Source organism: Microbacterium sp. CCNWLW41 (genome assembly GCF_037083505.1).
The window spans coordinates 1,577,880-1,633,485 of record NZ_JBAOJP010000001.1; the positions used below are offsets into that span (position 1 = coordinate 1,577,880).

Sequence of the window (55,606 nt, forward strand, 5' to 3'; positions counted from 1 at the left end):
GCGCCGCGAGCCGAAGCTGACGCTGTTGCAGGCGATCGCCCGCGCGCTGGGCTCGTCGATCGAGGCGATCCTCGAGTCGGAGCCGCTGGACGAGCGCGCAACGCTCGAGATCTCCCTCGAACGCGCCATGCGCGGCCAGACGTTCCAGGCGCTGGGGATCCCGCCTTTCCGTATCGGCAAGGCGGTGCCGACCGAGGCGCTGAAGGCGATGCTGGCCCTGCAGGGCGAGATCGAGCGTCTCCGCGACGAGCGGGCCGCGACGCCGGAGGAGGCCCGGCGGGCGAACGTGGCGCTGCGGCGGCTGATGCGCACGCAGAACAACTACTTCCCCGAGCTGGAGATCGAGGCGCGCCGGCTCCTCGATGCCGTCGACCACCCGGGGGGTCCGCTGACGCAGCGCACGGCATCCGACATCGCCGCCCACCTCGGCTTCACTCTCCACTACGTGCCCGACCTGCCGCAGACGACGCGCTCGGTCGCCGACATCAAGAACGGCCGCCTTTACCTCTCCAGCCGGGTCACGGCCAAGGGAGACCCCCGCACCGCACTGCTGCAGGCGCTGTCGAGCCGCATCCTCGGCCACCGCGAGCCGACGTCGTACGCGGAGTTCCTCCGTCAGCGCGTCGAGACGAACTACCTCACCGGGGCGCTGCTCATCCCCGAGGCCCATGTCGTGCCGTTCTTGCAGGAGGCCAAGAAGGACCGCGCGATCTCGATCGAGGACCTCCGCGACGCGTACTCGGTCTCGTACGAGACGGCTGCGCACCGCTTCACGAACCTGGCGACCGTGCACCTCGGCATCCCGGTGCACTTCCTCAAGGTGCATGAGTCGGGCACCATCACCAAGGCGTACGAGAACGACGACGTCAACTTCCCCACGGACCGCCTCGGCGCGATCGAGGGCCAGATGTGCTGCCGCAAGTGGACGTCGCGCGTCGTCTTCGACGTCGACGACCACTTCAACCCGTACTACCAGTACACCGACACGGGCAACGGGACGTACTGGTGCACCGCCCGCGTGGAGCTGTCGAGCGAGGGCGCCCACTCGGTGTCGGTGGGTGTGCGGTTCGACGACACCCGGTGGTTCCTCGGCCGCGACACGACGAACCGCGGGGTGTCGAAGCACTCCGTCGAGGTCTGCTGCCGCCGGGCCCCTGCCGACCTCGAGGCGGCCTGGCGCGAACAGTCGTGGCCGAACGTGCGGACGCCGAGAACCCTCCTGGCCACCCTGCCGACGGGGGCGTTCCCCGGGGTCGACACGACCGACGTCTACGAGTTCCTCGAGGCGCACGCGCCGCGCTGATCGTCAGTGCCGGCCGGCGACCCAGCCGGCGACGTGAGCCGGCCACGCGGTGCGCGGCGACGACCGCGCGTCCTCGACCCGGTCCGCCACCCGGTACGCCGTGTAGATCGCGTGCACCGCGACCCACCGCAGCGGCTCGACCTCCCAGCGCCGGGCATGGTGCCCGACCCACGGCAGCCGGGTGAGCTCGGTGTCGCGCGCGAGCACGAGGTCGGCCAGCGTGCGGCCGGCGAGGTTCGTCGCCGTCACGCCGGTGCCGACATAGCCGCCCGCCCAGCCCAGGCCGGTCGCCGGGTCATGCGCGACGGAGGCCGTCCAGTCCCGCGGGACGCCGAGCACGCCCGCCCAGGCGTGCGCGATCGGCACGTCCGCGGCATCCGGGAAGAACCGCCGCAGCAGCCGGGTGAGCGAGCTGATCGTGCGCTCCTGGGTGCGTCCGTCCGTGTCGACGCGCGAGCCGTAGCGGTACGGGACGCCTCTGCCGCCGAACGCGATGCGGTCGTCGGCGGTGCGCTGGGCGTACATGTAGACGTGGGCGAAGTCGCCGAGCGTCTCACGGCCCTCCCAGCCGATCCGCTCCCACACCGCAGCGGGGATCGGATCGGTCACGATCATCGACGAGTTCATCGGGAGCACCGCGCGGTGGTGCCCTCGCAGGTCGGGCGTGAACCCCTCGGTCGCACGCAGGACGTGTGCCGCCCGCACCGTGCCGCGGTCGGTCACCGCGCGGCCCGGCGTGATCTCGGTCACGCGCGTGTCCTCGAAGACGGTCACGCCCAGGCGCTCGACGGCCTCGGCGAGCCCGGCGGCCAGCTTCACGGGGTGCACGCGTGCGCAGTGCGGATGCCAGGCGGCCCCGAGCGCGCCGTCGATGCGGAGACGGGATGCCGTGGCCGCGGCATCCCACTCCTCGATGTCGGTGTGGGGCCACGAGCGGTCGTGCGCGACGGCGGCCCGCAGGCGGGCGAGCTGCGCGGCGGAGCGGGCGACGTTCAGCTCGCCGCCCTTCGCGATGTCGGCCTCGATGCCCTCGCGCTGCGCGACGCCGATGACCTCGTCGACGGTCTGGTTGAGCGCCCGCTGCTGCGCGATGGCCGCGTCGCGCCCGCGCGAGGCCGCGAACGCGTCGCGGCCGCCCGTGACGGTGTTCGTGAGCCATCCGCCGTTGCGGCCGGACGCCCCGAACCCGGCGAAGCGCTGCTCGAGCACGACCACCCGCAGGTCGGGCTGGGCGCGCTTGAGGTAGTAGGCGGTCCACAGGCCGGTGTAGCCCGCGCCGACGATCGCCACGTCGGCCTGCAGGTCGCCGTTCAGCGGCGGTCGCGGGGCAGGAGTCCCGCCGGCGCTGCGCCACCACCACGACACGTCGCCGTTGCGGATGTCATCGAGGTCTCGGGTCGGCGGCACGCGCACAGGCTACCGCCGCCGTCCGCGCACGCCGGCGCCGAGGGGTCGTCGATCCGTCCGATTCGCGGCGTCCACCCGTATCCGGTGTACGGCGCGCGACCGCCGCATGGTTCGAGCGCTCAGTCCTCCAGCGCGCGCAACGCGGCCCACAGCTCCGCGCGCGTCGCGAACGACGTCAGATCGCGCCCGAGGACCCGTTCGATGAGCGCCAGGCGGGTGCGCACGGTGTGGCGATGCACGCCGAGGGATCGAGCGGATGCTTCGTGCGAGCAGTCCTCGTCGAGCCACACCCGCAGCGTCTCGAGGAGCCGCGTGCCCTGCGCCGCGTCGTGATCCACGAGGGGAGCGAGCTCGGCCCGTGCGAGGGCGCGCGCCTCATCCCCGAGGGCGGACAGGACGCCCGCGCCCGACACGTCGGCGAACGCCGTCACCGGGGCGAGACCGCGATCTCGCGCGACCCGTGCCTGGCCCACCGCCGCGGCGAACCCGTCGTAGCCGGTCGGGTCCGAGAGTCCCACCCGCACGTCGAAGCGGTCGGCGAGCTCGTCCACGGCCGAGCGGTCGTCCGACGGGACCACGAGCACGATGCCGTCGTCGCCGCGGCCGAAGAACAGCGCGCCGCGCCGCTCCTCCGCCCACAGCTCGAGCATCTCGGCGATGCCGTCGACGCGCAGGGCGGAGGCATCCGTCAGTCCGACCATGATCGGCGCGGACGGCAGCGGCCCCCACAGCTCGCGCGACGTCCGCCGGGCGAGGCCGGGGTCGCCGGTCATGAGCGACTGCGCGAGCCCCGCGCGCAGCGCCGAGCGCGCCCGCGCCAGGCCCTGCTGCTGCTCGAGGGCCAGGCCGGCCATCGCGATGACGGCTGTCACGACGACGCGTCCCTCCTGGTCGAGGTCCCCCGCGGCGATCGCGATCACGCCGCGGAGGTGCCCGCCGCGCCCGAGCGTCTGGAGCGTGAACGGGGTCTGGCCGATGTGCAGGGACGATCCCGCGCGCGCCCCGCGGTGGAGCACGCCCGTCACCTCGCGTTGCAGCGCGGCCGCCGTGTCGTGGCCGAGACTCCCGGCCGGGTGCTCGCGCGACAGCTCTCCGGCCGCGTCGAACATGCCCACCCAGGTGTCGAGCTGCTTGGCGAGCTCCGCCACCGTCGCCCCGAGGCCGTCCGGCCGGAGCGCGGCGAGCGCGATCGCCCGCTGAGCGGCCAGCGCCCAGCTGCGCCGGGCATACGCCTCGGCCGCGATCGCCTCGGCGTTCGCCCGCGCCACGGCGATGAACGGCGTGCGGTAGGGGACCTCGAACAGGGGCATCCGCTCATCCGTGCACGCGTCGACGAGCGCCGGTGGGATGCCGGCGCGCACGACCTCGGTGCCGAAGCCGAGACCTACCACGCCCCGCGCCGAGAGGCGGCGCACGTACGCGCGGTACACCTCGGCCGCGTCCGCGCCGCCGTCGTCGCCGTGGGGGAACTGGGTCCCGGTCGTGAGCAGCACGAGCCCCTCGGAGAGGAACGGTGTCGGGTCGGCGAGATCCGAGCTGTGCACCCATCGGATCGCTCGGTCCAGGGCCGCCGGATCGACGTCGTCGATCGCCAGTGACAGCTGCAGATCTCGGCGTGCGAGCAGTGCGCGCAGCGTGGGGGCGTCGGCGTCCATGATGCTCCGAGTGTACGTTTCGTACAGCGGTCCATCGAGAATGTACGGCCGGGAAGGTGCGGCGTCGGAAACGGCCGACATACGCTCCCCTCCATGAGCAGCGCAGCCGACACCCTCACCGAAACGCCCCTCGGCGGTCCCACCCTGCCTCAGCAGCGACGCCTCGTCACGAGCATCCCGGGTCCCCGGTCGCAGGAGCTGCTCGACCGCAAGGCGGGCGCCGTGGCCGCCGGTGTCGGCCACACCGCACCGGTGCACGCCGTGGCTGCCGGCGGCGGCGTCATCGTCGACGCCGACGGCAACTCGCTCATCGACCTGGGCTCGGGCATCGCCGTCACCACCATCGGCAACGCGCATCCGAAGGTCGTGAAGGCCGTTCAGGAGCAGGTCGCGCAGTTCACCCACACGTGCTTCATGATCGCGCCGTACGACTCGTATGTGTCGGTCGCCGAGGCGCTCAACCGGATCACCCCCGGCGACCACGCCAAGAAGAGCGCGCTGTTCAACTCGGGCGCCGAGGCGGTGGAGAACGCGGTCAAGATCGCCCGCAAGTACACCGGCAAGCCCGCTGTCGTGGCGTTCGACCACGGCTATCACGGCCGCACCAACCTCACGATGGCGCTGACGGCGAAGTCGATGCCGTACAAGCACGGCTTCGGTCCCTTCGCCTCGGAGATCTACCGCGCACCGCTGTCGTACCCGTACCGCGACGGACTGAGCGGTGCCGAGGCGGCGAAGAAGGCCATCTCGCTCATCGAGAAGCAGGTCGGCGCCGACAACCTCGCCGCGGTGATCATCGAGCCCATCCAGGGCGAGGGCGGCTTCATCGTTCCGGCGGACGGATTCCTCCCCGCCATCGTCGACTGGTGCCGCGCCAACGGCGTCGTCTTCATCGCCGACGAGATCCAGACCGGCTTCGCCCGCACCGGCCGCATGTTCGCCAGCGAGGTGTTCGGCATCGTCCCCGACCTCATCACCACCGCCAAGGGCATCGCGGGCGGCCTGCCGCTGGCTGCGGTCACCGGCCGGGCCGAGATCATGGACGCGTCGCACGCCGGCGGCCTCGGCGGAACCTACGGCGGGAACCCGATCGCGTGCGCCGCGGCCCTGGCCGCCATCGACGTCTTCGAGAACGACGGGATGCTCGAGCGCGCCCGCGAGATCGAGGCCGTCCTCACCGAACGGCTGCGCGGGCTGCAGGCCGCCGACCCGCGCGTGGGAGACGTGCGCGGGCACGGCGCGATGATCGCCGCAGAGTTCGTGGATCCCGCGACCGGAGAGCCGGATGCCGCGCTCACCGCCGCGGTCGCGAAGGCCTGCATCGCACAGGGCGTCATCGTGCTCACCTGCGGCACGTACGGGAACGTCATCCGCTTCCTGCCGCCGCTGTCGATCACCGACGACCTGCTCCACGAGGGCCTGGACGTCGTCGCCGCCGCACTCGCGGCTGCGTGATCCGCGGCATCCGTGTCCTGCGCTCCACGGCGCGCAGACCTGACGAAGAGAACTCGACGAAGGAGTCCGAATGACCGAGTTGAGCCGCGATGTCGTCATCGTCGGCGCCGGAGCCGCCGGCCTGACCGCCGCCAACGAGCTGAAGAAGGCAGGCCTCTCGGTCGTCGTGCTCGAGGCGCGCGACCGCGTGGGCGGGCGCCTGTGGACCGACGTCGTCGACGGGGCCATGCTCGAGATCGGCGGTCAGTGGGTCTCGCCCGATCAGGACGCGCTGAAGGAGACCCTCGCCGAGCTGGGGCTGGAGACCTACAGCCGCTACCGCGAGGGGGACTCGGTCTACATCGGCCGGGACGGCGAGCTCAAGCGCTTCACCGGCGAGATCTTCCCGGTAGCGCCCGAGACCGAGAAGGAGATCGTCCGTCTCATCGAGCTGCTCGACGGCATGGTCGCCGAGATCGATCCCGACAAGCCGTGGGAGCACCCCGACGCCGAGGAACTGGACCGCGTCTCGTTCGAGGCGTGGCTCGAAGCCCAGACCGACGACGCCGAGGCGCGCGACAACATCGCGCTCTTCATCGCCGGCGCGATGCTGACCAAGCCCGCCTATGCGTTCTCGACCCTGCAGGCCCTGCTCATGGCCGCCAGCGCCGGCAGCTTCTCGCACCTCGTGGACGCCGACTTCATCCTCGACGAGCGCGTCGTGGGCGGCCTGCAGCAGGTTCCGCTGCTGCTGGCGGAGCGGCTGGGCGACGACGTCCTGCTCGGCCAGCCCGTCAACGAGGTGCACTGGTCCGACGAGAGCGTGCGCGTCGTCACCGACCAGGGGCTCCAGGTGCGCGCCCGCTTCGTGGTGCTCGCGCACGCCCCGATCCTCTATCCGTGGATCGAGTTCCAGCCGGCCCTGCCGCGCCTGAAGCAGCAGATGCACCAGCACATCTCGATGGGCTTCGTGATCAAGGTCCACGCCGTCTACGACCGTCCCTTCTGGCGCGACCAGGGCCTGTCGGGCACCGCGTTCAGCCCGTACGAGATCTCGCACGAGGCCTACGACAACACCAACCACGGCGACGAGCGCGGCACCCTCGTCGGCTTCGTGTCGGACCGCAACGCCGACGACCTCTTCCGCGTGCCGGCCGAGGAGCGCAGGGAGCGCATCCTCGAGTCGCTGTCGCACTACTACGGCCCCGAGGCGAAGACGCCGCTCGTGTACTTCGAGAGCGACTGGGGCGCCGAGGAGTGGACCCGCGGCGCCTACGCCGCCAGCTTCGACCTCGGCGGCCTCGCCCGTTACGGCGCAGACCTGCGCACGCCGGTCGGGCCCATCCACTTCGCGTGCAGCGACATGGCCGGCGCCGGCTACCAGCACGTCGACGGCGCGATCCGCATGGGTCGCCTCGTCGCCGGCAGCATCGTCGAGGCGGCCCGCCGATGAGCGCGCGGATCGTCGTCGGCTACACCGCGACGGATGCCGGCGCCGACGCGCTCTCACTCGGCATGCGCCTGGCCAAGGCGACGGGCGCGGTCCTGGACCTCGTCGTCGTGCTCCCCAGTGAGGAGCGGAGCGTCATCACGCCCCCCAACGCCTCGTACGACCGCTACATCCAGGAGCAGGCCGAGGGCTGGCTGGCCGACGCCTCGAACCGCGTCATCGACGGGGTCGAGCACGAGTCGCACGTCCGGCGTGCGGAGTCCTTCGCCGAGGGGCTGCTCGAGTGCGCCCACGAGTCCGGCGCCTCGCTCATCGTCGTCGGCGCGGCCAACGGCGGGCTGCGGGGCCGGCACCGCCTGGGCACCGTCGCCAGCGAGCTCCTGCACTCCGCCGACGTCCCGGTCGCACTCGCCCCCGAGGGGACGCGCCGCATAGACCCCGCCGGCGGCGTCAGCCGCATCACCGCCGCCATCGGGCTGCGCCCAGGCGCCGACGTGCTGCTGGACGAGAGCATCGCGCTGGCCAAGGCGACCGGCGCCGAGCTGCGCCTGGTGTCGCTGGTGGCGCTCGACCTGCCGGCGGGCCTCGCGGGCAACGAGTCGGCCGCGCAGCACGCCGACGAGGTCTACGTCCACGTGCGGGCCGCGTTACCCGAGGGCATCCACGCCGACTCCGTGGTGGCGCTCGGCGACAGCATCGAGGACGCCGTCGCCGACCTCTCGTGGGACCCCCGCGAGCTCGCGGTCGTGGGCTCCAGCCGTCTCGCGCAGCCTCGTCGGCTGTTCCTCGGCTCGACCGCGGCGAAGATGCTGCACGAGCTGACCGTACCGATGGTGGTCGTGCCCCGCACCCGCCATGAGAGCAAGAACGGAGCACAGCGATGAGCGCTGGCCAGGAATCGCGGATGCCTCTCGCCGAGGCATCCGCGCCGCTCACGGGCGGACTGTCGAAGAAGGGGCTGAGCGCCGGAACGGTCGGTCTCATCGGCGCCGTCGTCATCGGCATCTCGTGCATCGCGCCCGCCTACACCCTCACCGCGGCGCTCGGCCCCACCGTGTCGGAGGTCGGGTTCCAGGTGCCGGCGATCATCCTGCTCGGCTTCATCCCGATGCTGCTCGTCGCATTCGGCTACCGCGAGCTCAACCGCTCGATGCCCGACTCGGGCACGTCGTTCACGTGGGCGGCGCGCGCCTTCGGGCCGTGGGTGGGCTGGATGGCGGGCTGGGGGCTCGTCGCAGCCACGATCCTCGTGCTGTCGAATCTCGCCGGCATCGCCGTGGAGTTCCTCTTCCTCCTCATCGACCAGCTCGCGGGCAGTCCGGGGACCATCGCCGAGCTCGCCTTCAACCCGTTCATCAACGTCGCGGTCTGTCTGCTGTTCATGCTCGGCGCGACGTACATCTCGTACCGCGACATGCAGACCACGCAGAAGCTGCAGTATGTGCTCGTGAGCTTCCAGGTGCTGGTGCTGGTGGTCTTCTCGATCGCGGCGTTCGTGCACGTCGCGAACGGCACCGCCTTCGACGCGAGTCCCGTCGAGGCATCCTGGTTCAACCCGCTCGTCGTGACGCCGCCGCTCGCGATCGTCGCGGGCCTGTCGCTGTCGATCTTCATCTTCTGGGGATGGGACGTCACCCTCACCATGAACGAGGAGACCCGCAACCCCGAGAAGACCCCGGGCCGCGCGGCCACCGTCACCGTGGTCACCATCGTCACGCTGTACCTGCTGATCTCGGTGGCGCTGCTGGCGTTCGCGGGCACGGGAGAGGAGGGCCTCGGGCTCGGGAACCCCGACATCCAGGCGAACGTCTTCTTCTACCTGTCGGGCCCGATCCTGGGGCCGCTGGCGTTCCTGGTGTCGCTGGCCGTGCTCACGAGCTCGGCGTCGTCGCTGCAGTCGACGTTCGTCGGCCCCGCGCGAACGCTTCTCGCCATGGGGCACTACGGGGCGCTGCCGCCGGCGTTCGCGAGGGTCTCGCCGCGCTTCTTCACGCCCGGCTACGCCACCATCGTCTCCGCCGTCGTCGCGTCGGTGTTCTACGCCGTGATGCGGTTCATCAACGAGAACGTGCTGTGGGACACGATCACGACGCTCGGCATGATGATCTGCTTCTACTACGGCATCACCGCGTTCGCGTGCGTCTGGTACTTCCGCAGGCAGTGGTTCGACTCGGCGCGCACCTTCTTCTTCACCCTGCTGTTCCCTCTGGTGGGCGGCGTCATCCTCGTCGCGCTGTTCGTGATCACCCTCGTCGAGAGCCTCGACCCGGCGTACGGCAGCGGCACCGAGTGGTTCGGCCTCGGCAGCGTCTTCGTGCTCGGCGTGCTGATCATCGGTCTCGGCATCGTGATCATGATCTGGCAGGCGATCAAGCGTCCGGCGTTCTTCCGCGGTGAGACACTCGGTATCGACGCGCCCGAAAGCCTTCGACGCGCCCGCCGCTGACGGGCAGACTGTCCCCAATCCATCCGATCGGAGAGGAAGCATGACCGACTACGCCGTCGTCAACCCGGCCACGGGAGAGACCCTGGCCACCTATCCCACCATTACCGACGAGGCCCTGGAGGCAGCGATCGCGAAGGCGGATGCCGCGTACCGCACGTGGCGCGACGTGCCCGTCGCCGAGCGCGCGGCGCGCATCCGCAAGGTCGCCGAGCTTCACCGCGAGCGCCGCGACGAGCTGGCGGCGATCATCGTGCGCGAGATGGGCAAGCCGCTGTCGGCCGCGCTGGGCGAAGTGGACTTCGCCGCCGACATCACGGAGTACTACGCCGACAACGCCGAGACGATCACGGCCGACCAGCCGATCGACATCCTCGGCGAGGGCACCGCGGTCATCCGCCGCAGCCCGCTCGGGGCGCTCCTGGGCATCATGCCGTGGAACTTCCCCTACTATCAGGTCGCCCGCTTCGCAGCGCCCAACGTGGTGGTGGGGAACACGATCCTCCTCAAGCACGCACCGCAGTGCCCCGAGTCGGCCGCGGCCATCGAGCGGATGTACGCGGATGCCGGGCTCGGCGAGGGCGTCTACACGAACGTGTACGCCACCAACGACCAGGCGGCCGCCATCATCGCCGACCGGCGGGTGCAGGGCGTCTCGGTGACCGGCTCGGAGCGGGCGGGGTCCGCCGTGGCGGCGCTGGCCGGACAGAACCTGAAGAAGGTCGCGCTCGAGCTCGGCGGATCCGACCCGTTCATCGTGCTGTCCACCGACGACCTGGACGCGACGGTCGCCGCCGCCGTCGAGGCGCGCATGGACAACAACGGCCAGTCGTGCAACGCCCCGAAGCGCTTCATCGTGCAGGAGGGCCTCTACGACGCCTTCCTCGAGAAGTTCACCGAGGCGATGACTGCGTCGAAGATGGGCGACCCGTTCGCCGACGACACCGTCCTCGGTCCGCTGTCGTCGCTGGCGGCCGCCGAGCGCCTTCAGGAGCAGGTCGACCGGGCGGTGGCGCAGGGGGCGCGGCTCGTGGCCGGCGGCACACGTGACGGCGCGTTCTACGAGCCGACGGTGCTCACCGACGTCACGCCCGAGATGGACGTGTACCGCGAGGAGCTGTTCGGGCCGGCGGGGGTCGTGTACAAGGTCGCGGACGAGGACGAGGCGGTCAAGGTGGCCAACGACACCAGCTTCGGCCTCGGGTCGTACGTCTACACGACCGATCCCGAGCAGGCTCAGCGCATCGCGGACAGGATCGACGCCGGCATGGTCTACGTCAACATCGTGCTCGCCGACTCGCCCGAGCTGCCCTTCGGCGGTGTGAAGCGCTCCGGCACCGGCCGTGAGATGGGGCTGCTGGCCGCGGACGAGTTCGTCAACAAGAAGCTCATCCGCGTCGCCCCCTGACGCCGCGACCTCCCCGCGCCACCCCCGGACGGCGGGACCGCCATCCGGGGGTGTCGCCGCGACCTCGGAAACGCGAGGATAAGGGCATGGCAGAGACAACCGACCCCGTCGTCGCACTCGCCGACGAGCAGTGCTGGGAGCGCCTGCGCACCCAGGAGCTCGGCCGGCTCGTCACTCGAGTGGGCGACGTGCTGGACATCTTCCCGGTGAACTACGTCGTCGACGGTCAGGGTGTGCTGTTCCGCACCGCGCAGGGCAGCAAGCTCTTCGAGCTCACCGTGAACGACGAGGTGCTGTTCGAGGTGGACGACCACACCGACGCCGAGGCGTGGAGCGTCATCGTGCGGGGTCACGCGCATCCGCTGGACCGCTCCGCGGACGTGGAGCGCGCCGACGGCCTGGGTCTTCGGCCCTGGATCCCCACCCTCAAGTACACGTACGTCCGCGTCGAGGCGACGTCGATCTCGGGCCGCGCGTTCCGGCGCGGTCCCGAGCCCGACCGCTACGGCGTGCAGCAGTACTGACGCTGTCGCGCCATGCCCGGGACACACCTGCGGAAGCGCCCCGGTTCGCGGGCTCCGCGGGCATGCCGTACACTTGATGGTGCAGTTGAATTCTGCATTCTTTCGGTGTGCCCGCCGGTCGGGCACGCATCCTCAAGCCGCGGTGAGAGGGGAAGAGTGCGGGCTTCACGAGACCTCCGGGTCTCTAGGGCGGTAGCTCAATTGGCAGAGCAGCGGTCTCCAAAACCGCAGGTTGCAGGTTCGATTCCTGTCCGCCCTGCGCATCAGCGCAACACCGGTGACATGGCTCCGGTCGAACACAACACCCTGCGTTGACATGTAATGTGCGGCCGACCCGCGTCGGCTCACGGAAGGTAATCAGGTGGCATCGATGGTTCAGGACGAGCCGAAGGGCGAAGTCGTCCCCACTGAGGGAACGGCGGCGCCTCGCGAGAAGAAGCCGAACGTCTTCGCTCGCATCGCCCTGTTCATCCGTCAGGTCTTCGCCGAGCTCCGCAAGGTCGTCACCCCGACGCGCCAGGAGCTGCTGAAGTACACGGCGGTGGTGCTGGGGTTCGTCGTCGTGATGATGGCGATCGTCTACGGCCTGGACGTGCTGTTCGTGTGGATCACGGCCTACGTCTTCGGAGTGCCCGGCGCCTGATCCTGAGCGCCCCGGCTCGCCGGTGCATGGCACGGGCGGCCGCAGGTCCGGAAGCGGACGGAACGGAAGAGAATTCACGTGACTGAAAGATATGTCGACGACGCCGATTGGGCGACGGCCGCCGAGCAGTCGTCCGAGGACGACGAAGCGCAGGAGGGCAACGTCCTGGCCGCCGAGGAGCGCTCGGTGGAGCCCGCCGAGCACCTCGCCATCCACATCGTCGACGACGCCGACGCCGACGAGGACGACGCCGACCTGGACGACATCGACATCGACGACCCGGAGGCGGATGCCATCGTGAACGACGCTCTCAACCTGGACGAGACGGCCGAGACCGAGGCTGCCGCCGAGGTGATCAACGACTCCATCGCGGAGGAGGTCGCCGAGCGGGAGGCCGAGGCCGCCGACGAGGTCAGCCCCTACGACGGCCCCGATGTGAACGGCGACGAGGACGAGCCGGAGCTCGACGAGGCATCCGACTCCGCGGCCGACGCCGTCGAGACCGACTCCGACGACGAGTCCGACGAGGACGAGGACCCGTACGAGGCGTTCCGCGCCGAGCTGCGCACCCTCCCGGGCAAGTGGTACGTCATCCACTCCTACGCCGGCTTCGAGCGCAAGGTGAAGGCCAACATCGAGCAGCGCAAGTCGACGCTCGAGGTCGAGGAGGACATCTACCAGATCGAGGTCCCGATGGAGGACGTCGTCGAGATCAAGAACGGGCAGCGCAAGATGGTCACGCGCGTCCGGATCCCCGGCTACGTGCTCGTGCGCATGGAGCTCAACGAGGACACCTGGTCGGTCGTCCGCCACACTCCCGGCGTCACCGGCTTCGTGGGCAACGCCCACAACCCGACCCCGCTGCGCTTCGAGGAGGCCTTCAACATGCTGAAGAGCCTCGTCGAGGTCAAGGAGGTCGCCGGCGCCAAGGGCGGTGCCGCCAAGAAGGGCGCTGCCGCCGCTGCCCGCGTCATCCCCGCCGAGGTCGACTTCGAGGTGGGCGAGACCATCACGATCAAGGAGGGCTCGTTCGCGGGTCTGCCCGGCACGATCAGCGAGATCAAGCCCGAGAGCGGCAAGCTCACGGTCCTCGTCTCGCTGTTCGAGCGCGAGACCCCGGTCGAGCTGTCGTTCGACCAGGTCACCAAGCTCTGACTCATCGAGATTCTCCGAAGCGCCCCGCCGAATCGGCGGGGCGCTTCGTCGTGCGCGGCAGTCGGCGGTGCCGAACGCTTCGGCGCGCGAGTGCGGAGAAGCGCAGGATGCCGGATCCGCTGGGCTTGCGGCATCCGTGATTCTGCAGATCTCCGGCGTCCTGCTCCGCGTCTGCAGGAGACCCTCCACGTCGCCGGGACTCGGCACCTCCTCCCCAGGGCCGGGGAGGGTCCCGGCTCCGAGACTCGGCGCCTCCTGCCCAGGCCGAGGAGGGGTCCGCCTCCGAGACTCGGCGCCTCCTCCCCAGGCCGGGGAGGGCTCCGGCTCCAAGACTCGGCGCCTCCTCCCCAGGGCTGGGTAGGGTCCCGGCTCTCCACAGTCGCGGGCGTGACTGTCGGCGCGGCCCCCGGGATGTCGCACCCTGAAGGCCATGGATCACCTTCTGGGCGAGGTGCGCGCGGCGGGCGGGGTTGCGCGCGTCGCTTCGCTGCGGGCGCGGGGGCATTCGCGCCGCACGATCGAGAATGCCGTGTCGTCGCGAGCGCTGACCCGTCCGCGCAACGGCTGGGTCGCCATGCCCGGCGCCGATCCGCTCCTCGTCGCGGCCGCACGCGCCGGGGTGGTGCTCACGTGCCACACCCAGGCGCGAAGGCTCGGGCTGTGGGTTCTCGAGGAGCGTCCCGTGCACGTGGCTGCTCCTCCTCACCGGCACGTCGGCGAGGTCAAACGGGACACCCACGTGCATTGGGCGCGGCCGCTCGTGCCAAGGCATCCAGACGCTCTGGTCGACCCGATCGAGAACGTGCTGGTGATCGCCGCGGCGTGCCTGCCGCGCGAGGAGGCGCTCACGATCTGGGAGGCGGCGCTTCGGCTCGAGCTGGTGGAGCGTTGGTCCTTTGAGAGGATGCCCCTGCCCTCGTCTGCGCGAGATGTCCTGGCCGAGTGCTCGTCGCACTCCGACTCGGGGCTCGAGACGCTCATTCCGGTGCGGCTGCGCTTCCTCCGGCTGCCGATCCGCCAGCAGGTCTGGCTCGCCGGTCACCCGGTCGACTTCCTCATCGGAGACAGGCTCGTGCTCCAGATCGACGGCGGCCACCACGTCGGCGCGCAACGGCGCAGCGATATCGCGCACGACGCGCGGCTGACCCTGATGGGTTTCCACGTGATCCGCATCGACTACGTCCAGGTGGTCACGCGGTGGCCCGAGGTGCACGACGTGATCGTGCGGGCCATCGCCCAGGGCCTTCACCGCGCGGCATGACGCTCACCGTCGCGCGCAGGCCCCAGGGCCGTCACCGCGCGGCATGACGCTCACCAGTCATGCGCATGACCACAGAGATGTGCACGATGACGGATGCCTCGCCCCCGCGGCATCCGTCATCTGGCACATCTCCGTCATTCGGTACGCGCGCGGATGGCCAAGGGGCACGCGCAGATGGCCAATGGGCGGGAGCGGATGCTGCGGCTCGCGGCATCCGGTAGACTAGAGCGGTTGCGCGTGTCTGCGCGACCATCCCCACCACATTCAGGGTCCGCCTGATCCGTGGAAGCGTGCCCGCACGGGCGCACGAAACAGAGGAAGAAGAATGGCACCGAAGAAGAAGGTGACCGGCCTGATCAAGCTTCAGATCAACGCCGGTGCAGCCAACCCGGCGCCGCCGATCGGCCCCGCGCTCGGTCAGCATGGCGTCAACATCATGGAGTTCTGCAAGGCGTACAACGCCGCGACCGAGTCGCAGCGCGGCAACGTCATCCCCGTGGAGATCACCGTCTACGAGGACCGCAGCTTCACGTTCATCCTGAAGACCCCGCCGGCCGCCGAGCTCATCAAGAAGGCCGCCGGACTGCAGAAGGGCTCGCCGACGCCGCACACGACCAAGGTGGGCAAGCTCACCAAGGACCAGGTGCGTCAGATCGCCGAGACCAAGCAGGCCGACCTGAACGCGAATGACATCGAGGCCGCCTCGAAGATCATCGCCGGCACCGCCCGCTCCATGGGCATCACGGTCGAGGACTGAGGGGAACAGTAACCATGGCTACCAAGTCCAAGGCCTTCCAGGCCGCTGCCGCCAAGATCGAGGCGGACAAGTTCTACACTCCCACCGAGGCCGTCGCCCTGGCGAAGGAGACCGGTTCGGCGAAGTTCGACTCGACCGTCGAGGTCGCGCTCAAGCTCTCGGTCGACCCCCGCAAGGCGGACCAGATGGTGCGCGGCACCGTCATCCTCCCGCACGGCACCGGCAAGACCGCCCGCGTCATCGTGTTCGCGACCGGTCCGGCCGCTGAGGCCGCGATCGCCGCGGGTGCCGACGAGGTCGGCGGCGCCGAGCTCATCGAGAAGGTCGCCGGCGGCTGGACCGCGTTCGACGCGGCCGTCGCCACGCCCGAGCTCATGGGCCAGGTCGGTCGCCTCGGCAAGGTGCTGGGTCCGCGCGGCCTCATGCCCAACCCCAAGACCGGCACCGTGACCCCCAACCCGGCAAAGGCCGTCGAGGAGATCAAGGGCGGCAAGATCGAGTTCCGCGTCGACAAGCACGCCAACGTGCACTTCGTCGTCGGCAAGGCCTCGTTCTCGGCCGAGCAGCTCGACGAGAACCTCAAGGCCGCGCTCGAGGAGATCGTGCGCCTGAAGCCGTCCAGCTCGAAGGGCCGCTACATCCAGAAGGGCGCCGTGTCGACCACGTTCGGCCCCGGCATCCCGCTGGACGTCAACGCGCTCGCCTGACGCTTCGACCGTCGCAGCGACGGTCCGTCCGAAGGCCCCACCCGCTCGGGTGGGGCCTTCGGCGTCTCCGAGCGGCGTGAGTGGGCGGGCGCAACGTCGGATGATCCCCACCGGGGGACGGATGCCGCGATCCGGCGTGTCGGGCGGGGCCTGCGATTCTGTGCGCGGCGCCGAGCGTTCGGAGTAGCGTCGGAGTCATGCCCACGCCCCTTCAGGACCTGTTCGGCATCGACGTACCCATCGTGCTGGGCCCGTTCGGCGGGCTGTCGTCGGTGGAGCTCACGGCGGCGGTCAGTGACGCCGGGGGGCTCGGGTCGTACGGGCTCTACGGGTACTCGGCGGACCGCATCAGCGACACGATCGCGGCGCTGCGGTCTGCGACCACGCGACCGTTCGCCGTCAACCTGTGGCTTCCCACCGGCGACGAGGTGGCCCCCGGCGACGTCGACCTCCGCCCCGCGATCGAGGCGGCCGCGCCGCTCTTCGACGAGCTGGGTCTGGCCCGTCCGGCGCCGCCGTTCGAGTTCATGCCCGACGTCGACGCCCAGGTGACGGCGGTGCTGGATGCCGCGCCCGCGGTGCTCAGCGTGGTCTTCGGCGTGCCCTCCGACCGGCTCGTCGCCGCGGCGCACAGCCGTGGCATCCGGCTCATCGGCACGGCCACGACGGTGGCCGAGGCCGTGGCGCTGGACGCAGCCGGCGTCGACGCGGTCGTCGCCACCGGCGCGGAGGCGGGCGGCCACCGCGTCTCCTTCCTGCGCCCGGCCGAGCAGTCGCTCATCGGCACCTTCGCGCTGGTGCCGCAGGTGGTGGACGCGGTGCGGGTGCCCGTCATCGCGGCAGGCGGCATCGCCGACCGGCGTGGCGTCGCCGCGGCGTTCGCGCTGGGCGCCTCGGGCGTGCAGGTCGGGTCGGCGTTCCTCCGCACGCGGCAGTCCGCCGCGACCGCCGCCCACCGGCAGGCGATCGCCGGTGCCGCCGACACCGGCACCGTGCTCTCCCGGGCCATGAGCGGACGGCTGGCGCGTGGCATCCCGAACCGCGCGATGCGCGCTCTCGAGACCGCCGGCGTCATCGCGCCGTTCCCCGCGCAGAACTGGCTCACGGGGCAGTTCCGGACGGAGGCCGCGCGGCGCGGCGAGGGCGAGCTGGTCTCGCTGTGGGCCGGGCAGGCCGCGGGCCTGGCGGTCCTCGACGATGCGACGGACGTGTTCGCCGAGCTGAGGGCGGGCGTCCCGCAGGCGGCGGGAGGCAACGCGGCGTAACGCGGGGAAGAGCCTCGGCGCGACCCGTGTTGTACTGGAAGGCCCCAGGACGCGCGTCCACCCCTTCGCGCGTCCTTCGCACTCACCCCACCAGGAACAGCTACATGTCACGCCGCAGTATCACCGCCCTCGTCGTCGCCACCGCCGCCGCCCTCGCGCTCACCGCCTGCAGCAGCGGCGGATCCGCCGACCCCGCAGCGTCCGCGGAGGCGGACGACCTCGGTCTCGTGTCCGCGGGCACGCTGACCGTCGCGACCGAGGGCACCTACCGCCCCTTCAGCTACCACGACGAGTCGGGCGACCTCGTCGGCTTCGACGTCGAGATCGCCGAGGCCGTCGCAGACAAGCTCGGGCTCGAGGTCTCCTTCCAGGAGACCCAGTGGGACGCGATCTTCGCGGGGCTGGACGCCGGCCGCTTCGACGTCATCGCCAACCAGGTCTCGATCAACCCGGAGCGCCAGGAGAAGTACCTCTTCAGCGAGCCCTACACGGTATCGCCCGGCGTCATCGTCGTGCCCGAGGACGACGACTCGATCACGAGCTTCGACGACCTCGAGGGCAAGACCACCGCGCAGTCCCTCACGAGCAACTGGTACGAGCTCGCCCAGGAGAGCGGTGCCACCATCGAGGCCGTGGAGGGATGGGCGCAGGCCGTGGCGCTGCTCCAGCAGGGCCGCGTCGACGCCACCATCAACGACAACCTGACGTTCCTCGACTACGAGAAGAGCGAGGGCCCGACGGGTCTGAAGATCGCCGCGGAGACCGATGAGCCGGGCCTCAGCGCGTTCGCGCTCACCCAGGACAAGGAAGCGCTCGCGGAGGCCATCGACGGCGCCCTCGCCGAGCTCCGCGAGGAGGGCGTCCTCGCCGAGATCAGCGAGAAGTACTTCGGAGCCGACGTCACCGAGTAGTGCATCCCGAGCCGCCGCTCGCCCTGCCCTGGGCGGGCGGCGGCTCTGTGCGAAGGAGGAGCGCCCATGGACGAGACCATCTGGACTCTGCTCGTCGACTCGTTCTGGCCGCTGCTGCTGGCGGCGATCACCGGCACGATCCCGCTTGCGATCGCCTCGTTCGCGATCGGCATGGTGATCGCCGTGGCGATCGCGCTGCTGCGACTGTCGCGCAATCCCGTGCTGTCGAACATCGGACGGTTCTACGTCTCGGTGATCCGCGGCACGCCGCTGCTGGTGCAGCTGTTCGTGATCTTCTACGGGATGCCGTCGGTCGGCATCGTCATCGATCCCTGGCCGGCGGCGATCATCGCCTTCTCGCTCAACGTCGGCGGCTACGCGGCCGAGATCGTCCGCGCGGCGATCCTCTCGGTGCCCAAGGGACAGTGGGAGGCCGCCCACACCGTCGGGTACTCGCAGACCCGCACCCTCACCAGGATCGTGCTGCCCCAGGCGGCGAGGGTGTCCGTGCCGCCGCTGTCGAACACCTTCATCTCGCTGGTGAAGGACACGTCCCTCGCGTCCACGATCCTGGTGACCGAGATGTTCCGTCAGGCGCAGCAGATCGCCGCGTTCTCGTTCGAGGTGCTCCCGATCTACCTGGAGGCCGCCCTCATCTACTGGCTGATCTGCCTGGTGCTCTCCACCGGCCAGAGCGCGATCGAACGGAGGCTCGACCGCTATGTCGCCCACTGACCACTCCCACGACGACGCGCTGGCCCCTCCGGCGCCCGCCGACGACCGCCCGCTCCTGACGGTGTCGGGGCTCACGAAGAGCTTCGGCGACAACCGAGTGCTCGACGGCGTGGACCTCGAGGTGCGCCGTGGCGAAGTCGTGGTGCTCATCGGTCCGAGCGGCTCGGGCAAGACGACCGTGCTGCGCTCGCTCAACGGCCTCGAGATCCCTGAGGCGGGCACCGTCGCGTTCACCGGCGGACCCGCGGTGGACTTCGCCGCCCCGGTGTCGAAGGCGGACCGCATCGCGCTGCGCGACCGGTCGGCGATGGTGTTCCAGCACCACAACCTCTTCCCGCACCGCACCGTGCTGCAGAACGTCATCGAAGGGCCGGTGTACGCGCACGGCGTGCCGAAAGGGGAGGCGATCGCGCGCGCGGAGGCGCTGCTCGAGCGCGTGGGCCTGAGCGAGAAGCGCGATGCGTACCCGTTCGAGCTCTCCGGCGGCCAGCAGCAGCGGGTCGGCATCGTGCGGGCGCTCGCCCTTCAGCCGGCGCTGCTGCTCTTCGACGAGCCGACGAGCGCCCTGGACTCCGAGCTCGTCGGCGAGGTGCTCACCGTCCTGAAGGAGCTGGCCGACGAGGGCTGGACGATGCTCATCGTCACGCATGAGCTGGCCTTCGCGCGCCAGGTCGCCGACGAGGTGGTCTTCTTCGACCAGGGCGTCATCGTCGAGCGCGGGGCGCCGCAGCAGCTGTTCACCGCTCCGAAGCATGAGCGCACGAGGCGGTTCATCGACCGGATCCTCCGGCCCTACGACGAGTAGTCAGCCGGTCGGGCGCACCTCGAAGCCGCGTTCGCCGGTGGGCGTGGCATCCGTCACCGTCGCCGACTCCACGAGCGACCCGGGCGGCCCCTCTGCCATCCAGGCGAGCACCTCGTCGACCTGGCCGGGAGTGCCCTCGACCTCGGCCTCGACCGCCCCGTCGCGCCGATTGCGCACCCACCCGGCGACCCCCGCTTCCCGGGCGACCATGCGCATGGTGTACCGGTAGCCGACGCCCTGCACCTCGCCGCGGACCGTCACGTGCACCCGTCTCATGAGCCCATCGTGCCCTGCCGATGGTGACGCGTGCGAGCGCCGGATGCCAGGATGCCTCTATGGGAACCGTGGACGAACTGCTCGCAGGGCTCGATCCCGCCGATCGGCCCTCTGTCGAGCGCATCTATGAGATCGCCCGCGAGGAGGCGCCCGATGCCGAACAGGGGACCGGCTACGGGATGCCGGCGCTGGTCTACCGCGGCAAGCCGCTCGTCTCCGTGATGAGGGCGAAGAAGCACATCGGCGTCTATCCCTTCAGCCCGGACGCTGTCGCGGCCGTGTCGGGCGCGCTCGAGGGGCATCCCGGTGTCGGACTGGACAAGGGGACGATCCGGTACCAGCCGGAGCACCCGCTCCCGGACGACGTGGTGCGGGCTCTGGTCGTCGCTCGTCGGGAGCAGATCGAGCGCTGAGCCGAGTGCGGCGCAGCCCGGTGGGGTCCGGCTCGTCAGTGCGGGAGCACCAGTGAGACGCCGAGCGCGATCATGACGACCGCGATCACGGCGTCGAGGATGCGCCAGGCGCGGGGCGTCGACAGCCAGCGGCCGAGCAGGCGCGCGCCGAACGCGAGGCCGAAGAACCAGAGGAAGCTCGCCGCCATCGCGCCGGCGGCGAAGAGCCAGCGCTGATCGCCGTGCGTGTTGGCGACCGTGCCGAGGAGGAACACGGTGTCGAGGTACACGTGCGGGTTGAGCCACGTCAGTGCCAGGCACGTGAAGACGACAGGCAGCACCCGCGCCGTTGCGGCGGAGGCGGGGCGGACGCGGGTGGCGACGGATGCCGGTGCCTCGGCCCCCGATCGCAGCTCGACGGCGCCGCCGCCGACGACGTCGTGCGCGGCATCCGGGTCGTCTTGGCCGCCCAGGACGTCGCCGGTCGGCCGCCAGGCGCGCCGCGCTGCGAGGAGGCCGTAGACGACGAGGAACGCGGCCCCTGCCCACCTCACGACGCCGACCAGCCACGGCACCGCCTGCAGGACGAGTCCGATGCCCGACACCCCGAGCGCGATGAGCGCGGCGTCGGACACGGCGCAGATCGTCGCCACGACCAGGACGTGCTCCCGGCGGAGTCCCTGCCGCAGCACGAAGAGGTTCTGCGCGCCGATGGCGATGATGAGGGAGAAGCCGAGGCCGAGGCCGGCGATGAGGGGACTGAGCACCCTTCGACGCTAGGAGCCGGCTGGTCCGTAGTCCAGCTCATGGTTCTTCAGTACCATTAGCCCCACTGATGATGCGCATCCCCTTCGAGCTGGCAGAGACCCTGGCCGTCGTCGTCGACGAGGGCACGCTCGACGCCGCCGCCCGGCGACTGCACATCACCCCGTCCGCCGTCAGTCAGCGCATCAAGGCGCTGGAGGAGCAGCTGGGGCGTCTCCTGCTGGTGCGCTCGAAGCCCGCCCGCGCGACCGAGGCCGGAGCGTCGGTCATCCGGCTGGCGCGCCAGACGGCGCTGCTCGAGCACGACGCGCTCGCCGAGCTCGGTGCGGACCCCGCTGACGCCGCGCTGGCGAGCGTGCCGCTGGCCGTCAACGCCGACTCCCTGGCGACGTGGTTCCTCGAGCCGCTCGCCCGGCTCGCGCAACGGCATCCGGTCGTCTTCGACCTGCATCGCGACGACCAGGACTTCACGGCCGGGCTGCTGGAGTCGGGAACCGTGATGGGCGCCGTCACCTCACGGGCGGCGCCGGTGCCCGGATGCCGCTCGTCGGTGCTCGGCGCCATGCGGTACGAGGCCGTCGCCACGCCGGGCTTCGCGGCGCGCTGGCTCGCCGGGGAGCCGCTCGCCGCCCTCACCGCCGCACCCGTGGTCGACTTCGACCGCCGCGACGACCTCCAGAACGAGTGGCTCTCGGCGCAGGGCGTCGATCCGGCGCGGCCGCCGCGCCACTACGTCCCGGCCTCGAACGACTTCGCGACCGCCGTGCGGCTCGGACTGGGCTGGGCGATGCTGCCGCGGTTCCAGTCGCACGACGCGATCGAGCGCGGCGAGCTCGTCCTGCTCGGCGGCCGCCCGGTGGACGTGGTGCTGCACTGGCAGCAGTGGAACCTCCGCTCGCCGCTCCTGGACGCCATCGCCGACGAGGTCGTCGCCGAGGGCAGGCGCGTGCTCGCGCCCGTGCGGTGACACTGCAGGTCAGCCGTCGCTGACGCGGAGCACGACCTTGCCGCGCGTGTGACCGGCCTCGATCGCGCGGTGCGCGCCGGGCGCCTCCTCGAGCTCGAAGACCTGCTCGACGTAGACCTGGACCGCTCCCGAGTCCAGCAGGCGGGCGATCGTCGCCAGCGCTCCGCCGTCGGGGATGACCTTGTACGACGTCGCGCGCACGCCGGCCCCGGCCGCGGCCGCCGCGTACCCCGGCCACGAGCCGGTGGGCACCAGAACATACAGCCCGCCCGTGCGCAGCACCTCGAGGGAGCGGGAGCCGGTGTCGGCGGAGACGTTTCCGACGAGGTCGATCACGACATCCACCTCGGGGACCACCTCCTCGAAGCGCGTGGTCGTGTAGTCGATGACGACCGCTGCGCCGAGCTCGCGCAGCCACGAGGAGTTGCGCGCGGAGGCCGTCACGGTCACGTGCGCGCCGAAGTACGCGGCGAACTGCACCGCGAAGTGACCGACGCCGCCGCTGCCGGCGTGGATCAGCATGCGCTGACCCTCGTGCGCGTGAGCGGTCTCGACCACGAGCCCCCAGGCCGTCAGGGCCGCCAACGGCACGCCCGCCGCCTCGACGTGCGACAGCGTGGCGGGCTTGCGGGCGACCGACAGCGTCGGCGCGACGACGTAGTCCGCGTACGTCCCGCCGGTGCGCGGGAACGCCGCCATGCCGAACACCTCGGTTCCCGGCGGGAACGGGTGGGACTCGTACGGGCTCTTCACCACGATCCCGCTGAAGTCGAACCCGGGGATGGCGGGATACCCGCCGATGGAGGCGGACACCCCCGCGCCCGACCGCGTCTTGGCGTCGATCGGGTTCACGCCCGCGGCCACCACCCGCACGAGCACCTCGCTGAGCACGGGGGAGGGGACGGGGACGGATGCCGCGCGCAGCGCGTCCGGCGTCCCCGGCGCGTCGACGACCATGGCCCGCATCGTCTCGGGCGGGTCGGCCACCTCGGTGAGCGGGACGTCGGGCGATGATCGCAGCGGCCGGATCCTCATCGTGCACTCCTTCCGCGGGCGTGCCGCCGTCGGCACCGGATTCCATCCCCGTGGCACCAGTCAACCCTGCCCACGTCTCGACCGTGTTACGCCGGTGCTAAGCCCAGCCGCAGAGCGCCTGTGGGGCGTCGGCCGTCAGCGGTCAGGCGTCAGCGGTGAGGCGTCTCGCCCGCGGTGAGGGCGTGCAGCAGCCGCGTGAGGTTGCGGATGTCCTCCAGCGGCCACTCCGCGAGCGCGTCGACCAGCGTGTTCTCCTGCGGTGCGCGCGCCTCGGCGAGGCGTTCCAGCCCGAACGCGGTCGGCGACAGCAGGTGGGAGCGCCCGTCGTCCGGATCGGGCGTGCGCTCGATGAGGCCGAGTGCTTCCAGCTCGCGCACCGTGCGGCTGATCTGGCCCTTGTCGGCCATCAGGACTTCGGCGAGGGCCGACAGGGTGATCCGCTCCCGGCGGACGATGGTGGTGAACACCTTGTAGGCACCCGGCAGCATGCCGGGGCTCACCCTGTTGGCGTTCTCGCTGATCACCCGCCGGAAGCGCGTGACCAGGTCGCCGAACTCCGCCTCGAGGGCGCGCACCGCCTCGGTGCGCGCCGCTCGGGTGTCGGGGGAGGTCATCGTGATCGACATTAGCGGCGGACGGATGCCTCGTCCGACGCGTCGCCGGACGGTTCGGGCTGTGCGGCGGCGGCGGCGGAGGCATCCGTGTTCCCCGTCCGCGGAGCGGTCGCCGTCAGCGCCGCCATGCCCGCGGCCGTCGAGACCGTCGCGAGGTCGGCCTCGCTGGCCTGCACGCGCTCGCTCGTCGTCATCCGGGTCAGGGGCACGTTCGGCAGGAAGAGGATCGCGATGAGGCTGATGACGGCCAGCGGCACGGCGATGAGGAACGAGTGCGCGATGGCCTGCGCGTAGATGTCCTCGACGATCACGCGGACGCCCTCGGGCAGCGCAGAGACCTGCGGGATCGTGCCGGACTGGAGCTGCTCCGCGATGGCGGCGCCCTTCTCGCCGAGCGTCATGATGGCTGCGGCGATGTCGTCCGTGCGGTCGGCGAAGAGGTCCGTCGCCGACGCCGCCAGCGCGGCGCCCATCACCGAGACGCCGACGGTGCCGCCGAGGCTGCGGAAGAAGGTGACCCCCGAGCTCGCCACCCCGATCTCGCTCGGCTTCGCGGTGTTCTGCACGATGAGCACGAGGTTCTGCATCGTCATGCCGACGCCCGCGCCGAGCAGGAACATGTAGAGCGAGACGAGCGCGAAGTTCGTGTCGTAGTGGATGGTCGACAGCAGGTACGAGCCGGCGATGAGGAGCACGCCGCCCGCGATGAGGTAGGGCTTCCAGTGGCCGTGCCGGGTCACGAGGCCGCCGATCACGATCGACGCGAGCAGGAGGCCACCGATCATCGGGAGGGTCATGAGCCCCGCCTCCGTCGGGGTCGCCCCGCGCGCGAGCTGCATGTACTGGCTGAGGAAGACCGAGGTGCCGAACATCGCGATGCCGATGGAGATCGACGCCACGACGGCGAGCGTGAAGGTCCGGTCGCGGAAGAGCGTGAGCGGGATGAGGGGCTCCTTCGCCCGCAGCTCGACGATCACGAAGAGCACGGCCGCAAGGAGCGCGCCCCCGACCATGAGGGCCGTCTCGACGCTCCACCACTCGTAGTCGTCTCCGGCGCCGGTGACCCAGATGAGCAGCAGCGACACGGCGGTGGACAGCAGCACGATGCCGACGTAGTCGATGCGCGCCTTCTGCTTCGGGCGGGCGGGAAGGTGCAGCGTGCGCTGCATGATGATGAGCGCCGCGACGGCGAAGGGCAGCGCGATGAAGAAGTTCCAGCGCCAGTTGATGGTGTCGGTGATGAAGCCGCCGAGGAGGGGCCCGCCGACGGTCGCCACGGCCATGACGGCGCCGAACAGGCCCATGTAGCGGCCCCGCTCGCGCGGGCTGATGATGTCGGCCATGATGACCTGGCTCAGCGCGGCGAGGCCGCCGGCGCCGAGGCCCTGCACGGCGCGGAACGCGATGAGCGTGCCGGGGTCCTGCGAGAAGCCCGCGGCCGCGGTGGCCAGCACGAAGAGCACGATCGCGAGCTGGATCAGCAGCTTGCGGTCGAAGAGGTCGGCGAGCTTGCCCCAGATGGGAGTCGAGATCGCCGTCGTCAGGAGGGTCGCCGTGACGACCCAGGTGAAGGCCGCCTGGTCGCCGCCCAGGTCGTGGACGATGACCGGCAGCGAGGTCGACACGACGGTCGATGCGAGCATCGACACGAACATGCCCAGCAGGAGGCCGGTGAGCGCCTGCAGCACCGTGCGGTGCCGGCGCCTGTCGTCGACAGCGGCGACCGATCCGGTCGCGGGGGTGGGTTCAGTCATGGATGGTCTTTCCGAGGCGATGGACGGGAGGATCGGCGGCGGCGCCGGAAGCTGGTTGACCGAAGTCAACAGTTGATGTGGATCAACTATAGATTGATCGTTGAGGTGTGTCAACCATCCGGGAGGCGCGGATCGGCGGAAGATGGAGAGGTGTTCAGTGTGGAGCTGGTCCCCGACGACGCCGTGGACCGCGCTGTGAGGGAGGACTGGACGCACCTGATCGACGCCGGGCTGCCGAGTTCGGGGCGCAACCCCGCGCCGAGCAACCGCCCCCACGTCACCCTCGCCGTGCGGGAGCACATCGACCCGCGCGAGCTGGAGGGGATCGCCGACCTCCTGCCGCTGCCGCTCGAGCTCGGCGGCGTGCTGCTCTTCGGCCGCAGCCCGCGGCTGGTCCTCACCCGGCAGGTCGTGCCCGTCGCAGCGCTGCTCGCGTTCCACGCGGAGGTGGCGTGGCGGATCGGCCCGCCCGAGCCGCACTACGCCAACACGGCGCCCGACCGCTGGTCGCCGCACATGACGCTCGCCCGCGGACTCGATCCCGAACGCCTGGCGCTCGCGCTGCGCGCGGTGCAGCTCGGGCATGCTCGAGGGCACGCGGTGGGACTGCGGGTGTGGGATGCCTCGGCCAAGCAGGTCACGACCCTGCGCTGAGCGGACTCAGTCGGCGAGGGCGAGGGCGCGGAACGGCTCGCGGGGCGGAGCCGGGGGCTGCGGCATCCGATCATCCGTGCGTCGCGCGCGCGTCGTGCGCAGATAGAGCTCGTCGATGAGCGCGGTGGCGAGGCGCACCAGCTTCGCGATCTCGGCCTCGTCGCGGTCGACCCACGCGCAGCGCGGCTCGTCGCCGACCGGCACGAAGCCGTCATGCTGCTCCCACGCGACGAGCGTGCGCTCGGCCCCGAGCACGTGCTGCTGCCACCACACCTGGCGGAGGTAGGAGCGGGGGATGCTGCGCCACGCCTTGTTGGTCGTCTTGATCTCGGCCAGCATGACGCGGCCCGCGCCGTCGACCGCGATGCCGTCGGGTGTGGCCAGATGGCGCTTCTCGACGACGGCGTGGAAGAGCGCCGACGACGGCTGGATGCCGTGCGTAGCGGCGACCCACCCCGCGATCTCGGGCTCGCGCGCGCGGCCGTGCGCGGTGTAGGCGTTGCCGGAGAACCCTGAGCCCATCAGCTTCGCGTCGGCTGCGCGCGAGATCGCCCTGTCGGAGGTCAGCGCCGCGACATCGGTCGCGGTGATGCCGCGCGACCGCGCACGGACCCACGCGACCCGGTCGCGGGAATCCGCGACGATGCGGGCGGCGAGCTCGGGTGTCACGGATCAACCGTACGCCGCCGCCGCGACATCCGCCGCCCGCGACACCCGCCCCCCCGGCGTAGCCCCTCATCCCTCCCTCCCTCCCTCCCTCCCTCCCTCCCTCCCTCCCTCCCTCCCTCCCTCCCTCCCTCCCTCTTTGTGCCGACATCGCGGTTTCTCGCCGAACCGACACGTTCTCGGCGCCGAGGACGTGGTCACTCGCCGACGACGTGCGAACTCGGCCACGTGTGCCGGCGACGCGGCAGCCCAGGGGTGCTGATCCCGAGCCCGGGAGCCTCTCCTCCCCAGCATCGGACGAGCCGGCGTTCCGCTCATCGGATCCACAGAAGGGAGCAGGCGACGACTTCTCGCGACCGGCGTCTGGGACGTTGCTCGGATGCCCCGTCACATCGGTTTCGACGACGCACGACGCGCCGTGCTCACCCGCGAGCTGCTCGACCGCAATCGCTGGGGTGATCGAGACGTCAGGAGGGCGCTGGCGAACGGAACGCTCATCCGGCTGCACCGCAACTGCTATGTCCTCGAGACCGACTGGGCGGACCTCTGGCCCGAATCGCGGCATCGGGTCGAGGTGGCCGCAGCGTTCGGTGAGATGCGTGGCGGCGGTGGCGTCGCATGCCGCGAGTCGAGTGCGGTGCTGTGGGAGCTCCCGCTTCACCGCCACGTCCCTCGCGCCGTCCACGTGACCCTTCCGGGCGGCAAGCACGTCTCCAGCCGAACCGGTCTCCGGCGTCACCTGGAGGCCATGCCGGCGGACGATGTGACAGAGCGGCACGGCATCCGCACGACAACGCTCGACAGGACGGTGTTCGACCTCGTCCGCTCTGTCGGGTTGGAGACCGCCGTCGCCGCAGCCGACGCCGCGCTGCGCCAGGTCGCGTTCCGCGACCGTACGTATGACGAGGACGCGGCAGAGGATTGGCGGGAGCGTATGCGCGCGCGAGTGGCGCGAGCGAGAGGCAAGCGCGGTGTGAGGCAGGCCGCGACGGTGGTCGAGGTGGCGGATGGACGCGCCGAGTCGCCCGCCGAGAGCGTTGCACGAGTTCTGCTGCACGGGCTCGGCTTCGAGCGGGTCCGTCTGCAGGTGCCGGTGGCCGGGCCGGAGGGTCAGGACTATCGCGTGGATGCCGAGATCGAGGAGGCGAGGACCTTTCTCGAGGTGGACGGCATGGGGAAGTACGAGGATGAAGCGTTGAGGTCGGGGCGCACGCTCCAGCAGGTGCTCCTCGACGAGAAGCGTCGCGAGGACTGGATCCGCGGCACGACCCAGCAGCGTTTCGTCCGCGTAGAGGACAAGCACCTGCGCACCGCCCAGTCGCTCGCGGAGCGCCTCACGGCATTCGGCATCCGCCTGCCGTAGCCGTCGCCGTGCCGGAACATCGTTCCGAGTAACCGCGATCTCGGCGAGCAACCATGTTCTGGGCGCCGACAACGTGGTCTCTCGCCGAGATACCGCGATGTCGGCGGAGGGTTGGGGAGTGATGGGGGGAGGAAGGCCACCGGGCAGGAGGGGGACCGGGGGACCGGGCGGCCGGGGGAGGGGCGTCGATTTGGCGGAGGGGGCGGCATCGCGTACCCTTGGGGAAGCCGAAGACCGCCGGTCATCGACGTGCGTGTAAGCGTACGAGATCGAAGCACTGCGAATGCAGGGGCCCGCGCAGGTGTCACGAACGATTCTCCTGGATCCAGGATTCTGCTCCGTGCGCTTGCGCCGGAGCTTTTTTCATTCCCGTGACGAGACCAGATGACGGATGCCTCCGGCCGGCGCCCGCCACCGCGGAGCGTCTCGTACACACAAGGAGTGGCCATGGCGCAGAAGGAAGCATCGGTCGCCGAGCTCACGAAGCACTTCGAGGACTCGACCGCCGTTCTGCTGACCGAGTACCGCGGTCTGACGGTTGCGCAGCTCAAGGAGCTGCGCAACAGCATCCGTCAGGACGCGGAGTACGCCGTGGTGAAGAACACGCTGACCAAGATCGCCGCGAACAACGCGGGGATCACGTCGCTGGACGACGACCTCAAGGGTCCGTCGGCCGTGGCGTTCGTGCACGGTGACCCGGTCGCCGTCGCGAAGGGTCTGCGCGCCTTCGCCAAGGCACACCCTCTTCTCGTGATCAAGGGCGGTTTCTTCGACGGAAACCCCCTGAGCGCGGACGAGGTCAACAAGCTCGCCGACCTCGAGAGCCGTGAAGTCCTGCTGGCGAAGCTCGCCGGCGCGATGAAGGCCTCGATGACGAAGGCGGCCTACGTCTTCAACGCACTGCCGTCGAAGGCCGTTCGCACGGTCGACGCACTGCGCGAGAAGCAGGAGTCCGCGGCCTGAACGGGCCTCGGCTAAGCAAAACCACAATCAAGGAGAATCATCATGGCAAAGCTCAGCACTGAGGAGCTGCTCGACGCGTTCAAGGAGCTCACGCTCATCGAGCTCAGCGAGTTCGTCAAGGCGTTCGAGGAGACCTTCGACGTCACCGCCGCCGCCCCCGTGGCCGTGGCCGCTGCCGGCGCTCCCGCCGGTGGTGCCCCCGCCGAGGAGGCCGAGGAGAAGGACTCGTTCGACGTCATCCTCGAGGCCGCCGGCGACAAGAAGATCCAGGTCATCAAGGTCGTCCGCGAGCTGACCTCGCTCGGCCTCGGTGAGGCGAAGGCCGTCGTCGACGGTGCTCCCAAGGCCGTCCTCGAGGGCGCCAACAAGGAGACCGCCGAGAAGGCTCAGGCCGCCCTCCAGGAGGCCGGCGCGACGGTTACCCTCAAGTAATCTCGCTTCTGCGAATTCGAAGGCCCCGGATGCTACGCATCCGGGGCCTTCGTCATGTCCGCCGATCAGGAGCCGCCCCACGGCCCCACGCCGATGACCGCCGACGCCTCGTCGTCGACGGGGGCCGTGGAGTTGCGGACCACGAGCGGTGACGACTCGTAGAGCCGGTGCGTCGGCGCGCCGGGGTCGTCGAGCTGCCACATGAGCAGCTGCACCGCGGCGCGGCCCTGCTGGTGGGGCCGCTGCTGCAGCGTCGTGAGCGAGAACATCTCGGCGTAGGCGTGGTCGTCGATGCCGACGACGCTGAGGCGCTCCGGCACGCGGATGCCGAGCCGGCGGGCGGCGATGATGGCGCCGACGGCCACCTCGTCGCACACCCCGACGATGGCGGTCGGCCGCGTGCGACGGTCGCCCAGCAGCTCGACCGCGGCGCCGTACCCGCCCGGCAGGGTGACCTCGGACGGCACATGGCGCATCCGGGCCTCCAGGCCCGCGTCGCACATCGCCGCCCGGTAGCCGTGGAGGCGACGGCCGTCCCCGAAGCTCGTGCGGCGGCCGTCCGGGTCGCCGCCGAGGAACGCGATCTCGCGGTGCCCGAGGCCGACGAGGTGATCGGTGGCGATGCGCGCCGCTGCCTGATCGTCGATCGTCACCGCGTTTGTGCCGATGTCGTAGCCGCCGACGGCGACGACCGGCTTGCCGAAGGCCACCAGGCGCTCGAGCTCGTGCGCGCTCGGCTCGATGCCCACCGCGATCAGTCCGTCGAACCTCTTGCGCGCCAGGAAGTGCTCGAACATCTCGCGCCTGGCGGCCGACTCCGGCGGCGCGCCGTACAGCGCGAGGTCGTAGCGCCGCTCCAGGAGGGCGTCCTGGATGCCCTCGAGCACCTGCGCGAAGAACCACCGGTCGAGTGAGGGCATGACCACGCCCACGGTCTGCGTGCGTCCGGTGACGAGGCTGACCGCGCTGGTGGTCGGCACGTAGCCCAGCGCAGCGGCGGCGTCCTGGACGCGCGCCCGCGTGGCCGCCGAGACGTAGCCCGAGCCGGTGAGCGCGCGCGAGGCCGTCGACTTCGACACGCCTGCCACCCGAGCCACGTCGGCGATGCCCGCCATCGGGGTCCTCCTCGTGCGTCCGGGGACATCACCGTCACCCGGAAATCTGGAACCGGTTCCAGGCCTCATTGTGCCGTGCAGGTGCGGACGGCACCACCCCCGATACGCAGGTTTACCGAGTTGTGACCGGGGGAGATTGTGCGCCCCGGCGGCATCCCCTAGCGTGATCATGGAATCGGTTCCCGATCTCTCACGTGCGGAGCCCGAGAGGCGCGGCTCCGCGAACTCAAGGAGGAGGCAGACACCATGACTGCACTGCGATCCCGCCGCGGACGCGGCTACATCGCACTGGGAGTGGCGACCATCGCGGCGCTGACGCTCGCCGGCTGCGCCGAAGGCGGTGACGAGGCCGGTGACGACGGCTCGGTCGAGGGGGAGACCGTCGAGATCGCAGGCGGCATCACCGGCTCGGAGGCGGAGAACCTCCAGAAGTCGTTCGACCAGTTCACCGAGGACACCGGCATCATCGTCGAGTACACCGGCGACAAGGGCTTCGAGGGCAACATCGTCACGAAGGTCGCGGGCGGATCCGCTCCCGACATCGCGATCGTGCCGCAGCCCGGTCTGCTCCGTTCGCTCATCGAGACCGGCGAGGTCCAGGAGGCCACCGAGGAGGTGTCGGCGAACGTCGACGAGTACTGGTCGGAGGACTGGAAGGAGTACGGCTCGCTGGACGGCACCTTCTACGCCGCTCCGATGCTGGCGAACCTGAAGGGCTACGTGTACTACTCGCCCGCCAGCTTCGAAGAGTGGGGCGTCGAGGTCCCGAAGACCTGGGACGAACTGCTCGAGCTGACGCAGACGATCCGCGACGCCACCGGAGAGCCCCCGTGGTGCGCCGGCTTCTCGTCCGAGGCGGCGTCGGGCTGGCCGGGCACCGACTGGGTCGAGGACCTCGTCCTGCGCGGAGCGGGCCCGGACGTGTACGACAGCTGGGCCGCGGGCGACACGCCCTTCACCGACCCCGACATCGAGGCCGCGTTCGACGCCGTGGGCGAGATCCTGCTGAACCCGGAGTACGTCAACGCCGGCTTCGGTGATGTCAAGAGCATCAACTCGACGGCGTTCGGCGACCCGATCGCGGCGGCCGTGGCCAACGGCACGTGCGCGCTCACGCACCAGGGTTCGTTCCTCACGGCGAACTTCCTCACCGCCCAGACGGCGGAGGGCGAGACGCCGACCATTGCCCCTGACGGCGACATCTACGCGTTCATCCTCCCCGGCATCGAGGAGGGCGAGCTGGCGGTCGAGGGCGGCGGCGAGTTCGTGACGGCGTTCTCGGACGACGCCGCGACGCAGGCGGTGCTCGAGTACATGTCGACCCCGGAGTTCGCCGACGCGCGCGTCGAGCTCGGCGGCGCCATCTCGGCCAACACGGGCGCCGACCCGTCGCTGGCGTCGAGCGAGTTCCTGACCGAGGCGATGGAGATCGTGCAGGACCCGAACACGGTGTTCCGCTTCGACGCCTCCGACCTGATGCCGGCGACTGTCGGCTCGGGCTCCTTCTGGCGCGGCATGGTCGACTGGATCGACGGCAAGCCGACGCCGCAGGTCCTGGAAGACATCCAGGCAGGCTACGAGAACTGACGCACCGCACGTCGGTGCCGGGATCCGCGCACGCGGTCCCGGCACCGGCGTGACGTCATCCGTCGGCGTCGACGGGGGAAGGCAGAACATGTCTCAGACCACAACATCGGCGGCGGATCAGGGGCAGACGATGCCCCCGCCTGCCGAGCGCGGCGGAAGGAAGCCGCCGTCGCAGAAGACGACCCGGCTCGTCGTCACGATCGGGCTCATCCTGATCGCGGCGCTGGTGGTCTTCCTGCTCCTCAGCCCTCCGAATCAGGACGCCAGGCCCGTCTCGCTGGGCATCTCGTTCAACTCGTTCTTCCAGTGGATCGGCAACCTGGGGCCGATCGCCCAGATCCCCGTCATCGTGCTGATCTTCGGCGTGGTGGTCGCGATCCTGCTCGTGCTGATCGAGTACGCCCCGCGTGCGGGGCGCGGCTACTTCTGGCTGCGGCTCATCTCGTGCTTCGCGATCCCGTTCCTGGCGTTCATGATGCTGCGCCCGTACGAGGGCGCCGTCCTGTACGTGGTCCCCATCGCCCTCATCTCCGGCGGACTGCTGTTCTACGCCGACCACCGCGCGCGCGAAGGGTCCGGCTACCTTTACCAGCTGGTGCTCTTCATGGCGCCGGCCGCCATCCTGCTCCTGGTCGGCCTGGTGTATCCCACCATCTCGACGGTCATCCAGTCGTTCTACGACAAGAGCGGCGAGAACTTCGTCGGGATGGAGAACTACGTCTGGGCCTTCACGAATCCGCAGGGATTCTGGTCGATCATCAACACGCTCATCTGGGCGATCTTCGCCCCGGTGTTCTCGCTCATCGTCGGGCTCGCGTACGCGGCCTTCATGGAGCGCGCGCGCGGTGACCGTCTGCTGAAGATCCTCGTCTTCATGCCGTTCGCGTTCGCCGGGGTGAGCATGAGCATCATCTGGCGGTTCGTGTACGACTACCGCCAGGGCGAGCAGGTCGGCCTCCTCAACGCCATCGTCGTCGCCTTCGGCGGCGAGCCGGTGCGGTGGCTCGACATCTGGCCGCTGGTCAACACGTTCTGCCTGCTCTTCGTGTTCGTCTGGGCGCAGACGGGCTTCGCCATGGTGGTGCTGTCCGCCGCGATCAAGGCGGTCCCCGCCGAGCAGCTCGAGGCGGCCCAGCTGGACGGGACGTCGGCGTGGCAGCGCTTCATCAACGTCACGGTCCCCGGGATCCGCGGTGCGATCATCGTCGTGCTGACCACGATCACGATCGCCGCACTGAAGCTGTACGACATCGTCGCGGTGATGACCGGTGGCCGGTCGAACTCGACGGTCCTCGGCTTCGAGATGGTCAACCAGCAGCAGCGCTTCCAGAGCTACGGGCACTCGGCGGCGCTGGCGGTGCTCATCTTCCTCTTCGTCACGCCCCTGCTCGTCTACAACGTGATCCAGCTTCGCAAGCAGAGGGAGGTCCGCTGATGACCGCCGTCGAATCCGAGACGACGAGCTTCGACCGAGCGGCCGCGCGTAAGGTCGCACGCGAGACCCGTCGCAACGAGTCGCAGGCGCAGAAGCGCCTCACGTCGCCGCTGGCGACCGTGATCGCGGTGGCGATCGCCTTCCTGTGGACGATCCCGACCCTCGGCCTGCTCATCACGTCGTTCCGCCCCGGTGCGGACTCGGCAACGTCGGGCTGGTGGACGGTCTTCACGAACCCGGACTTCACGCTCGGCAACTACGAGGCCGCGCTGACGTCGGGGGGAACCGCGCTGACCCTGGGGGAGTCCTTCCTCAACTCCCTCGCGATCACCATCCCCGTCACGGTGTTCTCGCTCGCGATCGCCTCGCTGGCGGCCTACGCCTTCGCGTGGATGGACTTCAAGGGCCGCGGGTTCCTGTTCGTCGCGGTGTTCGCGCTGCAGATCGTGCCGATCCAGATGGCCCTGGTGCCGCTGCTGACGCTGTTCTCGCGGGGACTGGAGATCGGCGACGTGATGATCTTCCCCGGCCTGGAGATGCGCGAGGTGGATCACAGCTTCGCGACGGTGTGGATCGCCCACACCATCTTCGCGATGCCGCTGGCCATCTTCCTGCTGCACAACTTCATCTCCGAGATCCCCTCGGATGTGATCGAGGCGGCTCGGGTGGACGGCGCAGGACACGGGCAGATCTTCTTCCGGATCATCCTCCCGCTGTCAACGCCCGCGCTGGCGTCCTTCGCCATCTTCGAGTTCATCTGGGTGTGGAACGACCTGCTCGTCGCGACGATCTTCGCGCCGACCTCATCGCTGCCGATGACGCAGACGCTGAACTCCCTCTCGGGCTCGTGGGGCGATCAGTGGTTCCTGCTGTCGGCGGGCGCCTTCCTGGTGCTGATCGTGCCGCTCATCGTGTTCCTGGCCATGCAGCGCTTCTTCGTGCGAGGCCTGATGGCGGGTGCCACGAAGGGCTGACACGGCAGATCGACGGATGCCGCGGCCAGGCGCTGAGCGCCGGTCCGCGGCATCCGTCGTCCGAGGGTCGGTGTGTCAGGCGCTGCAGCCGAGGCGCCGCTGGATGGATTGCATCGCGTCGATCTCGGCCGTCTGGCCCGACTGGATCGTCCCGGCGACCTGCAGCGCGCGAGGGTCGCTCCCGAGCTCGAGGAGCGCCTCTGCCATCGGGATCGCGCCCTCGTGGTGCCGGATCATCAGCTCGAGGAAGAGGCAGTCCGCCTCCTGGCCGGTGGCGGTCCGGAGCGCGGTCAGCTCTTCGGCCGAAGCCATCCCCATGGCCGCCCGCGCCTCGTCCTCGGACATCGCCTCGCCCGTGCTCGAACCGTGGTCGTGGTCGACGGAGGATTCCGCCATCCACTGCATCATCGGGTCGCCGGTCTGGGGGAGCCCCCACTGCACGAGCCAGTCGTACATCTCGCCGCGCTGGCCGGCCTGGCCGGTGGCGATGTCGTACGACAGCACGCGCAGCTCGTCGTCCTCGGTCTTGCGGTAGATCTCCATCGCCATCTCGATCGCCTGGGCGTGGTGCACCTGCATGTCGCGCGAGAAACCGGCCTCGGGTGAGCTCGTCCCCGGGGCGGCGACGCTCTGCGCCGCGCCGAACGTCGAGAACCGGCCGACCGCGAAACCGAGCGCGGTGATCAGGACGAGCCCGACGACGATGACCACCCAGCGCCGGGGGGATCCGGTCGAGGCGTCGTCCGACACGACGGAACCCTACTGCTTGCCGGGGGCGTCGAACGCGCCGGTGCAGGCCGCGTTCGGCTCGGGGGCGTTGGTGCTGCGCCAGTACGCGCGGACGAACTCCTCGATGCGCTCGTCGTCGGCGGCGTCGACCTTGAGCTGGGCGTTCCACGCGCTGACGGCGATCGGGGTGTCCATGCCCTCGTAGGGCGAGAGCACCGTGTAGGTGGAGGGCAGCTGCGCCTCGAGCGCCGCGATGTCGTCGTCCGAGACCTGGGCGGGGTCGTAGGTGACCCACACCGCGCCGTGCTCCAGCGAGTGGACGGCGTTCTCGTTCGGCACCGGCTCGGTGTAGACGCCGCAGTTCAGCCAGATCGCGTTGTGGTCGCCGCCGGCCGGAGGGGTCTGCTCGTAGTCGACGGTCGTGTCGACGTGGTTGGCGGTGTTCTCGAACGTTTCGAGACCCTCGATGCCGCTGCCGTCGCTGTCGCCGCGGTCGTAGGTCGGAGGGGCAGCGGGGGCGAACACGATCGACGCGACGATCGCGGCCACCACCAGCAGCGCGGCCGCCGAGCCGACGATCCACCAGACGAGCCGGCTGCGGCGCCGCTTGGCGAGCTGCCGCTGGTACTCCGCGAGCTTCTCCTGGCGCTTCTGCTCGCGCTGCTGCTTGACCGTGAGGTCGATCTGGGCCTGCGTTGCCGGGTTGCCGCTCTTGCGCTTGTCGGCCTGGGACGGGGTCATGCTCGTGATCTCTGCCAATCGATGAACAGCGGTCGGGGCGCCCGGCCCACGCCGCTCGGCGGGAGGCTGACGGGTTGCCCTCATCCTATGCGAGCGAATGAGCCCTGCCCTGAGAAGGGCCCGACAGCCGGGACCTGTCCCGGCGCCCTCCGGGAGGGCGCTTGCGAGCGGGGCGGGACCATCCGGTAACATGGTGCTCGAATCGATTCGACCTTGACGGTCTCCCGCACGAGCAGCGACGCCGATCGGCAGCGTCGGACGACTCGCGCCCGCTCCCTCCGCACCCGCACGCCCTCCCGGCGCACGGCCCGTGCGATCGCTCTCCCCGCCTCGCTCCTGACGGCCTTGCCACGAAACGAAGTCCCTGTTGCTCGATACCGCATCCATCCCCGTCCAGCGGCGCGAAGACCGCGTCCCCGCCGAGCCCCGGCCCGAAGACCAGGGCCGCGCCGCCCTTCCCCCGAAGCCCCACGCGACGTCGACGGGCGCCATCCGCACCCTCGGCAGCAATCCGGCGACCGCGCCCATCGTGCTGCACCCAGGCGACTCGATCCCGCACCGCCGCCGGGTGCTCTACATCGTCCTGCTCGGCGCGCTGACGGCGCTGGGTCCGTTCACGATCGACCTGTACCTGCCGGCGTTCCCGGTGCTCGAGGCGGACTTCGACACCACCGCGGCAGCCATCCAGCTGACCCTCACCGGCACCATGATCGGCTTCGCTCTGGGTCAGCTCATCGTCGGCCCGCTCAGCGACAAGGTGGGCCGTCGCGTGCCGCTCCTCGCGGTCACCGCCCTCCATGTGCTGGCCAGCACCGCCGCCGCCTTCGCGCCCACGCTCGAGCTGCTGTCCGTGGCACGCGTGCTGCAGGGAGCGGGGGCGGCCGCCGGCGGCGTGGTCGCGGCAGCGATCGTGCGCGACCTTTTCGGCGGCCGGCGTCTGGTCGTCATGCTCTCCCGGCTGGCGCTCGTCTCGGGTGTCGCGCCGGTGCTCGCGCCGCTGGTCGGTTCCGCGCTCCTGGCCGTCATGCCCTGGCGCGGCATCTTCGTCGTGCTGGCCGTCTACGGGGCCGTGATGCTGGTCTCGGCGATGATCTTCCTCCCCGAGACGCTTCCGCCGGCGCGCCGGCACGAGAGGGGCGCGACGACCGTGTGGCAGCGGTATCGCAGCGTCTTCAGCGACCGCGTGTTCATCGGCGTGCTCATCATCGGCGGAATGACCTTCTCCGGCCTCTTCTCGTACCTGTCGAGCTCATCGTTCCTGTTCCAGCAGGAGTACGGCTTCAACGCCCAGCAGTACGGCCTGCTCTTCGCCGCCAACTCGCTCGGCGTCGTGGTCGGCGTCCAGACGGCGTCGCGCCTGGCCGCGCGCTTCGGCCCGCAGTGGGTCATGGCGTGGTCGACCGCCGTGCTCGCGGTCTCGGCATCCGCCATCATCGTCACCGACCAGCTCGGCCTCGGCATCTGGGGCACGATCATCCCGCTGTTCGTGTTCATGACCGGCTGCGGATTCACCTTCCCCTGCGTGCAGGTGCTGGCGCTCGACCGGCACGGCAAGGCGGCGGGCACGGCCCAGTCGATCATCGGCGCCACGAACTTCGGCGTGGCCGGGATCATCTCGCCGCTCGTGGGGTGGCTCGCGGCGGATGCCGGCATCACCGCGACCACCATGGCGTCCGTCATGGTCGGATGCTCCGTCGTGGGTGTGCTCGCGCTGTGGCTGATCGTGCGCCCGCGCACGGTGGAGCGGCTCGCGCCCTGAGCCGACCGGTTCAGGGCGCGGGCGGTCGCACCGGCTGCAGGACGAACAGCCGCACCGTGCGCCCGGACTCGCGCTCGTAGTCGCGGTAGCCCGGCCACTGGCGCTGGATGAGGGACCAGGCGGCCTCGCGTTCGCCGGCGGGGATGAGTGCGGCGCGGACCGCCATGCGCCGTCCGCGCACGGTGATCGCGGCGTCAGGGTGCGCGAGCAGGTTCCCGGTCCACGCAGGATGCCGCGCCCCCGCGAAGTTGGTTCCGGCCACGATCGCCCGCCCGCGCCCGTCGGGGGTGTACATGAGGGGCACGTCCCGCGGCTCACCCGACATGGCGCCGACCGTGTGGAGCACGAGCGAGGGGACGAGCAGCGCGCTCAGCTGCACGCGGCCGTGCGTCGCGCGGGCGATCGCCCGTTCGATCGGCGGGAGCAGCGTCGGGCCGATGATGCGCCTGAACAGGCGCGTGCGGGTGAGCGGCGCGACGACCGCCCGCACGACGTCGACGACGCGGGTCATGCCACCTCCGTCCCCGCCGCGGCGCGGATCGAGTCCGAACCATAGCATCCGCGTGGCGATCACGGCGAGAGGGTGACCGCGGTCGTGCCGCGCGGCAGAATGGGGCGATGACGACATCGGCGGAGCGGCGGGTCGCGGTACCGGTGGTCGCCTTCCTGATCGTGGGCGGAGGCCTCGCGCTGCTCGCGTGCCTGCTCGGATGGTGGGTCTTCAGCAGGGGCGACGAGCCGTTCGCGATCGACCTCGGGTGGAACGCCTTGGTGGCCGCCATGTTCAACCCGGTGTTCAGCGCCTTCTCGTACTTCATGGACTGGGTCGGCGGCGGGTGGGTCGCCGTCCTCGCGGTGCCCATCGGCGGCGCCCTCGTGCTCGTCCTGCTGCGGCGGCCGTGGGCGGCCGTGTACTTCCTCGCGGCGGAGGCGGTGTCGGCCGGCGGCGTCCAGGTGCTCAAGCACCTGTTCGGACGCGTCCGTCCCGAGGACATCGTCGTGGTCGCCGACTACGGCTCGTACCCGTCCGGGCATGTCGCCAACGCCGCAACGATCGCCGTCGCCGCCTACGTCATCTTCCCGCGGGTGTGGGTGGCGATCGTCGGCGGGGTGTGGATCATCCTGATGGCGTTCAGCCGCACGTATCTGCACGCGCACTGGCTGAGTGACACCGTCGGCGGAGCCCTGATCGGCGCGGGCGCCGCCCTCCTCGTGGCGGCCGCGTTCGCGGTCCCGATGGCGAGGGAGCGGGAGAAACTCGATGTCCGGGCGAAACGCGCGTCGATAGGCTGAGCGGATGACCGCCGCCGACGCGCCAGACCCGCCTGCGACCGCACCCTCGACCGACCCGGCCGTCGCCGCCGCGGAGGCCGACTTGGCCCGCCTGCGGGCGGAAGCGGAGGCGGCCGAGGCGCAGCTCAAGGCCGCGCAGGCCAAGGCCGCGCTCGCCGCCGCCGAAGCGGCCGCCGCGAAGGCCCGCGTCGCGGGGGAGCCCGCCGCGCCGTCGGCCCCGACGGCCGACGCGACACCCGCGCCGTCCGCAGCCCCGGCGCCCCCGCTCCCGGAGCCGCAGACCCCGGCGCCCGCCCCCGGTACGGACCTGCCGCGCACGACCGCCGGCCCGCTCGACGCGGACGAGGTCCGCGACATCGCCGACGGCTACGGATTCGAGGGCGCCACGCTCGACCTCGGCGCGCTGGTCAACGGCGAGCCGGTGCCGGAGGCCCAGGTCCGCATCCCGCTGGGGATGATGAACCGGCACGGCCTGATCGCCGGCGCCACCGGAACCGGCAAGACGCGCACCCTGCAGGGGCTCGCCGAGCAGCTCGCCGCCAAGGGGGTCCCCGTCTTCGCCGCGGACATCAAGGGCGACCTGTCGGGGGTGGCGACGCCCGGTGAGCCGAGCGAGAAGCTGCTGGCGCGCACCCGGGGGATCGCGCAGGACTGGACGCCCGAGGCATCCGTCACCGAGTACTTCGCCCTGGGCGGCATCGGCAAGGGCGTGCCCGTGCGGGCGACGGTGTCCGGCTTCGGGCCGCTGCTGCTCAGCAAGGTGCTGGGGCTCAACGCCACGCAGGAGTCGAGCCTGGGCCTGGTGTTCCACTACGCCGACGCGAACGGCCTCGCGCTGGTCGACCTGGCCGACCTCCGGGCCGTGCTCACGCACCTCACGAGCGACGAGGGCAAGGCCGAGCTCAAGGAGCTGGGTGGATTGTCGGCGGCGACGGCCGGTGTGATCCTGCGCGAGCTGATCACGTTCGCGGATGCCGGAGCCGACGTCTTCTTCGGCGAACCCGAGTTCGAGGTGGCCGACTTCATCCGCACGGCGCCCGACGGGCGGGGCGTCATCAGCCTGCTCGAGGTGCCGGGCGTGATCGACAAGCCCGAGCTGTTCTCGACCTTCCTGATGTACCTGCTGGCCGAGCTGTTCGAGATCCTGCCCGAGGTGGGGGATCCCGACAAGCCCGAGCTGGTCTTCTTCTTCGACGAGGCGCACCTGCTCTTCACGGACGCCTCGAAGGACTTCCTCGCGGCGATCGTGCAGACCGTGCGCCTCATCCGCTCGAAGGGCGTCGGCGTCTTCTTCGTGACGCAGACGCCCAAGGATGTGCCGTCCGACGTGCTCGCCCAGCTCGGCTCGCGCGTGCAGCACGCCCTGCGCGCCTTCACGCCCGACGACGCGAAAGCCCTGCGGGCGACCGTCGGGACGTACCCCACGTCGGGTTACGACCTCGAGCGCGTGCTGCAGGAGCTCGGCACCGGCGAGGCGATCGTCACGGTGATGAGCGAGAAGGGAGCACCCACACCGGTCGCCTGGACGCGTCTGCGCGCACCGCAGGGACTCATGTCGCCGACCCCCGACCCCGCGATCGATGCGGCGGTGAAGGCGTCGCCGCTCCTGGCGAAGTACGGCACGGCGATCGACCGCGAGTCCGCGCGCGAGATCCTCACCGCCAAGATGCGGGCCGCCGACGAAGCCGCCGCCGCGGAGGAGGCTGCCCTCGCGAAGGCCAAGGCGGAGGCCGAGTACGCGAAGCAGAAGGCGGCGATCGACAAGCAGCAGGCGGCGGCCGAGAAGAAGGCGCGGCAGGAGTATGAGCGCCTGCTCAAGAAGACCGCCGGCACCACGCGCACCACGCGCACGTCGCGCTCGTCGTCGAAGTCCCCGCTGGAGCAGATCCTCGACTCCAAGTCCACGCAGACGATACTGGGTGGGGTGATCCGCGGGATCTTCGGCACCGGCAGGCGCTGAGGCATCCGACCCGAACCGGATCCTCGCCGTTCCGGAGGTCTCGGGTGCGCCGCAGAGCAGTCGTCGTCGTCGCGCTGACGCTCGCCCTGGCGACGGCGGCCGCGGGCGTCGCACTCGCCGTGGCGGCAGGGGCGCCTTCGGCGGGGAAGACGGATGCCGCGCCCTCGCCCAGCCGGACACCGTCGGCCGGCGCGCACGAGGTCACCCCCGACGACTATTGCTACGTCGAGGCGATGATCTACTACCGCGTCGAGGAGTCCGGGCTGGCCGAGACGCTGCTGCGCAAGGACGGGATCGACGCCGGTGCCCTGGGGTTCGCCGGTGGCATCGCGGCGCGCGACGCCGACGAGCTCGACCGGCTTCGCGAGTGGTACCTCTCGTGGGCGGACGCGCGCCCGGTCGAGCCGCCGAAGGACGGCCCCTGCGGTGGTCACGGCGCCGACCACGCGAAGATGCCCGGCATGCCGACGTGGAGCACGGTGCAGGGATTCGTCGACGCGCAGCACCCCGACGCCGAACGCCGGTTCGCCGAGATCCTGCGCGATCAGAACGCCGGCATGGTGGCACTCATCGGGCTCATCCTCGACGGCGACCCGCACCCGGCCGTCGCGGAGTCGGCCGAGGCGGTGCTGAGGCAGGCGCGCGCCGACCAGGAGACGCTGCGCGGGATCCTCGACGCGGCGCCGTGAGCGCGGGCGGCGGGGCGCGGCATCCGTTGTCCTCTCCCGCCGCGGGTCACCAGCCGCTGAGGGAGCCCAGCGGAGCGAGGGCGCGCGCCGCGTCGCGCAATGCTCCGACGTGGCGCGCCGCGACGGAGAGCCGCCCGATCGCCGTCGACAGGGTCACGGCGCCGACAGGGCGGGCGGCGTGGTCGTGGATGGGCACCGCGAGGCACCCGCGGTCGGGTGCGAGGAGCGCGCCCTGCTCGGTGTACCCGCGCACGGCGTAGGCCTCACGGATCGCTCGGACGTCCTCGGCCGGTGCGCCGCTGCCCCAGCTCGGGGCCTGCGGCATGCGGCGGTCGGGGTGGGCGACGAGCCACAGGTGCCCGATCGCCGAGCGCAGCGGATCGCCGAGCAGGGCATCGCGGTCGGAGAGGGGGCGTGTGCCGTCCTCGTCGAGCACCACCAGGCCGGTCCGGTGGAAGGCGAACAGGTGCACCGCCTCGCCGGTCTCGGCGCGCAGCCGGTCCACCACGTCCGCGTGGTCGGGTCGGGAGCGGGCTCCGACGACAGCCGCGAGCTCGAGCACGCGGGTGCCGAGGACGAAGCCGGAGAAGTCGGCACGGCGCACCAGGTACTCGTCGCGCACCAGCGCGTTGACGACGCGGTACACGGTGGCCCGCGGCGCGCCGACCGCGCGGGCGATCTCGGCGGCCGAGGCGCCGTGATGGTCGCGCGCGACCTGCTCGAGGATCTCGAGCGCGAGTCCCAGGCCCCTCTCCGGCAACGGCATGTCGCGCGGGAGACCCGCCCCGCTCACCTCCGCGCCGACCCGTCGATCGTGTCTGCGTCGACCGGCCAGTCGTGCACGCCGATGCGGGCCGCCACCGCGGGGTTTCGCAGCAGGCGCACGGTGCCGGCGCCCACGACGGCGGCGAGGATGCCCGCCGCCCACAGGAGGCCCGCGGGGTTCTCGCGCATCGTCACGCCGACGTAGAACGCGAGCACGCACAGCAGACCTGCGAGCGGCACCGTGCTCACGACCACCGCCCGGGCGGTGAGCTCGCCGATGCGCCCGAGGAAGACGGGCGCGGCCGCGCACACCAGCGCGTACGCCAGCACGAAACCGAGGATCGATGCCGGCGAGGTGACGACGCGCATGTCCTGACGGCTGCCGCCCGCGGCGAGCACCGCCACCGGGACGGCGGTGACCGTCGCCGCGAGGATCAGCCCGCCGATCGCGGGCACCCCGCGCCGGGACACGTGCCCGAGCGCGGCGGGGAGCAGCCCCTCGCGGCTCATGGCGAACGCGAGGCGGGTCGCGGCGGTGGTCATCGCGAGCGCGCAGGCGAGGAACGAGACCGCGACGATGACATCGATGAGGTGCGCGAACCCGGTCACGGCGGCGAGGGATGCCGCACCCGGCTGCTCGGCGACGATGGACAGCTGGGCAGCCGTGCCGACGAGCATGACCAGGCCGGTCGCACCGACGCTCCACATCACCGCGCGCGGGACGGCGGCGAACGGACGCCGCGTCTCGGGACCCAGCGCGGCGCCGCTCTCGAATCCGACGAAGCCGATGAGCGAGAAGGCGACGCCGGTGATGATCGCCTCCATCGAGAAGTCGGCCGCGCGCGGGACCAGCAGGCCGACGTCCCAGCGGCTCACGCCCAGCGCCACCACCGAGAGGCCCAGCACCGTCAGCACCGCGACGGATTCCAGCACGAGGAGGACGCGCGTGGACATGCGCAGGCTGCGCGCGACGACGAGGGCGATGACCGCGCCGAATCCGATGATGAGCGCGATCACCAGCAGCGGCGAGGCGGGACCGCCGCTGAGGAGATCGGCGAGTCGCTGCGAACCCGAAGCGAGCGTGTTCATCGCGACCGCCAGATAGCCGATGCCGAGGGCCGCCCCGGTCACGAGGCCGATATGGGGTCCGAGACCGCGCGCGGCGAAGGTGTAGAGCGCGCCGGTGCTCGCGATGCGCCGGGCGAAGATGCCGATGACGAGGCCGACGCCGACGACCAGGGTGATGGTGAGGGCGATGTCGAAGAACCCGAACGACCCGCTCCGCGCGAAGAGGGCGCCCGGGTGCACGAGCAGGACGCCGGCGGGTGCGGTCGCGGCGACCGACTGCGCGACGACGTCGACCGTGTGCGCGTGCCGCCGGCGCAGCCCCGCGAACGGCGAACTGCCGCCCAGATCCCGCCGCGGCCGAGCCTGCTCGATCGCGTCCGCGAGTGCACTGCTCACGCGTCCTCCTCCGCACCGGCCCGCCGCGACGCGGCTGCGCGCGAGGCTACCGCCCGTGCGTTGCCGGAAAGCGCGGAGTGTGTTTCGGCGCTGTGACACGGCCTGAGACATCCGCGGCGCCCGGCCGCCCCGTCGTCTCAGCATGATTTCGATCGGCGTTCGCCGCTCCATACCGTCGGGAAACGGCGCCGGCGAAGAATCGGCCCGACGCGGGTGCAGCCGCGTCTTCGCCATCGAAAGGACTCCTGTGACCGATACACAGCTCTCTCCTGACGGGGACTCGCCACCCCCGGAGCGGCAGCGCGCTCGCCGAGGCGGTGTGCTGACGCCGCGGGCGCTCGGCATCGGCTCCGCGGTCGCCGCTGCGGCAGCCGCCGTCGCCCTCGTCTTCGCCACGCAGACCGCCGTGCAGGCGACGTCGTCTCCCGAGACCCCGCCGGCCACCCCCATCGCCGCCGACAGCACCGACGAGGACGCGCCCGAGAAGGCGGCGGAGGTGCCCAAGCCCCCGGCGATCGCCGCCGCCTACGACGCTCTCACGGGAGCCGAGGTGGAGTACGTCCGCTTCCTCGGCGCCCAGGACGCGGCGTTCGCCGCCGGCGAGGACGTCTTCGGCGACGCCGGACTGCAGTTCCTGTCCACCGACGTCGCCGACCCGCAGGCGTACGCCGACGGGCAGCGGCGTCTGCTCTCGCTCTACTACGACTACGGCACGAACGAGACGGTGAGCATGATCGTCAACGCGACCACCGGTGCCGTCGAGTCGGTCGATCGCGCGTCGGGCACCCAGCCGGCGCCGACCGACGCCGAGACGGCGCTCGCGTGGGAGCTGCTGCTCGACTCGGAGGCGGCTCAGCCCGTCGTCGACGAGTTCGCGGCGCTCACAGGCGGCTCCGCGCTCACCCCGGCATCCGCCGAGGTCCTCCTCACCGCCCACTCCTTCGTGACGGATGCCGGATCCTTCGGCGCCGAATCGTGCGGCGTCGACCGGTGCGTGCAGGTGCTCGCCCAGGTCGACGGCGGGGCATTCCTCACCACCAGCACGTTCGTCGTCAACCTCTCGACGCGTGCCGTCCTGTCCATCTCATGACCATGGAGACACTCCCGATGAAACGACCCTCCCTTCGCCGGCTGCTCGGCGCGGGCACCGCGATGGCCCTGCTCGCGGGCGGACTGGTGCTGTCGGCGCCCGCGGCCGCCTCGGCGCAGACCGTCACCGAGGCATCCTGCTCCGGCGACTCCCTCGTCTCGGAGACGCTCGAGGCCGGATCGAGCTGGCAGATGTGCTGGCGCCTGGACACCTACCGGGGCCTCGTGCTCGACAAGGTGGCCTACCAGCCGCGAGACGATGCGGCGCCGATCCTCGTGCTCGACTCGATCGCGCTCGCACAGCTGAACGTGCCCTATGACACCGGCGCGACCGAGTACAACGACGTCACCACCTATCAGGTCGGCGGCCGTCGCCTGCAGGCCATCGAAGCCGTCGACTGCCCGGTCGGCGAGGTGCGCACCTCGTGGGTCGACGCCACCCGCGGCGAGATCCCCGCGATCTGCATCGGCGAGGAGGACTCCGGCCTCGCGTACCGCTCGAACATCGCGCGGGATGCGCTGTACGCCGCGCAGGGCACCGACCTCGTGCTGCACACGGTGTCGCGCATCGGGTGGTACGAGTACCAGACCGAGTACCGCTTCCACGACGACGGCGAGATCTCGGTGCGCCTCGGCGCGACCGGCGACCTGTCGCCGAACGACTACGTCGACGTCGTCAACCAGGGCTGGCCGATCGCGCCGGGCCAGGAGGACTTCGCGGTCAACCACTACCACTCGGCGTTCTGGCGCGTGGACTTCGGCATCGACTCCGGCGCCGGCCAGGTGGTCGAGAAGTTCGCGACGACGCCGACCGGCGAGCACGGCACGACCGGCGACACCGGCCACACCGCGATCCTCGAGACGCAGGTCACGCAGGTCACGAACGAGACCAAGACGATGGGGGCCAACCGCGAGGCGTACCGGGTCGTGAACCCCGAGAGCCTCAACGCCGACGGACACGCCCGCTCGTACGAGATCATCGTGCCGCGCGACCAGGCATACAACCTGAACCCCGAGACGGACTTCGACATCGCCTTCACGGCCGCCAAGTCCGACGAGATCCACGCCAGCTACAACCTGATCCCGTCGAAGGCGGGGCAGATGGTCACCGACTACATCGCCGACGGCGAGACGCTCGAGGACCCGGTGGCGTGGGTGAACGTGGGCTTCCACCACATCAACCGCGACGAGGACCAGAGCCCGATGCCGATCCACTGGCAGGGCTTCACCCTCTACCCGCGGGACTTCGCCGCACAGAACCCCAACATCCCCGAGGGCCGCAAGTGGGTCAACGGCGACATGCGGGGCGTCCCGAACCCGAACATCACTCCGACCCCGACGGCGTCGCCGACGCCGGCCCCCACGACGGAGCCCACCCCGACCCCGACGCCGACTCCGACCGACGCCGGCAACGGCAACGGCAACGGCAACGGCAACGGCGGGAACGGCAACGGCGGGAACGGCAACGGGAACGGCAACGGCAACGGGAACGGCGGCGGCAACGGCAGCGGCAGCGGCGGCGGTGATGCGGCGGCCCCGACGGCGGCACCCGTCACCTTCGGCCAGCCCGAGGTCGCCCCGGGCGCGGCGCAGACCGCGTCGGCCGGCGGGTTCACCCCCGGCGAGACCGTCAGCGCCGTGATGCACTCCGACCCGGTCGACGTCGGCACGTTCGTCGCCGACAGCGAGGGAGAGGTGACCGTGCAGTTCGTCGTCCCGTCCGACACCCCGGCCGGCGAGCACACGCTCGTGCTGACGGGTCAGACGTCGTCGGCGGTGGCGCAGGGCACCTTCACAGTGGCATCCGCCTCGCCCTCGGCGGTCTTCGGAGCGCTCGCGACGACCGGCACCGACGCGAACCGCTGGGCCATGTCGGGCCTGGTGCTCCTGGTCGCCGGTGCGGGCCTCGCGGGCACCGCGTGGCACATGCGTCGCCAGCAGGGACTGAGGGCGCAGGCCTGAACCCCGCCGCGGGGCGGTGCGCGCAGCGCGCCGCCCCGCTCGGCGCACCCGCCGTCCGACCCGAAAGGAATCCGATGCCCCATCGCATCGCGGCCACCGGGGTGGTTCTCGCCGTCTCCACCGCGCTCGTCGGCGGCGCCGCCGTCGCTCTCGGCATGACGGTTCCCGCGACGTCCGCGCCCCAGGCCGTCGCCTCCTCGGGGATGACGGATGCCGCGACCGCCGCCTACCCGACGGTGGTGGACCACTGCTACATCGAGGGCATGATCCCGCATCACGAGCAGGCGCTCGAGCTGAGCCGGCTCGTGCTCGACGCCGACGGCGTGAGGGATCGCACCCGGGCGCTCGCCGAATTCATCGTCGCCGATCAGAGCGGCGAGATCCAGACGATGCGGGCATGGCAGGATGCCTGGCGACAGGCCCTCCCGACGGATTCGGAGCACACGGGCCACGGGGCGCACGCGGCGGCCGTCGCGCCGGGGGGAGGCATCCCGTCCGGCTGCGACGATCACGGTCACACGGAGATGAAGGGCATGGCCACCGTCGAGCAGCTCGCCGCCCTCGACGCCGCCGAGGGCGCCGCGGCCGACCGGATGTTCCTCGAGCTCATGATCGTCCATCACGAGGGCGCCCTCGTGATGGCGGAGCGTGTCGTGCGCGACGGCACGAATGCGTTCGCGCGCACCTCGGGCAAGCACGTGCTCATCGAGCAGGAACGCGAGGTCGCCGCCATGACGTCGCTGCTCGAAGGCCCGCCATGACCCTGACCGGCGCGCGCGCAGCGACCGTCCCCTCGGCGGAGTCGCCCGCCGCCCGGCGGGGCCGGCGCCCGCTGGCGTGGGCGTTCGCCGCCGCCGGGCCTGTCGCGGTCGCCGCCGTCCTGGCCGCGGGGCTCGGGGTCGCGACCGTGCAGAACGACTCCATGAGCCCGGCGCTGCGCGGCGGCGACACCGTGGTGTTCGACCGCTGGAGCGCACCCGCGCGCGGCGACGTCGTGCTGCTCGTCGATCGCGAAGGCTGGTCGGGTACGCCGGATGCGCTCCTGGTGAAGCGGGTCGTCGGTGTCGAGGGCGACGTGGTCGTCTGCTGCGAGGCCGGCACCGGGAGGCTCGTCGTCAACGGGAAGCCGGTCGACGAGCCTCACGCCCCGGCATCCCGCCCCGGCGGCGACATCCCCTTCCGTGTCGCCGTGCCGGAGGACGCCGTGTGGGTCATGGGCGACAACCGCGCCGCCTCCGCCGATTCGCGCCTGTCGGTGTCGGAGCCGGGGCACGGCGGCGTACCGCTCGCGGACCTTCGCGGCGTCGCGCGCCTCTGGTGGAGCTGAGCCCCGCGCCGCAGCGTGCCCGGGGCGCCGCGGCCGGCCGCGCGCCGCCGCGGCTTGGCCCGGCATCCGCTCTCCTTCCCGTTCAGCGGAGGAGGACGCGCCGGGGCGGCCCGGCGAGGCATAGCCTGGAGACATGGCGACGAAGCCCCCGAGAGCGGATATCGACGAGTCCCGCGTGCACGTCACACGACCGAAGAAGGTCGCCGTGGGCGTGCCGGCGGTGCTGCACGCCCTCGAGATGGCGACCGAGCAGATGGGCGTGACCCGCTCGGTCCAGACGCTGCTGCGCGTCAACCAGAAGGACGGCTTCGACTGCCCCGGGTGCGCCTGGCCGGAGGAGGACAGACGCCATGTCGCGGAGTTCTGCGAGAACGGCGCGAAGGCGGTCGCCGAGGAGGCGACGCTGCGGCGGGTCGGGCCGGAGTTCTTCGCGGAGCACTCCCTCGACGAGCTGCGCGCGCACGACGACTGGTGGCTCGGTCAGCAGGGGCGGCTGACGCACCCGATGGTGCGGGAGGAGGGCGCGACCCACTACCGCCCGATCTCGTGGGACGACGCGCTGCGGCTGATCGCCGACGAGCTGCGATCGCTCGAGGACCCCGACGAGGCGGTGTTCTACACCTCGGGCCGCACGTCGAACGAGGCCGCGTTCCTCTACCAGCTGCTGGTGCGCGGCATCGGGACCAACAACCTGCCGGACTGCTCGAACATGTGCCACGAGTCCAGCGGCTCGGCGCTCACCGAGACCATCGGGATCGGCAAGGGCACGGTGTCGATCGACGACATCCACGACGCCGACCTGCTCATCGTCGCGGGGCAGAACCCCGGCACAAACCATCCGCGCATGCTGTCGGCGCTCGAGAAGGCCAAGCAGCGCGGGGCGACGATCATCGCGGTGAACCCGCTCCCCGAGGCGGGCCTGATGCGCTTCGAGAATCCGCAGACGGTGCGCGGCGTCGCCTTCGGCGGCACGAAGCTCGCCGACGAGTTCGTGCAGATCCGGCTCGGCGGCGACCAGGCGCTGTTCCAGGCGATCGGCAAGCACCTGCTCGAGGCGGAGGCGGCCGACGGCGGTGTGCTCGACCACGAGTTCATCGCGGCGCACACGAGCGGTTTCGACGCGTACAGGCAGGCGATGGCGGATGCCCCGTGGCGAGAGCTCGTCGCCGCCACCGGGCTGCCCGAGAAGGCGCTGCGCCGCGTGGGCGAGGCGGTGCGCGCCTCCAAGGCCACCATCGTCTGCTGGGCGATGGGACTCACCCAGCACAAGCACTCCGTGCCGATGCTCCGCGACGTGGTGAACATGCTGCTGCTGCAGGGCAACATCGGACGCACCGGCGCCGGCGTGTGCCCGGTGCGGGGGCACTCCAACGTGCAGGGCGACCGCACGGTCGGCATCTACGAGAAGCCGTCCGCCGCCTTCCTCGACGCGCTCGACCAGGAGTTCGGCTTCGCCGCTCCGCGTGAGCATGGGTTCGACACGGTGGAGGCGATCCGGGCGATGCGCGACGGACGCGTCCGCTTCTTCATGGGCATGGGCGGCAACTTCGTGTCGGCCACGCCCGACACCGCCGTCGTCGAGGCGGGGATGGCGCGGGTGGGGCTCACCGTGCAGGTGTCGACCAAGCTCAACCGCTCCCACGTCGTGACGGGGCGGCGGGCGCTCATCCTCCCCACCCTCGGGCGCACCGACCGGGACCGCCGCGGCGGTCGCGAGCAGCGTGTCACGGTGGAGGATTCCATGGGCGCCGTGCACGCCTCGCGCGGCCGGCTGGCGCCCCCCGCCGAGGACCTGCTCAGCGAGGTGGCGATCGTCTCGCGCCTGAGCGCGCTGGTGTTCGGTCCTGAGCCCGGCGCGACCGAGGAGGCGCCGGCCACTCTCGCGCCCGCGTCCGCGCACACGGGCGCCACCCGCCACGAGCGCGGCTATCCCGAGCGCACCCCGGCGGAGGAGAGCGACGGCACCGTCCCGGCAGCCGGGACCAGCGGCGGGCCGCACAACGTCCCGCAGGCGGACTGGGCCGCGCTCGAGGCCGACTACGCGTTGATCCGGGCCCACATCGAACGCGTCATCCCGGGGTTCGAGGACTACGAGGAGCGCATCGACAAGGGGCGCACGCTTCACCTTCCCAACGGCCCGCGCGACGCGCGCCGGTTCGCCACCGTCGACGGCAGGGCCCGGTTCACGGTCAACCCCCTCGTGTACCCGGTGATCCCGCGCGGACGCCTGCTGCTGCAGACGCTGCGCTCCCACGATCAGTACAACACGACGATCTACGGCAAGGACGACCGGTACCGCGGCATCCACGGCGGCCGCCGCGTCGTGCTGGTGAACGAGAAGGACATCGTGTCGCTCGGGTTCGCCGAGGACGACGTCGTCGACCTCGTCTCGGAGTGGACGCGGCCCGACGGAAGCATCGAGGAGCGTCGCGCCGAGGAGTTCCGCATCGTCGCGTACCGCACGCCCCGGGGGAACGCGGCCGCCTACTACCCCGAGACCAACGTCCTGGTGCCGCTCGACTCGGTCGCCGACGTCTCCGGCACCCCGACGTCGAAGTCCGTGGTCGTGCGCCTCGAGTCCCGCGCGTGAGGGGCGCGGCGCATGCCTAGGCTGGGGGCATGACCCGAGCCGCCGTCATCTGCTTCTCCGACCGCTCGGCCGCAGGCACCCGACCCGACGAGAGCGGCCCGATCGCGGTCGCGGCGCTGCGGGAGGCCGGCTTCGACTGCGATGACGCGGTGATCGTGCCCGACGGCGCCGACAACGTCGAGCGGGCCCTGACCGCCGAGATCATGGCCGGCGTGAAGCTCGTCATCACGACGGGCGGCACCGGGGTGTCGCCGCGCGACCAGACGCCCGAGGGCACGGCGCGCGTGGTGACGCGCGAGCTCCCCGGCATCGCCGAGGAGCTGCGACGGCGCGGCGCGGCCGAGAAGCCGGCCGCCATCCTGACACGCGGCATCGCCGGTGCGGTCGACCCGCACGGCGCGCTCGTGGTGAACCTTCCGGGGTCGCCGGCGGCCGTGGCATCCGGCATGCCCGTCGTCGTGTCGGTGGCCCGTCACGTGCTGGACCAGCTCACCGGCGGAGATCACTGATGGCCGTCTCGACCGATGCGGTGCGGATCGCGGCGATCAGCGCTGAGCCGCTCGACGTCGACGCCCACCTGCGTGCGATCGACGACCCGCGGATGGGGGCGGTCACGACGTTCGTCGGTCGCGTCCGCGATCACGATCCGGATGCCGCGACCACGGTCGTCGCACTCGAGTACTCGGCGCACCCCGATGCCGAGGCCGGGCTCAGGCGCCTGGCGACGGCCGCCGTCGGGTCGGACGAGGCGCTGGTGGCGGTGTCCCACCGCGTGGGGACGCTCCAGGTCGGCGACGCCGCCGTGGTGATCGCGGTCGCCTCCGCCCACCGGGCCACGGCGTTCGAGGTGTGCCGCACGCTGATCGAGACGATCAAGACCGACCTCCCCGTCTGGAAGAAGCAGGTCGAATCGGACGGCACCGCCACCTGGCTCGGCCTGGGCGGCTGATCCCGCCGCGGCGCGACGGCTCAGCCGCCGGCGAAGGGCGGGAGCACGTCGACGAGGTCGTCGGCGCCGAGGGGCGTGTCGTCGCCCACGCGGGAGCCGCCCACCAGCACGGCGCAGCGGGGGAGGATGCCGCCGAGGCCCTGGTGCTCCTTGGCCACCGCGCGCCGCAGATCGCCGAGCGTCGTCTCGGTGCGGCGCTCGCTGTCCAGGCCCGTGGCCTCCTGTGCGGCGGCGAAATAGCGGACGACGGCCACTACTGCTCCCAGCTGTTCGCCATCGCGGTGACCGCGGCCAGCGCCGCGCGCACCTCCTCCGGGTCGGTCCCCGCGCGTCCGGCGACGAGGCCCGCGACGAAGGCGCCGAGGGGAGCGGCCGGCCGGGCGACGCCGTTGGCCACATCGCGCGCGAGGTCGAGCACCGCGGCGACCGGCACGTCGGCCTCGCCGAGGCCGAAGCGGTCGCGCAGCGCCGCTGCCCAGTCGTCGAGGGCTTCGGGCGGAAGGGTGCGGGACTGCTCGCTCATGACGGCTCCTCCGAGATCCGGTCGTGCGCCGCGCGATCGGCTCGCGCGCGTGCCTCCTCCAGATCCTGCCACGTGTCGACGTCGCGGGTCAGGTCGTCCGGCGCCGCCACGACGGCTATCGCGAGTTCGGCGACGAGCGCGCGCACCGGCTGGTCGCGTCCGGCGTCCGGGAGAGCGGATGCCGCGGCCCGCAGCGCCCTCGTGCGGTAGGCGCCGGTGAGCCACTGGGGCCGGCTCGACCCGTCGCCGAGGCAGAGGCCGTCGGTGTCGGGCGGCAGGAGCGGCAGGTCGTCCACGAGGCGGCGCACCGCCTGCTCTGCCCAGGGGAGGTCGCACGCGAGGAGGAGCGTCCACTCCGGGTCCGTCGCGGCGGGCCACGTCCCGAGCGCGGTGACGACCGCCGCGGCGGGGCCGCCGAACGGCGGGTCCTCGCGCACCCAGGTCACCGGCAGCGTCTCGTCGAGGACCGGTGCCACGACGGCGATCGGCCGGGCCCCGGCATCCGTCGCCGCCGACACGGCTGTCGACAGCAGCGTGCGGCCGCCGACCTCGAACAGCGGCTTCGTCGCGCCGCCGACGCGCGTGGACCGGCCGCCGGCCAGGAGGATCGCGCCGAGTCGGCGAGGATCGGTCGGCGCGGCCATCATTCCCCGGCCGGGCGGCGCCAGTCGCCGCTCTTGCCCCCGGTCTTGGCGATGATCCGCACGTTCTCGATCGACGTGCCCTTGTCGATGCCCTTCACCATGTCGACCACCGCGAGGGCGGCCACCGAGACGGCGGTGAGGGCCTCCATCTCGACCCCGGTGCGGTCGGCGGTGCGGACCGTCGCCTCGATGGCGACGCCGTCGTCCTCGATCGCGAGGTCGACCGCTGCGCCGTGCACGCCGATGACATGGGCGAGTGGCAGCAGCTCGGGGGTGCGCTTGGCGGCCTGGATGCCGGAGATGCGGGCGACGGCGAGCACGTCGCCCTTCGGCACCGACCCGTCCCGCAGCGCCGCGACGACCTCGGGCGCACAGCGCACGAACCCGCGGGCGGTCGCCGAACGCACCGTCGGCTGCTTGAGGGTCACGTCGACCATGCGGGCGTTCCCGGCGTCGTCGAGGTGCGTGAACGTCGGCTGCTCGTGCGTGCTCATGAGATCAGCATGACATCGACGGGATCGCCCGCCGCGACGGCATCCGTCTCCGCCGGCACCACGGCGTAGGCCTCGGCGCGGCCGAGTCCGCCGGCGAGGTGCGACCCGCCGCTCGTGGCGGGCACGGCGAGCCATCCGCCAGGGACCGACCGGTCGATCGTCACCGGCAGGTACTGCCGCCGCGCGGGCGGGGTGCGCCAGCCGGCCGCGGCGCGGAGCGTGATCACGGGCCGATCGAGCAGGTCCCTGCCCTGCAGGCGCAGCAGCGCCGGCCGGACGAACACCTCGAACGACACCGCGGCACTGACCGGGTTGCCCGGAAGCCCGAACAGCAGCGTTCCCGACTCCAGGCGGCCGAATCCCTGCGGCTTGCCGGGCTGCATCGCCACCCTCGAGAAGCTCATGCGGCCGCTGAGCGTGGTCTTGACGACCTCGTACGCTCCGGCGCTCACGCCGCCCGAGAAGATCACCACGTCGGCGCGGTCGGACGATCGCGCGTCGGTCACCTCCGCGAGCAGCGTCTCGAGTCCGCCGCCCTCGTCGGAGACGCTCGCGCGGCGCACCACGTCCGCTCCTGCCTCCGCGGCGAGGGCGGCGAGCAGGAAGCTGTTGGACTCCGGGATCTGGCCGCGGCGCAGCGGCGAGCCCGGTTCCACGAGCTCGCTGCCCGTGGAGATGACGGCGACACGCGGGCGCCGCGCGACCACCACGTCGGCGACACCGGCCGCCGCGGCGGCCGCGAGCTGCAGGGGGCCCAGGAGCGCGCCGCCGGGGAGCACCTCGTCGCCGGCGCGCGCGTCCTCGCCGGCGCGGCGGATGTGGGCCCCCACCGCACGGGGGGCGGCGAGGACCGAGATCGGCCCGAGGGAATCGGCGAGGCCGCCCGCGGTGTCCTCGAACGGGACGATGGCGTCGGCGTCGGTCGGCACGGCCGATCCCGTCATGATGCGGGCCGCCTCGCCCGCAGCCACGCGCGGGTCGGCGTCGGAGCCGGCGGGCAGGTCCGCGACGACCCGGAGGGCGGCGGGTGCGGCGGGCGCGGCATCCGCGACGTCCGCGAAGCGTACAGCGAAGCCGTCCATGGCGGAGTTGTCGAACACGGGGATGTCGACCGCGGCGTGCACCGGCGCGCTCAGCGTGCGGCCGTGCGCCGCGGCGAGCGGCAGCCGCTCGGGCTCGAGCGGCTCGGAGGCCGCCAGCACGTCGGCGAGGTGCTCCTCGACGCTGCGCAGCCCGCTCACGCGTCCACCGCCGCGTCGGCGGTCTCGCGCGTCCACGCCTCGATGCCGCCGGCGAGCACGGATGCCTCGATCCCCGCGCCGCGGAGGGCCGCCGCCGCGCGCTGCGCGCGCATGCCCACCTGGCACACCACGACCACGGGCGCGGCGCCCATCCTGCCGGGGTCGGCGAGTACCTCGGCGAGCGGGCGGAGCATCGATCCCGGGATGACGCCGCGCTCGGTCTCGAAGGGCTCCCGCACGTCGAGCAGCACCGCGCCCGCCTGCTGCGCGGCGAGCGCCTCGGTGGGCGTCAGCTGCGGGATCGGCGTGCGGGGGGTCGGCTCCGCACCCGGTCGTGCGGCGGGCGCCCCGCGTTCGGCGGCCGCACCGCGCTCGGCGGGCGTCGCGCGCCCTCCGCCGGCGGTCGTGGCGGCGGGGCGCAGCGGGACCTCGGAGGTGCGGCCGCGGAGGGCGTCGATGACGAGCACGCGCCCGAGGAGGGGCTCGCCGACGCCGGTGATGAGCTTGATCGCCTCGATGGACAGGAGCGAGC

General features: G+C 71.5%; 56 protein-coding genes and 1 tRNA gene (2 of these 57 only partly in view). 37 read left to right on the top strand and 20 right to left on the bottom strand.

The annotated features are described in order from the left end of the window. A protein-coding gene (locus tag V6R91_RS06985; RefSeq protein ID WP_378883397.1) for a helix-turn-helix domain-containing protein crosses the window boundary here: on the top strand, positions 1–1,303 show its 3' portion. The gene continues 176 nt to the left of window position 1, outside the view; only the last 1,303 of its 1,479 coding nucleotides appear in the window; the start codon falls outside the window, past its left edge; the stop codon is at positions 1,301–1,303. A 3-nt stretch (positions 1,304–1,306) separates the two neighbouring features. Here V6R91_RS06985 and V6R91_RS06990 read toward each other — a convergent pair whose 3' ends face one another. After that, positions 1,307–2,710, bottom strand: a complete 1,404-nt coding sequence (locus V6R91_RS06990) for an NAD(P)/FAD-dependent oxidoreductase (RefSeq protein WP_336394851.1) — start codon at positions 2,708–2,710, stop codon at positions 1,307–1,309. A 119-nt stretch (positions 2,711–2,829) separates the two neighbouring features. Next, entirely contained in the window at positions 2,830–4,365 is a 1,536-nt protein-coding gene (locus tag V6R91_RS06995) for a PucR family transcriptional regulator (protein ID WP_336394852.1), read from the bottom strand. Between the two features lie 93 nt (positions 4,366–4,458). Between V6R91_RS06995 and gabT the strand changes: the two genes are divergently transcribed. The 16 genes from gabT to V6R91_RS07075 all read left to right on the top strand — a co-directional run bounded on the left by gabT (position 4,459) and on the right by V6R91_RS07075 (position 19,863). Then, positions 4,459–5,820 carry a 4-aminobutyrate--2-oxoglutarate transaminase gene (gabT, locus tag V6R91_RS07000; protein WP_336394853.1) on the top strand — a complete coding sequence of 454 codons (1,362 nt, stop codon included), beginning with the start codon at positions 4,459–4,461 and terminating at the stop codon, positions 5,818–5,820. A 70-nt stretch (positions 5,821–5,890) separates the two neighbouring features. Further along, positions 5,891–7,252 (top strand): flavin monoamine oxidase family protein, encoded by a 1,362-nt coding sequence (locus tag V6R91_RS07005; protein ID WP_336394854.1) that lies wholly within the window; start codon positions 5,891–5,893, stop codon positions 7,250–7,252. Further along, positions 7,249–8,133: a universal stress protein gene (locus V6R91_RS07010; protein WP_336394855.1), complete on the top strand. Its 885-nt coding sequence runs from the start codon at positions 7,249–7,251 to the stop codon at positions 8,131–8,133. Before V6R91_RS07005 ends, V6R91_RS07010 begins: the two co-directional genes overlap by 4 nt. Positions 8,134–8,153: 20 nt before the next feature. Continuing rightward, the gene (locus V6R91_RS07015) at positions 8,154–9,695 is read left to right on the top strand and encodes an APC family permease (protein ID WP_336394856.1); all 1,542 of its coding nucleotides are present in this window, start codon (positions 8,154–8,156) and stop codon (positions 9,693–9,695) included. Positions 9,696–9,735: 40 nt separating this feature from the next. Continuing rightward, positions 9,736–11,100, top strand: a complete 1,365-nt coding sequence (locus V6R91_RS07020) for an NAD-dependent succinate-semialdehyde dehydrogenase (RefSeq protein ID WP_336394857.1) — start codon at positions 9,736–9,738, stop codon at positions 11,098–11,100. A gap of 86 nt (positions 11,101–11,186) precedes the next feature. After that, positions 11,187–11,624 (top strand): pyridoxamine 5'-phosphate oxidase family protein, encoded by a 438-nt coding sequence (locus V6R91_RS07025; RefSeq protein WP_336394858.1) that lies wholly within the window; start codon positions 11,187–11,189, stop codon positions 11,622–11,624. 186 nt (positions 11,625–11,810) lie between these two features. Further along, a tRNA-Trp gene (locus tag V6R91_RS07030) sits at positions 11,811–11,883 on the top strand. Positions 11,884–11,994: 111 nt separating this feature from the next. Beyond that, positions 11,995–12,267, top strand: a complete 273-nt coding sequence (secE, locus tag V6R91_RS07035) for a preprotein translocase subunit SecE (RefSeq protein ID WP_336395064.1) — start codon at positions 11,995–11,997, stop codon at positions 12,265–12,267. Positions 12,268–12,345: 78 nt separating this feature from the next. Then, entirely contained in the window at positions 12,346–13,422 is a 1,077-nt protein-coding gene (nusG, locus tag V6R91_RS07040; protein WP_336394859.1) for a transcription termination/antitermination protein NusG, read from the top strand. Positions 13,423–13,873: 451 nt separating this feature from the next. Further along, positions 13,874–14,683, top strand: a complete 810-nt coding sequence (locus V6R91_RS07045) for an endonuclease domain-containing protein (protein WP_336394860.1) — start codon at positions 13,874–13,876, stop codon at positions 14,681–14,683. A gap of 325 nt (positions 14,684–15,008) precedes the next feature. Next, positions 15,009–15,440 (top strand): 50S ribosomal protein L11, encoded by a 432-nt coding sequence (gene rplK, locus V6R91_RS07050; RefSeq protein WP_192634886.1) that lies wholly within the window; start codon positions 15,009–15,011, stop codon positions 15,438–15,440. Positions 15,441–15,454: 14 nt separating this feature from the next. Beyond that, a complete protein-coding gene (rplA, locus tag V6R91_RS07055; protein WP_336394861.1) occupies positions 15,455–16,147 on the top strand; it encodes a 50S ribosomal protein L1 in 693 nt (230 codons plus the stop codon). A gap of 197 nt (positions 16,148–16,344) precedes the next feature. Then, positions 16,345–17,412: an NAD(P)H-dependent flavin oxidoreductase gene (locus V6R91_RS07060; RefSeq protein ID WP_336394862.1), complete on the top strand. Its 1,068-nt coding sequence runs from the start codon at positions 16,345–16,347 to the stop codon at positions 17,410–17,412. Positions 17,413–17,516: 104 nt separating this feature from the next. Next, complete coding sequence (locus V6R91_RS07065; protein ID WP_336394863.1) at positions 17,517–18,323, top strand: amino acid ABC transporter substrate-binding protein; 807 nt, start codon at positions 17,517–17,519, stop codon at positions 18,321–18,323. Positions 18,324–18,389: 66 nt separating this feature from the next. Next, positions 18,390–19,058: an amino acid ABC transporter permease gene (locus tag V6R91_RS07070; RefSeq protein WP_336394864.1), complete on the top strand. Its 669-nt coding sequence runs from the start codon at positions 18,390–18,392 to the stop codon at positions 19,056–19,058. After that, positions 19,045–19,863, top strand: coding sequence for an amino acid ABC transporter ATP-binding protein (locus tag V6R91_RS07075; RefSeq protein ID WP_336394865.1), 819 nt, complete (start codon positions 19,045–19,047; stop codon positions 19,861–19,863). Before V6R91_RS07070 ends, V6R91_RS07075 begins: the two co-directional genes overlap by 14 nt. On the opposite strand, the gene V6R91_RS07080 is transcribed toward V6R91_RS07075, so the two are convergent. After that, positions 19,864–20,139 carry an acylphosphatase gene (locus V6R91_RS07080; protein ID WP_336394866.1) on the bottom strand — a complete coding sequence of 92 codons (276 nt, stop codon included), beginning with the start codon at positions 20,137–20,139 and terminating at the stop codon, positions 19,864–19,866. 59 nt (positions 20,140–20,198) lie between these two features. Here V6R91_RS07080 and V6R91_RS07085 point away from each other — a divergent pair, with 59 nt between their 5' ends. After that, positions 20,199–20,552: an iron chaperone gene (locus V6R91_RS07085; protein ID WP_336394867.1), complete on the top strand. Its 354-nt coding sequence runs from the start codon at positions 20,199–20,201 to the stop codon at positions 20,550–20,552. A gap of 35 nt (positions 20,553–20,587) precedes the next feature. Here the strand turns inward: V6R91_RS07085 and V6R91_RS07090 are convergent, their stop codons facing one another. Further along, the gene (locus V6R91_RS07090; RefSeq protein ID WP_336394868.1) at positions 20,588–21,298 is read right to left on the bottom strand and encodes a LysE/ArgO family amino acid transporter; all 711 of its coding nucleotides are present in this window, start codon (positions 21,296–21,298) and stop codon (positions 20,588–20,590) included. A 68-nt stretch (positions 21,299–21,366) separates the two neighbouring features. On the opposite strand from V6R91_RS07090, the gene V6R91_RS07095 reads away from it, so the two are divergent. Continuing rightward, the gene (locus V6R91_RS07095) at positions 21,367–22,263 is read left to right on the top strand and encodes a LysR family transcriptional regulator ArgP (RefSeq protein WP_442928098.1); all 897 of its coding nucleotides are present in this window, start codon (positions 21,367–21,369) and stop codon (positions 22,261–22,263) included. 9 nt (positions 22,264–22,272) lie between these two features. Here the strand turns inward: V6R91_RS07095 and V6R91_RS07100 are convergent, their stop codons facing one another. From V6R91_RS07100 to V6R91_RS07110, 3 genes are all read right to left on the bottom strand, one after another. After that, entirely contained in the window at positions 22,273–23,298 is a 1,026-nt protein-coding gene (locus V6R91_RS07100) for an NADP-dependent oxidoreductase (protein ID WP_336394869.1), read from the bottom strand. 149 nt (positions 23,299–23,447) lie between these two features. Then, a complete protein-coding gene (locus V6R91_RS07105; RefSeq protein WP_336394870.1) occupies positions 23,448–23,912 on the bottom strand; it encodes a MarR family winged helix-turn-helix transcriptional regulator in 465 nt (154 codons plus the stop codon). 11 nt (positions 23,913–23,923) lie between these two features. Continuing rightward, on the bottom strand, positions 23,924–25,666 hold the full coding sequence (locus V6R91_RS07110; RefSeq protein WP_336394871.1) for an MDR family MFS transporter: 1,743 nt from the start codon (positions 25,664–25,666) through the stop codon (positions 23,924–23,926). Between the two features lie 150 nt (positions 25,667–25,816). Here V6R91_RS07110 and V6R91_RS07115 point away from each other — a divergent pair, with 150 nt between their 5' ends. Next, positions 25,817–26,320, top strand: coding sequence for a 2'-5' RNA ligase family protein (locus tag V6R91_RS07115; RefSeq protein WP_336394872.1), 504 nt, complete (start codon positions 25,817–25,819; stop codon positions 26,318–26,320). A 6-nt stretch (positions 26,321–26,326) separates the two neighbouring features. Here the strand turns inward: V6R91_RS07115 and V6R91_RS07120 are convergent, their stop codons facing one another. Next, positions 26,327–26,989 carry a YqaJ viral recombinase family protein gene (locus tag V6R91_RS07120; protein ID WP_336394873.1) on the bottom strand — a complete coding sequence of 221 codons (663 nt, stop codon included), beginning with the start codon at positions 26,987–26,989 and terminating at the stop codon, positions 26,327–26,329. 376 nt (positions 26,990–27,365) lie between these two features. On the opposite strand from V6R91_RS07120, the gene V6R91_RS07125 reads away from it, so the two are divergent. From V6R91_RS07125 to rplL, 3 genes are all read left to right on the top strand, one after another. Next, positions 27,366–28,349 carry a hypothetical protein gene (locus V6R91_RS07125; RefSeq protein WP_336394874.1) on the top strand — a complete coding sequence of 328 codons (984 nt, stop codon included), beginning with the start codon at positions 27,366–27,368 and terminating at the stop codon, positions 28,347–28,349. A gap of 447 nt (positions 28,350–28,796) precedes the next feature. Continuing rightward, positions 28,797–29,312 carry a 50S ribosomal protein L10 gene (gene rplJ / locus V6R91_RS07130; RefSeq protein ID WP_194396148.1) on the top strand — a complete coding sequence of 172 codons (516 nt, stop codon included), beginning with the start codon at positions 28,797–28,799 and terminating at the stop codon, positions 29,310–29,312. 42 nt (positions 29,313–29,354) lie between these two features. Next, a complete protein-coding gene (gene rplL, locus V6R91_RS07135) occupies positions 29,355–29,744 on the top strand; it encodes a 50S ribosomal protein L7/L12 (protein WP_141883983.1) in 390 nt (129 codons plus the stop codon). A gap of 65 nt (positions 29,745–29,809) precedes the next feature. Here the strand turns inward: rplL and V6R91_RS07140 are convergent, their stop codons facing one another. Next, entirely contained in the window at positions 29,810–30,859 is a 1,050-nt protein-coding gene (locus V6R91_RS07140) for a LacI family DNA-binding transcriptional regulator (RefSeq protein ID WP_336394875.1), read from the bottom strand. Between the two features lie 246 nt (positions 30,860–31,105). On the opposite strand from V6R91_RS07140, the gene V6R91_RS07145 reads away from it, so the two are divergent. The 3 genes from V6R91_RS07145 (at position 31,106) to V6R91_RS07155 (ending at position 34,855) form a co-directional block, all read left to right on the top strand. Next, positions 31,106–32,446 carry an ABC transporter substrate-binding protein gene (locus tag V6R91_RS07145; protein WP_336394876.1) on the top strand — a complete coding sequence of 447 codons (1,341 nt, stop codon included), beginning with the start codon at positions 31,106–31,108 and terminating at the stop codon, positions 32,444–32,446. A gap of 88 nt (positions 32,447–32,534) precedes the next feature. Then, positions 32,535–33,881: a carbohydrate ABC transporter permease gene (locus V6R91_RS07150; protein WP_336394877.1), complete on the top strand. Its 1,347-nt coding sequence runs from the start codon at positions 32,535–32,537 to the stop codon at positions 33,879–33,881. After that, entirely contained in the window at positions 33,881–34,855 is a 975-nt protein-coding gene (locus V6R91_RS07155) for a carbohydrate ABC transporter permease (RefSeq protein WP_336394878.1), read from the top strand. Before V6R91_RS07150 ends, V6R91_RS07155 begins: the two co-directional genes overlap by 1 nt. Positions 34,856–34,930: 75 nt before the next feature. Here V6R91_RS07155 and V6R91_RS07160 read toward each other — a convergent pair whose 3' ends face one another. Together V6R91_RS07160 and V6R91_RS07165 are read right to left on the bottom strand one after the other, a co-directional pair. Further along, a complete protein-coding gene (locus V6R91_RS07160) occupies positions 34,931–35,605 on the bottom strand; it encodes a DUF305 domain-containing protein (protein WP_336394879.1) in 675 nt (224 codons plus the stop codon). Between the two features lie 9 nt (positions 35,606–35,614). Then, a complete protein-coding gene (locus tag V6R91_RS07165; RefSeq protein ID WP_336394880.1) occupies positions 35,615–36,325 on the bottom strand; it encodes a DUF3105 domain-containing protein in 711 nt (236 codons plus the stop codon). 367 nt (positions 36,326–36,692) lie between these two features. Here V6R91_RS07165 and V6R91_RS07170 point away from each other — a divergent pair, with 367 nt between their 5' ends. Next, positions 36,693–38,084: a multidrug effflux MFS transporter gene (locus V6R91_RS07170; protein ID WP_336394881.1), complete on the top strand. Its 1,392-nt coding sequence runs from the start codon at positions 36,693–36,695 to the stop codon at positions 38,082–38,084. 10 nt (positions 38,085–38,094) lie between these two features. Here the strand turns inward: V6R91_RS07170 and V6R91_RS07175 are convergent, their stop codons facing one another. Beyond that, complete coding sequence (locus V6R91_RS07175) at positions 38,095–38,595, bottom strand: nitroreductase family deazaflavin-dependent oxidoreductase (RefSeq protein WP_336394882.1); 501 nt, start codon at positions 38,593–38,595, stop codon at positions 38,095–38,097. A 107-nt stretch (positions 38,596–38,702) separates the two neighbouring features. Here V6R91_RS07175 and V6R91_RS07180 point away from each other — a divergent pair, with 107 nt between their 5' ends. From V6R91_RS07180 to V6R91_RS07190, 3 genes are read left to right on the top strand one after another with little or no spacing between them, the layout of a single operon-like run. Beyond that, a complete protein-coding gene (locus tag V6R91_RS07180) occupies positions 38,703–39,377 on the top strand; it encodes a phosphatase PAP2 family protein (RefSeq protein ID WP_336394883.1) in 675 nt (224 codons plus the stop codon). Positions 39,378–39,381: 4 nt separating this feature from the next. Next, positions 39,382–41,337 carry a helicase HerA-like domain-containing protein gene (locus V6R91_RS07185; RefSeq protein WP_336394884.1) on the top strand — a complete coding sequence of 652 codons (1,956 nt, stop codon included), beginning with the start codon at positions 39,382–39,384 and terminating at the stop codon, positions 41,335–41,337. A gap of 44 nt (positions 41,338–41,381) precedes the next feature. Further along, positions 41,382–42,026: a DUF305 domain-containing protein gene (locus tag V6R91_RS07190; RefSeq protein ID WP_336394885.1), complete on the top strand. Its 645-nt coding sequence runs from the start codon at positions 41,382–41,384 to the stop codon at positions 42,024–42,026. A 46-nt stretch (positions 42,027–42,072) separates the two neighbouring features. Here V6R91_RS07190 and V6R91_RS07195 read toward each other — a convergent pair whose 3' ends face one another. Continuing rightward, positions 42,073–42,819: an IclR family transcriptional regulator gene (locus tag V6R91_RS07195; RefSeq protein WP_336394886.1), complete on the bottom strand. Its 747-nt coding sequence runs from the start codon at positions 42,817–42,819 to the stop codon at positions 42,073–42,075. Then, positions 42,816–44,255, bottom strand: coding sequence for an APC family permease (locus V6R91_RS07200; protein ID WP_336394887.1), 1,440 nt, complete (start codon positions 44,253–44,255; stop codon positions 42,816–42,818). The genes V6R91_RS07195 and V6R91_RS07200 overlap by 4 nt, the downstream gene beginning before the upstream one ends. A gap of 247 nt (positions 44,256–44,502) precedes the next feature. Between V6R91_RS07200 and V6R91_RS07205 the strand changes: the two genes are divergently transcribed. The 7 genes from V6R91_RS07205 to V6R91_RS07235 all read left to right on the top strand — a co-directional run bounded on the left by V6R91_RS07205 (position 44,503) and on the right by V6R91_RS07235 (position 52,172). Beyond that, positions 44,503–45,345 (top strand): hypothetical protein, encoded by an 843-nt coding sequence (locus V6R91_RS07205; RefSeq protein WP_336394888.1) that lies wholly within the window; start codon positions 44,503–44,505, stop codon positions 45,343–45,345. A gap of 17 nt (positions 45,346–45,362) precedes the next feature. Further along, a complete protein-coding gene (locus V6R91_RS07210) occupies positions 45,363–47,306 on the top strand; it encodes a copper amine oxidase (protein WP_336394889.1) in 1,944 nt (647 codons plus the stop codon). Positions 47,307–47,380: 74 nt separating this feature from the next. Beyond that, positions 47,381–48,067, top strand: a complete 687-nt coding sequence (locus tag V6R91_RS07215; protein WP_336394890.1) for a DUF305 domain-containing protein — start codon at positions 47,381–47,383, stop codon at positions 48,065–48,067. Beyond that, a complete protein-coding gene (gene lepB, locus V6R91_RS07220) occupies positions 48,064–48,633 on the top strand; it encodes a signal peptidase I (RefSeq protein ID WP_336394891.1) in 570 nt (189 codons plus the stop codon). Before V6R91_RS07215 ends, lepB begins: the two co-directional genes overlap by 4 nt. A gap of 133 nt (positions 48,634–48,766) precedes the next feature. Beyond that, positions 48,767–51,223: an FdhF/YdeP family oxidoreductase gene (locus V6R91_RS07225; protein WP_336394892.1), complete on the top strand. Its 2,457-nt coding sequence runs from the start codon at positions 48,767–48,769 to the stop codon at positions 51,221–51,223. Positions 51,224–51,252: 29 nt separating this feature from the next. Continuing rightward, complete coding sequence (locus V6R91_RS07230) at positions 51,253–51,732, top strand: MogA/MoaB family molybdenum cofactor biosynthesis protein (RefSeq protein ID WP_336394893.1); 480 nt, start codon at positions 51,253–51,255, stop codon at positions 51,730–51,732. Further along, complete coding sequence (locus V6R91_RS07235; protein ID WP_336394894.1) at positions 51,732–52,172, top strand: molybdenum cofactor biosynthesis protein MoaE; 441 nt, start codon at positions 51,732–51,734, stop codon at positions 52,170–52,172. Before V6R91_RS07230 ends, V6R91_RS07235 begins: the two co-directional genes overlap by 1 nt. A gap of 20 nt (positions 52,173–52,192) precedes the next feature. On the opposite strand, the gene V6R91_RS07240 is transcribed toward V6R91_RS07235, so the two are convergent. The 6 genes in view from V6R91_RS07240 to V6R91_RS07265 are tightly spaced (each overlapping or abutting the next) and all read right to left on the bottom strand, a layout consistent with a single transcriptional unit that may run on beyond the window. Then, positions 52,193–52,426, bottom strand: a complete 234-nt coding sequence (locus tag V6R91_RS07240; protein WP_336394895.1) for a MoaD/ThiS family protein — start codon at positions 52,424–52,426, stop codon at positions 52,193–52,195. After that, a complete protein-coding gene (locus V6R91_RS07245) occupies positions 52,426–52,695 on the bottom strand; it encodes a DUF6457 domain-containing protein (protein WP_336394896.1) in 270 nt (89 codons plus the stop codon). The genes V6R91_RS07240 and V6R91_RS07245 overlap by 1 nt, the downstream gene beginning before the upstream one ends. Continuing rightward, positions 52,692–53,339 carry a molybdenum cofactor guanylyltransferase gene (gene mobA / locus V6R91_RS07250; RefSeq protein ID WP_336394897.1) on the bottom strand — a complete coding sequence of 216 codons (648 nt, stop codon included), beginning with the start codon at positions 53,337–53,339 and terminating at the stop codon, positions 52,692–52,694. Before mobA ends, V6R91_RS07245 begins: the two co-directional genes overlap by 4 nt. Beyond that, positions 53,339–53,833 carry a cyclic pyranopterin monophosphate synthase MoaC gene (moaC, locus tag V6R91_RS07255; protein ID WP_336394898.1) on the bottom strand — a complete coding sequence of 165 codons (495 nt, stop codon included), beginning with the start codon at positions 53,831–53,833 and terminating at the stop codon, positions 53,339–53,341. Before moaC ends, mobA begins: the two co-directional genes overlap by 1 nt. After that, positions 53,830–55,074, bottom strand: a complete 1,245-nt coding sequence (locus V6R91_RS07260; RefSeq protein ID WP_336394899.1) for a molybdopterin molybdotransferase MoeA — start codon at positions 55,072–55,074, stop codon at positions 53,830–53,832. Before V6R91_RS07260 ends, moaC begins: the two co-directional genes overlap by 4 nt. After that, a protein-coding gene (locus V6R91_RS07265) for a ThiF family adenylyltransferase (RefSeq protein ID WP_336394900.1) crosses the window boundary here: on the bottom strand, positions 55,071–55,606 show its final stretch. It continues 643 nt past the right edge of the window; only the last 536 of its 1,179 coding nucleotides appear in the window; its start codon lies beyond the right edge, outside the window — the gene reads right to left on this strand; its stop codon occupies positions 55,071–55,073. Before V6R91_RS07265 ends, V6R91_RS07260 begins: the two co-directional genes overlap by 4 nt.

What these genes read in the sequence shown, in the direction of transcription:
- V6R91_RS06995 (WP_336394852.1), bottom strand. Translation starts at nt 4,365, where the DNA reads ATGGACGCCGACGCCCCCACGCTGCGCGCACTGCTCGCACGCCGAGAT.
- gabT (WP_336394853.1), top strand. Translation starts at nt 4,459, where the DNA reads ATGAGCAGCGCAGCCGACACCCTCACCGAAACGCCCCTCGGCGGTCCC.
- V6R91_RS07005 (WP_336394854.1), top strand. Translation starts at nt 5,891, where the DNA reads ATGACCGAGTTGAGCCGCGATGTCGTCATCGTCGGCGCCGGAGCCGCC.
- V6R91_RS07010 (WP_336394855.1), top strand. Translation starts at nt 7,249, where the DNA reads ATGAGCGCGCGGATCGTCGTCGGCTACACCGCGACGGATGCCGGCGCC.
- V6R91_RS07015 (WP_336394856.1), top strand. Translation starts at nt 8,154, where the DNA reads ATGCCTCTCGCCGAGGCATCCGCGCCGCTCACGGGCGGACTGTCGAAG.
- V6R91_RS07020 (WP_336394857.1), top strand. Translation starts at nt 9,736, where the DNA reads ATGACCGACTACGCCGTCGTCAACCCGGCCACGGGAGAGACCCTGGCC.
- V6R91_RS07025 (WP_336394858.1), top strand. Translation starts at nt 11,187, where the DNA reads ATGGCAGAGACAACCGACCCCGTCGTCGCACTCGCCGACGAGCAGTGC.
- secE (WP_336395064.1), top strand. Translation starts at nt 11,995, where the DNA reads ATGGTTCAGGACGAGCCGAAGGGCGAAGTCGTCCCCACTGAGGGAACG.
- rplK (WP_192634886.1), top strand. Translation starts at nt 15,009, where the DNA reads ATGGCACCGAAGAAGAAGGTGACCGGCCTGATCAAGCTTCAGATCAAC.
- rplA (WP_336394861.1), top strand. Translation starts at nt 15,455, where the DNA reads ATGGCTACCAAGTCCAAGGCCTTCCAGGCCGCTGCCGCCAAGATCGAG.
- V6R91_RS07060 (WP_336394862.1), top strand. Translation starts at nt 16,345, where the DNA reads ATGCCCACGCCCCTTCAGGACCTGTTCGGCATCGACGTACCCATCGTG.
- V6R91_RS07065 (WP_336394863.1), top strand. Translation starts at nt 17,517, where the DNA reads ATGTCACGCCGCAGTATCACCGCCCTCGTCGTCGCCACCGCCGCCGCC.
- V6R91_RS07070 (WP_336394864.1), top strand. Translation starts at nt 18,390, where the DNA reads ATGGACGAGACCATCTGGACTCTGCTCGTCGACTCGTTCTGGCCGCTG.
- V6R91_RS07075 (WP_336394865.1), top strand. Translation starts at nt 19,045, where the DNA reads ATGTCGCCCACTGACCACTCCCACGACGACGCGCTGGCCCCTCCGGCG.
- V6R91_RS07080 (WP_336394866.1), bottom strand. Translation starts at nt 20,139, where the DNA reads ATGAGACGGGTGCACGTGACGGTCCGCGGCGAGGTGCAGGGCGTCGGC.
- V6R91_RS07085 (WP_336394867.1), top strand. Translation starts at nt 20,199, where the DNA reads ATGGGAACCGTGGACGAACTGCTCGCAGGGCTCGATCCCGCCGATCGG.
- V6R91_RS07095 (WP_442928098.1), top strand. Translation starts at nt 21,367, where the DNA reads ATGATGCGCATCCCCTTCGAGCTGGCAGAGACCCTGGCCGTCGTCGTC.
- V6R91_RS07100 (WP_336394869.1), bottom strand. Translation starts at nt 23,298, where the DNA reads ATGAGGATCCGGCCGCTGCGATCATCGCCCGACGTCCCGCTCACCGAG.
- V6R91_RS07105 (WP_336394870.1), bottom strand. Translation starts at nt 23,912, where the DNA reads ATGACCTCCCCCGACACCCGAGCGGCGCGCACCGAGGCGGTGCGCGCC.
- V6R91_RS07110 (WP_336394871.1), bottom strand. Translation starts at nt 25,666, where the DNA reads ATGACTGAACCCACCCCCGCGACCGGATCGGTCGCCGCTGTCGACGAC.
- V6R91_RS07125 (WP_336394874.1), top strand. Translation starts at nt 27,366, where the DNA reads ATGCCCCGTCACATCGGTTTCGACGACGCACGACGCGCCGTGCTCACC.
- rplJ (WP_194396148.1), top strand. Translation starts at nt 28,797, where the DNA reads ATGGCGCAGAAGGAAGCATCGGTCGCCGAGCTCACGAAGCACTTCGAG.
- rplL (WP_141883983.1), top strand. Translation starts at nt 29,355, where the DNA reads ATGGCAAAGCTCAGCACTGAGGAGCTGCTCGACGCGTTCAAGGAGCTC.
- V6R91_RS07140 (WP_336394875.1), bottom strand. Translation starts at nt 30,859, where the DNA reads ATGGCGGGCATCGCCGACGTGGCTCGGGTGGCAGGCGTGTCGAAGTCG.
- V6R91_RS07145 (WP_336394876.1), top strand. Translation starts at nt 31,106, where the DNA reads ATGACTGCACTGCGATCCCGCCGCGGACGCGGCTACATCGCACTGGGA.
- V6R91_RS07150 (WP_336394877.1), top strand. Translation starts at nt 32,535, where the DNA reads ATGTCTCAGACCACAACATCGGCGGCGGATCAGGGGCAGACGATGCCC.
- V6R91_RS07155 (WP_336394878.1), top strand. Translation starts at nt 33,881, where the DNA reads ATGACCGCCGTCGAATCCGAGACGACGAGCTTCGACCGAGCGGCCGCG.
- V6R91_RS07165 (WP_336394880.1), bottom strand. Translation starts at nt 36,325, where the DNA reads ATGACCCCGTCCCAGGCCGACAAGCGCAAGAGCGGCAACCCGGCAACG.
- V6R91_RS07175 (WP_336394882.1), bottom strand. Translation starts at nt 38,595, where the DNA reads ATGACCCGCGTCGTCGACGTCGTGCGGGCGGTCGTCGCGCCGCTCACC.
- V6R91_RS07180 (WP_336394883.1), top strand. Translation starts at nt 38,703, where the DNA reads ATGACGACATCGGCGGAGCGGCGGGTCGCGGTACCGGTGGTCGCCTTC.
- V6R91_RS07185 (WP_336394884.1), top strand. Translation starts at nt 39,382, where the DNA reads ATGACCGCCGCCGACGCGCCAGACCCGCCTGCGACCGCACCCTCGACC.
- V6R91_RS07210 (WP_336394889.1), top strand. Translation starts at nt 45,363, where the DNA reads ATGAAACGACCCTCCCTTCGCCGGCTGCTCGGCGCGGGCACCGCGATG.
- V6R91_RS07215 (WP_336394890.1), top strand. Translation starts at nt 47,381, where the DNA reads ATGCCCCATCGCATCGCGGCCACCGGGGTGGTTCTCGCCGTCTCCACC.
- lepB (WP_336394891.1), top strand. Translation starts at nt 48,064, where the DNA reads ATGACCCTGACCGGCGCGCGCGCAGCGACCGTCCCCTCGGCGGAGTCG.
- V6R91_RS07225 (WP_336394892.1), top strand. Translation starts at nt 48,767, where the DNA reads ATGGCGACGAAGCCCCCGAGAGCGGATATCGACGAGTCCCGCGTGCAC.
- V6R91_RS07230 (WP_336394893.1), top strand. Translation starts at nt 51,253, where the DNA reads ATGACCCGAGCCGCCGTCATCTGCTTCTCCGACCGCTCGGCCGCAGGC.
- V6R91_RS07235 (WP_336394894.1), top strand. Translation starts at nt 51,732, where the DNA reads ATGGCCGTCTCGACCGATGCGGTGCGGATCGCGGCGATCAGCGCTGAG.
- V6R91_RS07245 (WP_336394896.1), bottom strand. Translation starts at nt 52,695, where the DNA reads ATGAGCGAGCAGTCCCGCACCCTTCCGCCCGAAGCCCTCGACGACTGG.
- mobA (WP_336394897.1), bottom strand. Translation starts at nt 53,339, where the DNA reads ATGGCCGCGCCGACCGATCCTCGCCGACTCGGCGCGATCCTCCTGGCC.
- moaC (WP_336394898.1), bottom strand. Translation starts at nt 53,833, where the DNA reads ATGAGCACGCACGAGCAGCCGACGTTCACGCACCTCGACGACGCCGGG.